General features: G+C 61.1%; 57 protein-coding genes (2 of these 57 only partly in view). 29 read left to right on the top strand and 28 right to left on the bottom strand.

Annotated elements, in window-relative coordinates:
- From moaD to HPQ64_RS08165, 3 genes are all read left to right on the top strand, one after another.
- Positions 1-215, top strand: the 3' portion of a protein-coding gene (gene moaD, locus HPQ64_RS08175) for a molybdopterin converting factor subunit 1 (RefSeq protein WP_172887861.1). 37 nt of this gene lie to the left of the window's left edge; only the last 215 of its 252 coding nucleotides appear in the window; its start codon lies beyond the left edge, outside the window; it ends in the stop codon at positions 213-215.
- 10 nt (positions 216-225) lie between these two features.
- A complete protein-coding gene (locus tag HPQ64_RS08170; protein WP_172887860.1) occupies positions 226-717 on the top strand; it encodes a molybdenum cofactor biosynthesis protein MoaE in 492 nt (163 codons plus the stop codon).
- 173 nt (positions 718-890) lie between these two features.
- Positions 891-2,144: a multidrug effflux MFS transporter gene (locus HPQ64_RS08165; protein ID WP_210260131.1), complete on the top strand. Its 1,254-nt coding sequence runs from the start codon at positions 891-893 to the stop codon at positions 2,142-2,144.
- 64 nt (positions 2,145-2,208) lie between these two features.
- Here the strand turns inward: HPQ64_RS08165 and HPQ64_RS08160 are convergent, their stop codons facing one another.
- Positions 2,209-3,111, bottom strand: coding sequence for a branched-chain amino acid aminotransferase (locus HPQ64_RS08160; protein ID WP_172887859.1), 903 nt, complete (start codon positions 3,109-3,111; stop codon positions 2,209-2,211).
- A 301-nt stretch (positions 3,112-3,412) separates the two neighbouring features.
- On the opposite strand from HPQ64_RS08160, the gene HPQ64_RS08155 reads away from it, so the two are divergent.
- The 4 genes from HPQ64_RS08155 to HPQ64_RS08140 all read left to right on the top strand — a co-directional run bounded on the left by HPQ64_RS08155 (position 3,413) and on the right by HPQ64_RS08140 (position 6,993).
- Entirely contained in the window at positions 3,413-3,955 is a 543-nt protein-coding gene (locus tag HPQ64_RS08155) for a MarR family winged helix-turn-helix transcriptional regulator (RefSeq protein ID WP_172887858.1), read from the top strand.
- Between the two features lie 25 nt (positions 3,956-3,980).
- Positions 3,981-4,682 (top strand): response regulator, encoded by a 702-nt coding sequence (locus HPQ64_RS08150; protein ID WP_172887857.1) that lies wholly within the window; start codon positions 3,981-3,983, stop codon positions 4,680-4,682.
- 137 nt (positions 4,683-4,819) lie between these two features.
- Complete coding sequence (locus tag HPQ64_RS08145) at positions 4,820-6,112, top strand: ATP-binding protein (protein ID WP_246270606.1); 1,293 nt, start codon at positions 4,820-4,822, stop codon at positions 6,110-6,112.
- 98 nt (positions 6,113-6,210) lie between these two features.
- Positions 6,211-6,993, top strand: coding sequence for a VOC family protein (locus HPQ64_RS08140; protein ID WP_172887855.1), 783 nt, complete (start codon positions 6,211-6,213; stop codon positions 6,991-6,993).
- Between the two features lie 12 nt (positions 6,994-7,005).
- Here the strand turns inward: HPQ64_RS08140 and HPQ64_RS08135 are convergent, their stop codons facing one another.
- The 8 genes from HPQ64_RS08135 to HPQ64_RS08100 form a co-directional block, all read right to left on the bottom strand.
- Positions 7,006-7,692, bottom strand: a complete 687-nt coding sequence (locus HPQ64_RS08135; RefSeq protein ID WP_172887854.1) for a gamma-glutamyl-gamma-aminobutyrate hydrolase family protein — start codon at positions 7,690-7,692, stop codon at positions 7,006-7,008.
- Positions 7,689-8,681 carry an amidoligase family protein gene (locus tag HPQ64_RS08130; protein ID WP_172887853.1) on the bottom strand — a complete coding sequence of 331 codons (993 nt, stop codon included), beginning with the start codon at positions 8,679-8,681 and terminating at the stop codon, positions 7,689-7,691. The genes HPQ64_RS08135 and HPQ64_RS08130 overlap by 4 nt, the downstream gene beginning before the upstream one ends.
- Positions 8,682-8,828: 147 nt before the next feature.
- Entirely contained in the window at positions 8,829-9,479 is a 651-nt protein-coding gene (locus HPQ64_RS08125) for a protoglobin domain-containing protein (RefSeq protein WP_172887852.1), read from the bottom strand.
- A 55-nt stretch (positions 9,480-9,534) separates the two neighbouring features.
- Positions 9,535-9,879 (bottom strand): tRNA-binding protein, encoded by a 345-nt coding sequence (locus tag HPQ64_RS08120; protein ID WP_172887851.1) that lies wholly within the window; start codon positions 9,877-9,879, stop codon positions 9,535-9,537.
- Between the two features lie 85 nt (positions 9,880-9,964).
- Positions 9,965-10,648, bottom strand: a complete 684-nt coding sequence (locus HPQ64_RS08115; RefSeq protein ID WP_172887850.1) for a TetR/AcrR family transcriptional regulator — start codon at positions 10,646-10,648, stop codon at positions 9,965-9,967.
- 115 nt (positions 10,649-10,763) lie between these two features.
- Entirely contained in the window at positions 10,764-11,582 is an 819-nt protein-coding gene (proC, locus tag HPQ64_RS08110) for a pyrroline-5-carboxylate reductase (RefSeq protein WP_172887849.1), read from the bottom strand.
- Entirely contained in the window at positions 11,579-12,079 is a 501-nt protein-coding gene (locus HPQ64_RS08105) for a type III secretion system chaperone family protein (protein WP_172887848.1), read from the bottom strand. The genes proC and HPQ64_RS08105 overlap by 4 nt, the downstream gene beginning before the upstream one ends.
- A 374-nt stretch (positions 12,080-12,453) precedes the next feature.
- The gene (locus HPQ64_RS08100) at positions 12,454-12,741 is read right to left on the bottom strand and encodes an accessory factor UbiK family protein (protein ID WP_172887847.1); all 288 of its coding nucleotides are present in this window, start codon (positions 12,739-12,741) and stop codon (positions 12,454-12,456) included.
- A gap of 239 nt (positions 12,742-12,980) precedes the next feature.
- Between HPQ64_RS08100 and lgt the strand changes: the two genes are divergently transcribed.
- The 6 genes from lgt (at position 12,981) to HPQ64_RS08070 (ending at position 18,678) form a co-directional block, all read left to right on the top strand.
- Entirely contained in the window at positions 12,981-13,826 is an 846-nt protein-coding gene (lgt, locus tag HPQ64_RS08095; RefSeq protein ID WP_172887846.1) for a prolipoprotein diacylglyceryl transferase, read from the top strand.
- Complete coding sequence (locus tag HPQ64_RS08090; protein ID WP_343035949.1) at positions 13,823-14,926, top strand: class I SAM-dependent methyltransferase; 1,104 nt, start codon at positions 13,823-13,825, stop codon at positions 14,924-14,926. The genes lgt and HPQ64_RS08090 overlap by 4 nt, the downstream gene beginning before the upstream one ends.
- Positions 14,927-14,980: 54 nt before the next feature.
- Positions 14,981-15,751, top strand: a complete 771-nt coding sequence (pgeF, locus tag HPQ64_RS08085; RefSeq protein ID WP_172887844.1) for a peptidoglycan editing factor PgeF — start codon at positions 14,981-14,983, stop codon at positions 15,749-15,751.
- 2 nt (positions 15,752-15,753) lie between these two features.
- Complete coding sequence (locus HPQ64_RS08080; RefSeq protein WP_172887843.1) at positions 15,754-16,911, top strand: M24 family metallopeptidase; 1,158 nt, start codon at positions 15,754-15,756, stop codon at positions 16,909-16,911.
- Between the two features lie 50 nt (positions 16,912-16,961).
- On the top strand, positions 16,962-17,498 hold the full coding sequence (locus HPQ64_RS08075) for a hypothetical protein (RefSeq protein WP_210260129.1): 537 nt from the start codon (positions 16,962-16,964) through the stop codon (positions 17,496-17,498).
- A 247-nt stretch (positions 17,499-17,745) separates the two neighbouring features.
- Positions 17,746-18,678 (top strand): ribose-phosphate pyrophosphokinase, encoded by a 933-nt coding sequence (locus HPQ64_RS08070; RefSeq protein WP_172887842.1) that lies wholly within the window; start codon positions 17,746-17,748, stop codon positions 18,676-18,678.
- Positions 18,679-18,796: 118 nt separating this feature from the next.
- On the opposite strand, the gene HPQ64_RS08065 is transcribed toward HPQ64_RS08070, so the two are convergent.
- Positions 18,797-20,428 (bottom strand): EAL domain-containing protein, encoded by a 1,632-nt coding sequence (locus tag HPQ64_RS08065; RefSeq protein ID WP_172887841.1) that lies wholly within the window; start codon positions 20,426-20,428, stop codon positions 18,797-18,799.
- A gap of 384 nt (positions 20,429-20,812) precedes the next feature.
- Complete coding sequence (locus HPQ64_RS08060) at positions 20,813-21,850, bottom strand: ABC transporter substrate-binding protein (protein ID WP_172887840.1); 1,038 nt, start codon at positions 21,848-21,850, stop codon at positions 20,813-20,815.
- A 308-nt stretch (positions 21,851-22,158) separates the two neighbouring features.
- Between HPQ64_RS08060 and HPQ64_RS08055 the strand changes: the two genes are divergently transcribed.
- Genes HPQ64_RS08055 through ychF form a run of 3 tightly spaced genes read left to right on the top strand, consistent with a single transcriptional unit; the run spans position 22,159 to position 24,696 of the window.
- Positions 22,159-22,821, top strand: a complete 663-nt coding sequence (locus tag HPQ64_RS08055; protein ID WP_172888566.1) for a 50S ribosomal protein L25/general stress protein Ctc — start codon at positions 22,159-22,161, stop codon at positions 22,819-22,821.
- Between the two features lie 45 nt (positions 22,822-22,866).
- Positions 22,867-23,595, top strand: coding sequence for an aminoacyl-tRNA hydrolase (pth, locus tag HPQ64_RS08050; protein WP_172887839.1), 729 nt, complete (start codon positions 22,867-22,869; stop codon positions 23,593-23,595).
- Positions 23,596-24,696, top strand: a complete 1,101-nt coding sequence (gene ychF, locus HPQ64_RS08045; protein WP_172887838.1) for a redox-regulated ATPase YchF — start codon at positions 23,596-23,598, stop codon at positions 24,694-24,696. It begins immediately after the preceding gene.
- Here the strand turns inward: ychF and HPQ64_RS08040 are convergent.
- Entirely contained in the window at positions 24,686-25,597 is a 912-nt protein-coding gene (locus HPQ64_RS08040; RefSeq protein ID WP_172887837.1) for a glycosyltransferase family 25 protein, read from the bottom strand. The genes ychF and HPQ64_RS08040 overlap by 11 nt on opposite strands.
- A 103-nt stretch (positions 25,598-25,700) precedes the next feature.
- Positions 25,701-26,729, bottom strand: coding sequence for a methyltransferase (locus tag HPQ64_RS08035; protein WP_172887836.1), 1,029 nt, complete (start codon positions 26,727-26,729; stop codon positions 25,701-25,703).
- Positions 26,730-26,985: 256 nt separating this feature from the next.
- Between HPQ64_RS08035 and HPQ64_RS08030 the strand changes: the two genes are divergently transcribed.
- Both HPQ64_RS08030 and HPQ64_RS08025 read left to right on the top strand, forming a co-directional pair.
- On the top strand, positions 26,986-27,444 hold the full coding sequence (locus HPQ64_RS08030; RefSeq protein WP_172887835.1) for a MaoC family dehydratase: 459 nt from the start codon (positions 26,986-26,988) through the stop codon (positions 27,442-27,444).
- Positions 27,441-27,932 (top strand): MaoC family dehydratase, encoded by a 492-nt coding sequence (locus HPQ64_RS08025; protein ID WP_172887834.1) that lies wholly within the window; start codon positions 27,441-27,443, stop codon positions 27,930-27,932. Before HPQ64_RS08030 ends, HPQ64_RS08025 begins: the two co-directional genes overlap by 4 nt.
- Positions 27,933-27,944: 12 nt before the next feature.
- Here HPQ64_RS08025 and HPQ64_RS08020 read toward each other — a convergent pair whose 3' ends face one another.
- From HPQ64_RS08020 to HPQ64_RS08005, 4 genes are all read right to left on the bottom strand, one after another.
- Complete coding sequence (locus tag HPQ64_RS08020) at positions 27,945-28,424, bottom strand: GNAT family N-acetyltransferase (RefSeq protein ID WP_172887833.1); 480 nt, start codon at positions 28,422-28,424, stop codon at positions 27,945-27,947.
- Positions 28,425-28,473: 49 nt separating this feature from the next.
- The gene (gene bluB, locus HPQ64_RS08015) at positions 28,474-29,133 is read right to left on the bottom strand and encodes a 5,6-dimethylbenzimidazole synthase (RefSeq protein WP_172888565.1); all 660 of its coding nucleotides are present in this window, start codon (positions 29,131-29,133) and stop codon (positions 28,474-28,476) included.
- A gap of 127 nt (positions 29,134-29,260) precedes the next feature.
- Complete coding sequence (locus tag HPQ64_RS08010) at positions 29,261-29,809, bottom strand: adenine phosphoribosyltransferase (protein ID WP_172887832.1); 549 nt, start codon at positions 29,807-29,809, stop codon at positions 29,261-29,263.
- A 158-nt stretch (positions 29,810-29,967) separates the two neighbouring features.
- Entirely contained in the window at positions 29,968-30,843 is an 876-nt protein-coding gene (locus HPQ64_RS08005) for an S-methyl-5'-thioadenosine phosphorylase (RefSeq protein WP_172887831.1), read from the bottom strand.
- Positions 30,844-31,410: 567 nt separating this feature from the next.
- On the opposite strand from HPQ64_RS08005, the gene HPQ64_RS08000 reads away from it, so the two are divergent.
- From HPQ64_RS08000 to HPQ64_RS07980, 5 genes are all read left to right on the top strand, one after another.
- A complete protein-coding gene (locus HPQ64_RS08000; protein WP_172887830.1) occupies positions 31,411-31,866 on the top strand; it encodes a hypothetical protein in 456 nt (151 codons plus the stop codon).
- Positions 31,850-33,691, top strand: a complete 1,842-nt coding sequence (locus HPQ64_RS07995) for an ABC transporter ATP-binding protein (protein ID WP_172887829.1) — start codon at positions 31,850-31,852, stop codon at positions 33,689-33,691. The genes HPQ64_RS08000 and HPQ64_RS07995 overlap by 17 nt, the downstream gene beginning before the upstream one ends.
- Before the next feature lie 303 nt (positions 33,692-33,994).
- Positions 33,995-34,555 carry a ubiquinol-cytochrome c reductase iron-sulfur subunit gene (gene petA / locus HPQ64_RS07990; protein WP_172887828.1) on the top strand — a complete coding sequence of 187 codons (561 nt, stop codon included), beginning with the start codon at positions 33,995-33,997 and terminating at the stop codon, positions 34,553-34,555.
- A gap of 27 nt (positions 34,556-34,582) precedes the next feature.
- Positions 34,583-35,851, top strand: coding sequence for a cytochrome b (locus HPQ64_RS07985; RefSeq protein ID WP_172887827.1), 1,269 nt, complete (start codon positions 34,583-34,585; stop codon positions 35,849-35,851).
- 28 nt (positions 35,852-35,879) lie between these two features.
- Positions 35,880-36,725: a cytochrome c1 gene (locus HPQ64_RS07980; protein ID WP_172887826.1), complete on the top strand. Its 846-nt coding sequence runs from the start codon at positions 35,880-35,882 to the stop codon at positions 36,723-36,725.
- 75 nt (positions 36,726-36,800) lie between these two features.
- On the opposite strand, the gene HPQ64_RS07975 is transcribed toward HPQ64_RS07980, so the two are convergent.
- Positions 36,801-38,648 (bottom strand): ABC transporter ATP-binding protein, encoded by a 1,848-nt coding sequence (locus tag HPQ64_RS07975; protein WP_343035947.1) that lies wholly within the window; start codon positions 38,646-38,648, stop codon positions 36,801-36,803.
- Between the two features lie 153 nt (positions 38,649-38,801).
- Here HPQ64_RS07975 and HPQ64_RS07970 point away from each other — a divergent pair, with 153 nt between their 5' ends.
- The 3 genes from HPQ64_RS07970 (at position 38,802) to HPQ64_RS07960 (ending at position 42,476) form a co-directional block, all read left to right on the top strand.
- Positions 38,802-40,556, top strand: a complete 1,755-nt coding sequence (locus HPQ64_RS07970) for an adenylate/guanylate cyclase domain-containing protein (RefSeq protein ID WP_172887825.1) — start codon at positions 38,802-38,804, stop codon at positions 40,554-40,556.
- Positions 40,557-40,789: 233 nt separating this feature from the next.
- A complete protein-coding gene (locus HPQ64_RS07965) occupies positions 40,790-42,085 on the top strand; it encodes a sulfite oxidase (RefSeq protein ID WP_172887824.1) in 1,296 nt (431 codons plus the stop codon).
- Between the two features lie 76 nt (positions 42,086-42,161).
- Positions 42,162-42,476 (top strand): aldehyde dehydrogenase, encoded by a 315-nt coding sequence (locus tag HPQ64_RS07960; protein ID WP_172887823.1) that lies wholly within the window; start codon positions 42,162-42,164, stop codon positions 42,474-42,476.
- Positions 42,477-42,652: 176 nt separating this feature from the next.
- Here the strand turns inward: HPQ64_RS07960 and HPQ64_RS07955 are convergent, their stop codons facing one another.
- From HPQ64_RS07955 to HPQ64_RS07940, 4 genes are all read right to left on the bottom strand, one after another.
- Positions 42,653-43,435, bottom strand: a complete 783-nt coding sequence (locus HPQ64_RS07955) for an anti-sigma factor family protein (protein ID WP_172887822.1) — start codon at positions 43,433-43,435, stop codon at positions 42,653-42,655.
- Positions 43,432-43,947 (bottom strand): RNA polymerase sigma factor, encoded by a 516-nt coding sequence (locus tag HPQ64_RS07950; protein WP_172887821.1) that lies wholly within the window; start codon positions 43,945-43,947, stop codon positions 43,432-43,434. The genes HPQ64_RS07955 and HPQ64_RS07950 overlap by 4 nt, the downstream gene beginning before the upstream one ends.
- Before the next feature lie 358 nt (positions 43,948-44,305).
- Positions 44,306-45,862 carry an argonaute/piwi family protein gene (locus HPQ64_RS07945; protein ID WP_172887820.1) on the bottom strand — a complete coding sequence of 519 codons (1,557 nt, stop codon included), beginning with the start codon at positions 45,860-45,862 and terminating at the stop codon, positions 44,306-44,308.
- A complete protein-coding gene (locus tag HPQ64_RS07940; protein ID WP_172887819.1) occupies positions 45,859-47,238 on the bottom strand; it encodes a toll/interleukin-1 receptor domain-containing protein in 1,380 nt (459 codons plus the stop codon). The genes HPQ64_RS07945 and HPQ64_RS07940 overlap by 4 nt, the downstream gene beginning before the upstream one ends.
- A gap of 342 nt (positions 47,239-47,580) precedes the next feature.
- Here HPQ64_RS07940 and HPQ64_RS20585 point away from each other — a divergent pair, with 342 nt between their 5' ends.
- From HPQ64_RS20585 to hemF, 3 genes are all read left to right on the top strand, one after another.
- Positions 47,581-47,715, top strand: a complete 135-nt coding sequence (locus HPQ64_RS20585) for a hypothetical protein (RefSeq protein WP_281358255.1) — start codon at positions 47,581-47,583, stop codon at positions 47,713-47,715.
- Positions 47,716-47,797: 82 nt separating this feature from the next.
- The gene (locus HPQ64_RS07935; protein WP_172887818.1) at positions 47,798-48,256 is read left to right on the top strand and encodes a tRNA (cytidine(34)-2'-O)-methyltransferase; all 459 of its coding nucleotides are present in this window, start codon (positions 47,798-47,800) and stop codon (positions 48,254-48,256) included.
- 37 nt (positions 48,257-48,293) lie between these two features.
- On the top strand, positions 48,294-49,229 hold the full coding sequence (hemF, locus tag HPQ64_RS07930; RefSeq protein ID WP_172887817.1) for an oxygen-dependent coproporphyrinogen oxidase: 936 nt from the start codon (positions 48,294-48,296) through the stop codon (positions 49,227-49,229).
- A gap of 120 nt (positions 49,230-49,349) precedes the next feature.
- Here hemF and HPQ64_RS07925 read toward each other — a convergent pair whose 3' ends face one another.
- The 6 genes from HPQ64_RS07925 to HPQ64_RS07900 all read right to left on the bottom strand — a co-directional run.
- Positions 49,350-50,351 (bottom strand): Tim44 domain-containing protein, encoded by a 1,002-nt coding sequence (locus tag HPQ64_RS07925; RefSeq protein WP_172887816.1) that lies wholly within the window; start codon positions 50,349-50,351, stop codon positions 49,350-49,352.
- Positions 50,352-50,520: 169 nt separating this feature from the next.
- Complete coding sequence (gene metK, locus HPQ64_RS07920; RefSeq protein ID WP_172887815.1) at positions 50,521-51,696, bottom strand: methionine adenosyltransferase; 1,176 nt, start codon at positions 51,694-51,696, stop codon at positions 50,521-50,523.
- A gap of 182 nt (positions 51,697-51,878) precedes the next feature.
- Entirely contained in the window at positions 51,879-53,525 is a 1,647-nt protein-coding gene (locus tag HPQ64_RS07915; RefSeq protein ID WP_172887814.1) for a class I SAM-dependent methyltransferase, read from the bottom strand.
- Between the two features lie 462 nt (positions 53,526-53,987).
- Positions 53,988-55,226 (bottom strand): CCA tRNA nucleotidyltransferase, encoded by a 1,239-nt coding sequence (locus HPQ64_RS07910; protein ID WP_172887813.1) that lies wholly within the window; start codon positions 55,224-55,226, stop codon positions 53,988-53,990.
- A 4-nt stretch (positions 55,227-55,230) separates the two neighbouring features.
- Positions 55,231-55,491 carry a DUF6111 family protein gene (locus tag HPQ64_RS07905; protein WP_172887812.1) on the bottom strand — a complete coding sequence of 87 codons (261 nt, stop codon included), beginning with the start codon at positions 55,489-55,491 and terminating at the stop codon, positions 55,231-55,233.
- A gap of 11 nt (positions 55,492-55,502) precedes the next feature.
- Positions 55,503-56,029: the 3' portion of a CoA pyrophosphatase gene (locus HPQ64_RS07900; protein ID WP_343035945.1), read on the bottom strand. The gene runs 142 nt beyond the window's last position; 527 of the gene's 669 nt are visible here — the last part of the coding sequence; the start codon falls outside the window, past its right edge; its stop codon occupies positions 55,503-55,505.

Below are 56,029 nucleotides of genomic sequence, written 5' to 3'. Positions count from 1 at the left end.
TCGGCCTTGAGGAAGAGACAGTTGAAGTGCCCGGAAACGTCGCCACGGTGTCCGATCTGATCGGCTGGCTGTCCGAACGAGACGAAGGCTATGCCGCCGCCTTCGTCGAACCCGAGGTGATCCGTGTCGCGATCGACCAGACGCATGTGGAGCACGACGCGCCGATCGGCAAGGCGAGCGAAATCGCCTTTTTCCCGCCCATGACCGGCGGTTGACGGGGTGGCCATGGACGCGAATGCGCAATCGGGAGAGCGGATTGTCCCGCTCGTACGCGTACAGGCGGAGGATTTCGACGTCACGCAGGAGGTTGCGCGGCTTTGCGAAGGCCGGCGCGATATCGGCGCGGTGGTCACCTTCACAGGCCTTTGCCGCGACGAGGACGGGCGGCTTGCGGCTCTCGAACTTGAACACTACCCCGGCATGGCGGAGGGCGAGATCGGCCGCATCGCCCGCGAGGCGGCGCAGCGCTGGCCGTTGACGGGGCTGACCGTGATCCACCGCCACGGCAAGATCGCGCCGGGCGCCAATATCGTCCTTGTCGTCGCGGCTTCCAGGCACCGGCGAGCCGCCTTCGAGGCGGCAGATTTCATGATGGATTTCCTGAAGACGCGCGCTCCTTTCTGGAAAAAGGAACATATGGCGGACGCTGGCGCCGGCGGCTGGGTGGAGGCCAAGGCGGCGGACGATGACGACGCCGCGCGCTGGTCCGGCGGATAAGCTGGAAATATACGCTACGTAAAAACTTGTCGGCCATGCGCGATTGTCGCCTTGACGGCGCATCGTCAATGGATAAATGTGCGATTCGTAAGGCATCCTTACGGTTCGATTTCGAACCGCTCTCCATTATACGGCGGCTCCCTGTCGTGCCGTCTTTTCTTTAACGGTGTTCCATGCATGTGCTGACCAAGGGCAAGGCCGTGACGGCCACGCCGCACCCCGGCATGTCCTTTGCCGAATTCGTGGCGATGATCGCCGCGCTGATGGCGCTAAACGCGCTGGCGATCGACGCGATGCTGCCGGCGCTGCCGAACATTGGCGATGCGCTGGGTGTCGCGCATGAGAACGACCGCCAGAAGGTCCTGATCGTCTATCTGGTCGGCTTCGGCGCGGCGCAACTGTTCTACGGCCCGCTTTCGGATCGTTTCGGACGGCGCATCATCCTGCTCGCCGGCCTCGGCCTTTACACGGCGGCGAGCGTCCTTTCCGTGATCGCCGACACTTTCGACCATCTGCTCCTTGCGCGTCTTCTGCAGGGTATCGGCTGTGCCGCGCCGCGCGTCGTCGCGCTTTCGATCGTGCGCGATTGTTACGACGGGCGCCAGATGGGGCGCGTCATGTCGCTTGCCATGATGGTGTTCATGGCCGTTCCCGTGATCGCGCCTTCGGTGGGACAGGTGATCCTGCTGGCCGCCCCCTGGCGGGCGATATTCCTGATGCTGACCGCGGGCGGGGTCGCCATGTTCGCATGGTGCGCGATCCGCCTGCCCGAAACGCTTCATCCGCAATACCGGGGGACCCTTGAAGTCTCCTCGGTTCTGGCCGCCTATCGCACGACGGTGACGACCCGGATCACCATCGGCTACATGAGCGCCACCGCGCTGGTCTTCGGAGCGCTTTTGGGGTTCATAGCCACCGCGCAGCAGATCTTCGTCGGAATATTCGATCTCGGCGTCTGGTTTCCTGTCGTCTTCGCGGCCGTGGCACTTTGCATCTCGGCGGCATCCTTCCTCAATTCCCGGCTGGTGGAACGCTACGGCATGCGCCCGCTTTCCCACGCCGCCCTCGTCGGCTTCACCCTCCTTGGTTTCTTGCAGGCGGGCCTTGCGCTTGCCGGGCTGTCGAGCCTGCCCGTCTTTCTGGTCATACTGGGCGCGACGATGTTCCTCTTCGGTTTCGTCGGGCCGAATTTCAACGCGCTCGCCATGGAGCCGCTCGGCCATATCGCGGGAACCGGATCCTCGGTGCTCGGCTTCGTGACCACGCTCGGCGGCGCGATCCTCGGCTTTGCCATAGGCCAGCTTTTCGATGGAACGGTCGTGCCTACCGCGTTCGGCTACGCGGGTTTCGGCCTTCTGTCGATCCTCGTCGTCTTCATCGCGGAAGGCGGGCGGATGTTCCAGCCGGCGGAACGCGAACCGACCTGAGCAGGCACAAAAAAGCCGCCCACGCAATGGGCGGCTTTTCCATTCGATCGCGTGAAATGAATGCTCAGCCGGCGGCAGCGGCCTTGACGTCGGCAGCCGGCTGTACGGCTGCGTGATAGTCTTCCATCAGCACTTTCGCGATTTCGCCAACCTGGAAATTATACGGCCCGATCTCGGAAACCGGCGTCACTTCGGCGGCGGTGCCCGTCAGGAAGCACTGCTCGAAACCTTCCATCTCCTCCGGCATGATTACGCGCTCGATCACTTCGAACCCGCGCGCGCGGGCAAGATCGATCACGGTGCGCCGCGTGATGCCGTCAAGGAAGCAGTCCGGCGTCGGAGTATGGATCTTCCCGTCCTTGACGAAGAAAACGTTAGCGCCGGTTGCCTCGGCCACCTGGCCGCGCCAGTCGAGCATCAGCGCGTCGGCATAGCCTTTTCGCTCGGCGGCGTGTTTCGACAGCGTGCAGATCATGTAAAGGCCCGCGGCCTTCGACTTGTAGGGCGCCGTCTTCGGATCGGGCCGGCGGTATTCGGCCATGTCGAGGCGAATACCCTTCAGCCGCTCTTCCGGCTTGAAGTAGCTCGGCCATTCCCAGGCGGCGATCGCCACGTTAATGCGGTTGTGCTGGGCGGATACGCCCATCATCTCGCTGCCGCGCCAGGCGACGGGGCGCACATAGGCATCGACGAGGTTCTGGCGGGCGAGAAGCTCGCGCGTCGCCGCGTTGATCTCATTGCTGGAATAGGGCAGCTCGAAGCCGAGGACATTAGCCGATGTGTGCAGCCGCTCCGTATGTTCCTCGAGCTTGAAAACCTCCCCGCCGTAGGCGCGCTCACCCTCGAAAACACAGCTTGCGTAGTGCAGACCGTGGGTCAGTACATGCAGCTTGGCGTCCTTCCAGGGAACGAAGTCGCCATTGTACCAGATCTCCCCGTCACGCTGATCGAATGCGATACCAGCCATTTTCATAACTCCACTCGGCCCGTCCGCATTATCGCTCGAGCCTTCAAAATCCCGCCTTGCCAGCCCGCCTCGCCAACCAACCGGCGAAGCCATTGCGCGGACTGTGTGTTTTCCGCCCAAACGCTTTTGCGCCGGGGCCAATCTGTCGATATTCTAGGTCACGCGCGATCTGGCGCAGTGATACTGATCAACCGCCTGTGGGGGCCAAAATGGTCGAAACATTGCCCAAAAATAAGGCAAATCGTTCATTCCTTTCTCCAGAGGTCCCTCACCAGTAACAATCGGCACGAAATATGTCAATATGACTGACATAAATTTCAAATCGACCGCCGTAAAAAGCGGTCGGAACAAGGACGGCGATCCCCCGCGCACGGCGCAAGGCACGGGCGAGCCGCCCTATGACCTGATCGAACTGTTGTTCTTCGCCTATCGCGACTTCACGTCCGATCCCGATGAGGTTCTGGCGGAATACGGCTTCGGGCGCGCGCACCACCGCGTGTTGCATTTCGTCAACCGAAATCCGGGCCTTCGGGTAACGGACCTTCTGGCGATCCTGAAGATCACCAAGCAAAGCCTCGGCCGCGTGCTGAAGCAGCTTGTCGACGAGGATTTCATCGTCCAGGAACCGGGCCCGGTCGACCGGCGGGAAAGGCTGCTTTATGCCACGGAAAAGGGAGCCACGCTGGCAATGCGGCTGACCGACCTGCAAACGCGGCGGATTTCCCGCGCGCTTGCCGGCCTGCCCGAGGACGGTCAAGAAATCGCCCGACGATTCCTTTACGAAATGATCGACCCCGACCAGCGGCGCGACGTCGTCCGCCTGATCGAGCGCGACAAGGGCTGACCCGGCGCGGGCAACAAGAAGAAGGATGACAAGTGTGACGACCCTCGACGACAATGCCGCACATCTTCTGGTCGTCGACGACGACAAGCGCATCCGCGATCTCCTGAGCCGGTTCCTGAGCGAAAACGCCTACCGGGTAACGACCGCCGGCACGGCCGCCGAAGCGCGCCGCCGCCTGGAGGGCCTTGCCTTCGACATGCTGATCCTCGACATCATGATGCCGGGAGAAAGCGGACTGGAGCTTGCCCGGTCCATGCGCGAAACCTCCGATATCCCGATCCTGATGCTCACCGCGCGCTCCGAGACGTCCGACCGGATCGAGGGCCTGGAAGTGGGCGCCGACGACTATCTCTCCAAGCCATTCGAGCCGCGCGAGCTTCTTTTGCGCATAGGCGCGGTTCTGCGGAGGCGGGCGGCCACGCCGGCCGGCCCTCCACCCGAAATCCGCTTCGGCCCCTTCGTGTTCGACAGCGCGCGAGGCGACCTGAAGCGCGGCAGCTCGACGGTGCGCCTTACAGACCGCGAAAAGCAGATCCTCACGCTTTTCGCCGAAAAGCCTGGCGATACGATCGCGCGTAATGACATCGTCGGCGACGAAAGCGGCATGGCCGAGCGCACGGTCGACGTTCAGATCAACCGGCTCAGGCGCAAGATCGAGGAAGATCCCGGCAATCCGGTCTACCTGCAAACGGTGCGCGGCATCGGCTACCGGCTGATATGCGACTGAAGAGCTTGAAGGTTCCCGCTTTGCCGCCGGGCGCGAAGGAGCGTGCTGCCGCGTTCTGGCAGAGCGAACCCTTCCGGCGCGCCCGCGCAGTTGTCGCCGCGCCGTACAACTTTGTGGCGCGGCATCTGCGGCGCGTGATGCCGAAGGGCCTCTTCACGCGGGCGATCCTCATCGTCGTTCTGCCTTTCCTCATCCTGCAATCCGTGCTCGCCTTCGTTTTCATGGAACGGCATTACGATCTCGTCACGCGCCGCCTTTCCGAAGCCGTGATCCGCGAGGTGGCGACACTCGTCGAAGTCATCGAGCGCTACCCGCAGGACGCCGACTTCTCGACCGTGGCGGACATCGCCAACACCAGGCTCGGACTTTCCATATCCGTCCTTCCGCCCGAGCCCCTTCCGCCGCCGCGCCCCAAACCCTTCTTCGATTTCGTGGACAGGGTCCTTTCCGACGAAATCCGCCGGCAGATCAAACGCCCCTTCTGGATCGACACAGTCGGGCGCTCGAGCTACGTCGAAATGCGCATCCAGCTTCCCGACCACGTCCTTCGGGTCATCGCCCGGCGCAGCCAGACATACGCCTCGAACTCGCATATCTTCATTGTCTGGATGATTTCCACTTCCTTCGTCCTCATGGTGGTCGCGCTGATATTCCTGCGCAACCAGATCCGACCTATCGAACGGCTGGCAAACGCGGCCGAAAGCTTCGGCAAGGGACGGCCGATCGGCGATTTCAGGCCGCGCGGCGCGTTGGAGGTTCGAAGGGCCGCACAAGCTTTCATCGAGATGCGCAAACGCATCGAGCGGCAAATCGAGCAGCGCACGACGATGCTGGCGGGCGTGAGCCACGACCTGCGCACCGTACTCACGCGCTTTCGCCTGCAGCTTGCCCTGCTCGGCGACAAGCCCGAGGTTTCAGACCTGAAGAGCGACGTCGATGAAATGCATCACATGCTGGAGGATTATCTCGCCTTCGCGCGCGGCGACGGGGACGAGGAGGCAAAACCCACCGACCTTGCTCTGATGTTCGAGGACCTGGAGGCCGAAGCGGAAATCGCCGGCGCCAGCGTTTCGTCGAAAATAACGGGATCGCCCGATATCCTGGTCAAGCCGATCGCCTTCAAACGCTGCCTCACCAACCTCGTTTCCAACGCCGCGCGATATGCCGAAACCATCCGCCTGAAGGCAAAGCACGACGAACGCTGGCTGACAATCACCATCGACGACGATGGCCCGGGCATTCCGGCGGACAAGCGCGAGACCGTCTTCCGTCCGTTCTACCGGCTGGAGGAATCACGTGCGCGCGAAACCGGCGGCACCGGCCTCGGGCTCGCGATAGCGCTCGACATCGCGCGCGGTCACGGTGGCGACATCCAGCTCGGCGACAGCCCCCTGGGGGGATTGCGTGCGAAGGTTCGCATCCCGGCGTAGAGACAATTTCCAGTCTTCAAAATTCCTACGTTTTAATGGAATAGACTGCCCGAAATTTCCCCAAACAACTGCCGGACAAAAACAAGGGAGAGCACGCGATGTCGACGAGGAACGGAAGCTTCGTCTGGTACGAACTCATGACGTCGGACGCGGATGCCGCCGCGGGGTTCTATGCAAAGGTCGTTGGCTGGACGCCTGAAGATTCAGGCATGAGCGAAACGACAGGAATGGAATACACCATCTTGAAAGCTGCAGACGTGCCGGCCGCCGGGTTGATGAAACAGCCGGAGGACGTGAGCAAGGCAGGCGCTCCGCCGTCCTGGATTTGCTATATTGCCGTCGACGACGTCGATGCCTACGCAGAAAGGATTTCCGGCATGGGCGGTGCCGTGCACCGCGCACCCGCCGATATTCCGGGTGTGGGGCGCTTTGCCGTGGTTGCCGATCCGCATGGCGCGATGTTTTGCCTTTTCAAGGGTGAAGGCGAGCCGCCTGCCGCGAATGTGGAGCCGGGAACGCCCGGGCATGCCGGCTGGCATGAACTCATGGCCGGAGACGGCGCAGCCGCTTACGATTTCTACGCCGGTTTGTTCGGCTGGACGAAGGGCGAGGCCATGGACATGGGCCCCATGGGGATCTACCAGATCTTCGAGATCGATGGTGTCGCCGCCGGCGGAATCATGACGAAACCCGCCGAAATGCCGTTCCCGACGTGGAACTGTTATTTCAACGTCGAAAGCATAGACGCTGCCGCCAAACGCATTTCGGCCGCGGGCGGCGAAATCGTCCACGGCCCGATGGAAGTTCCGGGCGGAAGCTGGATCCTGCACGGGAAGGACCCGCAAGGCGGCTTTTTTGCCCTTGTCGGACCGGAAAACTGACCGGCAATAGCCCTATCTTTCCTCCATTCGCTCGCGCACCGCGCGGGCGAATGCCTGAAAGAGCCTGCGCTGCGCGCGGCGGTAGATCATGAACTCTGGGTGCCACTGCACGCCGATGCGAAAGCGCGCGGTGCGATCCTCCACACCTTGCACGATCCCGTAACGGTCGTGCGCGCAAACGCTCAGGCCCCGCCCGAGCCTGTCGATCGACTGACGGTGCAGCGAATTCGCGCGAAATTTCCGACTCTTCATGACCGAGGAAAGTTTCGAGCCTTCCTCCACCGTCACCATCTTGCGCGGCAGGGGCGACCACATGGCCGGGACGCCCTCATAGGCCCGGCGGATATCCTGATGCAGCGTACCACCTTCGAAGACATTGAGCATCTGCGCGCCACGGCAAACGCCCAACACCGGAATGTCGCGCTTTGCCGCTTCCTCAAGGGCCAGAAGCTCCAGCCGGTCGCGGGCGGGATCAATGCGAATGTCGAGCGCGGCCTCGCCTTTGTAAATCTCCGCCGAGATATCGTCGCCGCCACCGACCACGAGCCCGTCGAGCCGCTTCAGGACGCCCGCACCGCCCGGCGCCGTCAGCCTGATCGGCCTGACGCCGAACAGCCGCAGCGACAGCCAGTAGAACCACCACATGTAGCGGCCGCCGCCGAGCGAAGTCGTGACGCCCACAACCGGAGTGCGCTTCATGTCAGAAGCCACTCCGTGGAGCGGATGGCCCAGTTTTCGCTGATGATGCGGCTGTTGTTGGCCATAAACGCCTTGCTCATCGCATCCAGCCGCTCGCGATCCGCGGCGAGACGCTCCACGACGCACCAGCGGTTCCACTCAAGCCTCAGGCTCCAGTCGCTCTGGCCTATGTTGGCATCCGGCAGGCGGTAGTGGAAGGTGGGGCGGGCCTTGATGCGGATATCCTGAACCCGTTCGCGCACGCGCCCTTCATCGAGCCACGAAAACAGTGGCAGAAGGTCGAGCTCGCGATTCCGCGTATTGTTGTAGCTCAGATAATCGTCGATCAGCCCGGCCATGTCCGGCCAATAGGCCGGATCGACGACGAGGGCCGTATAATCCTTCGGGAAAGGATCGGCAAAGGCGATGATCTGCCGCGTGATATCGAGCCGGATGATGGCCCTGAGCCAGTCGGACATCAGCAGGTAGGCCTTCAGCATCGCCGTGATATAGGCCGCATCCCGGCTTGCGATCTCCGGATTTAGCTGGAAGCCGAAGGCGTAAAAAAGGTTTGCCGAAGTTCCGCGCGCACCCGCCCCGCTCAGCGCGTCGACGAGGTCTTGCAGGCGCGGCAGGCGATCGATCTCCACCGGCGGACAGACGATCTCGCAAGGCACGACGAGCGAGCTGATATCGCCGAGGATCTTGCGCAGCTTGGCCTGCAGATCCTCGATCGCGGGCGTTCTGGCCGGACCCGAGCGATGGACGTATTGGGAATCCAGTTCAGACAGGAAATCGCCGAGCTCGGTCCCACGAACATGCAGGCGATGCTCGTCTTCCGCCTCGATCTCACCGCCGAAAAGCGAGCGCACCTGATCGGCCGCATCGCGCGCGGAAACCGAGCCGAACTCGATTTCGACCCCAACGCGGCGCAGCCCGCCTTCGTGGTTCTTCAGATACGGCGGCTCGCGAAAACCTGCCCCGCCTTTCGCCTCGCTGGATCCGTCCATGAAGAAGTATCGATCCGTCGATTCTCTGTTTCAGCCACACAGCCTGTGGACGCCCGAAACCCGGAAAGGTTTCGAGATTCCCTAACGTGATATGGGACTGCGGGCAAGAAATGAAACCCCTGAGCCGTGCTTGGCGCGGCCCGAAATTCAGTCGACATAGACAACGTGATAGGTCGACGCAGCAATGCTCAGATCGAAGAAAACAAGACGGCGCACCGAAGACATCATACGTTTGACCGCCGCGTCCTCGCAGCCGCATTTCACCAGGGTGCGCTCGAAGGCGTTCATGAACCAGCCGTATGCCATGATGTAATCTGTCATGGTTACACCATAGGCCCGATGCTTCGCGCCGATGCCGCGGGCGTGCGCTGCATAGATTTCGTCGAGCGAGCCTGCAAAGAGTTTTTCCCAGTACTCATATTGCTTCTGGGATAACTTCTGAATGTCGATACCCGGGAAGTTGCGCGTTGCGAGATTTATCCTCCGCGTCGAATAGAATTCATCGAGGATCGACAGCATCCGCGGCTGCATGATCGCCCACGCATCGCTCGCATTTTTTTTGTCTTCCGCCGAAAACTCCAGGAATTCAATATAATCGGAGATTTCATTCCAGCTTTGCGCGTCCATCACGGATGAATACCCCATGGCCCTTCCAATATCCGGCGTAAAGGCTTCCTTGATCAGCCTTCCACAAAACTTCCAGGCATCGGGTATTGGGAAACCGTTTAAGATTTCCGACGCTTCGAGGACGTCGAGCGCCTTTCCAGGAGCGTTCCCGAACTTCTCATAAAAAATCAACTTCAGGTGACATGACAGAATGCCCTTCCGCCAGACCCGCCTTGGGGCCCGTCACTCAGTAAAGCCGCCCGCCGTTGGGCACGGGCTTGTCCGGCGCGATCAGCACAACCTCGCCATCTTCATCCGGCACGCCGAGCGTCAGAACCTCGGACATCATCGGGCCGATCTGACGAGGCGGAAAATTGACGACCGCCAGAACCTGCATCCCCACCAGTTCGGCGGGGTCATAGTGTTTGGTGATCTGGGCGGAGGATTTTCTGACACCGATCTCCCCGCCGAAATCGATCATAAGCTTGATGGCCGGCTTTCGCGCTTCCGGGAAAGGCGCGGCCTCGATTATCGTACCGACCCGTACGTCGACCTTCAGGAAGTCATCGAAAGAAATCTGATCTGAAGCCACGGTGTTTCCTTGTTTTGCAGGTGAAAGTTCAAAGCAAACGAAATACGCGCTCCGCGATCAAGCCCCATACCTTACGATACAGGCTTCAAATCCCTTCGCCCTCGTCCATCTCGTCGGCCTCGTGGCTTTCCCGCATCGCATCGCGCCGCCTCTTGCGCCGCTTTTCCGCCCGTTCGGCGAAGGGCCGGACGAAGCCCGCCGCCCGGTCGAGGCGCGCCATCCATTCGCCACCCTTTTCAAGCTCCCGGTCGAGCTTCGCCATGGTGCGGGCAAGCCCCGCATCGTCATCTTCAAGCCAGGTGTCGAGAAGCCTTGCGAAGGCGACCACCAGCCCCTGTACCATGATGTGCCCGCGCCATCCCCTGCCCTCGATCGCAGCTGCCGTCAGCATCCAGCGCATGGAAACGGAGGCGATCCCGTTCACCTCCAGCGCAAGCACGGGATCGCGCGCGACGGCGGATTTCAAGGCGCGGATCGCAGCCTTGTATGGCGTCATCGCGTCAAGACGGCTCATCAGGACGTCGAACAGGCGGTCGCGCGGCGCTTCCTCACCCATGTCCTCGTCGATGTTCTCCAAAACCGTCTGGTCGATCTGTGCCATTGCACCTTCGAGAAGCGACAGGCGGGTGGGAAATTCTCCCCGCATGACGGAGAGCGACACGCCGGATTGCGCCGCTACCGCCGCGGGCGTTGCCTCGTCCCACCCCTTGTCACCGAGAATCTGGAGAAAATCGCGCACGATCTTGTGGCGCGTCTTTCGCGTCGCCATTCAGGCCTCCCGCCAAAAATCCCAATCTTTACAAAATAGTGCGAAAACCACGCGGAGCGAGGGCGCATGTCGTGCGACATGCCGCCTCACATGGGTTGAGGAAACGGCGGCCGTGTCAGCCTGCGAGGTCTCTTGACCGCTTCGCCGCCGCTTCAACCGCCCTGTCCATAAGCGGCTGCAGGCCGTTTTCGGCCATCAGAACGGCCAGCGCGGCCGCCGTCGTGCCGTTTGGAGAGGTGACGTTTTCGCGCAAGGTAGACGCATCGAGGTCGGACTGGTGCATCAGTTCGCCCGCGCCCACGACCGTCTGACGAGCGATCGTATTTGCAAGGTCTTCCGGCAGGCCTGCGCGCACGCCCGCCTGGGCCAGCGCCTCCGTCAGGTAGAAGACATAGGCCGGGCCGGATCCGCTGACGGCGGTCACGGCATCCATCTGCGCCTCGTCATCGACCCAAGCGACCTTGCCGATGGCGCTCAAAAGGGTGGTGACATCGTCTTTCTGACCCTTGCCCACGCGTGCGTTTGCGCAGGCGACATTCATGCCGCGGCCCACCTGTGCCGGCGTGTTCGGCATGACACGGACGATCGGCACATCGCCGAATACGGATGAAAAGCGCTCGATCGTCGTTCCCGCTGCGACCGACAGGACCAGCGTGTCGGCGGCCGTGTTGTGCACGAGGTTGGGCAGGACGGCGTCCATCATCTGCGGTTTTACCGCAAGCATCAGAATGGCCGGGCGCATGTCGGCGGGCATAGCCTCTCCGCCGGCAATGCCCTCCCGGCTCATAAGATCGGCGATTTCAGGCGCGGGCGAAGGATCGACGACGAATACAGATTTCGGATTTACGCCTTTCTGAATCCAGCCAGCCAGCATCGCGCCGCCCATCTTCCCGGCGCCAACAAGCACCAGCGGGCGGTGAGGGGTATACGTCATGCTTCTCCTGCTGTCTCGAACAGGGCGGTATCGACGGCCTCGGAGGCGGATTTACCGGCCCAGACAACGAACTGGAACGCCTGATAATAGCGTTCGCAAGCTTCAAGCGCATTCGCAAGCAGACCTTCGATCTGCGCGGACGTCGGGTCCGCGCCGCCGGCCAGAAGCAGCGACTGGCGGAATATCACAACCCCCTCTCGGTTCCACAGGTCGAAATGGCCCATCCACAGCTGCTCGTTGACGAGCGCAAGCAAGCGCATGATCTCCGTCTTGCGCGGCTCGGGAACCTTGAGGTCGAAAGCGCAGGCAAGGTGCAGCGCTTCCAGATCCTCCATCCAGGAGAAGGATACATGGTAGTCGCACCAGTAACCGGCGATCGAAATGGTGATTTCATCCTCGCCCGAACGCTCGAACGACCAGTCGTTGATTGCCGCGATATGTTCGATCGTGTCGACGGGATTTCCGGGCCGCTCGTACTCGACGTCGATGAGGCTCATGATCGTTCCTCTCGTTTTGAGAGTTCCGGCGGCCGCAAGGCCCGCCATCCCTCTCGCTTCGGTCCGCAGGAACGGGCCCGTCGCCCGGAAAAGCTACCGCCCTGCTGAAATCCGTCACTGGCCGCCATCATTGACCAAAAGAACGACGCAATGCGAATCCTGCCATGGAATCAATATATATCCGCAAGTCCGTTTCGAATAAGTTCACTTTTGCTTAACAGTATTGAAACTTGTGGATCGTTTCCCCGCGCTGACGCAAGCGAAGATACGTGATTGCCCCTCTATAATGCCATTGCGGCGGTTAAGTGGCGGCAAATCAGCGGTCGAATTAAAGCTAAATGAATGGCCGGAAAGACGAATTCCGGAAAAATAACTTATTGGCCTTCACCTGTTTCCGTTTTTTTCCCCGGCTTTTTAGCAAGCTGGCCCTCGAGCTTTGCGACACGCTCTTCCAGCGCATCGACCTGATCGAGCGCCTTTGCCGCCATTTCCTTCACGGTTTCGTAATCCTCGCGCTTGACCAGATCCATGTCCGCGAGGAACCTCTCGGCCTGGGAGCGGAAGGCGGTTTCCACTTCGCGGCGCGCGCCCTGCGCCACGCCGGCTGCATCGGTCATCAGCTTGGCGAAGTCGTCGAGAATGCGGTTCGGTCCAGTCGTCATTGTTCGTCTCCTTCGCACTGGCCCGTCCTTTCCAGGCCGCGACACGCGCTTTGCACCATATTTCGGGCACGAACCGAATGAGTTCAAGGCCCTCCGCCGATGCAGTAAGCGCCCCCGCCCGCATCCGCAAGCCCCCGTCGCCTGCGACCTTGACGCAAGCGCAAAAAAAACGTCAACGTCGCGCGCAGACCGCTATTGCCGCTAGGCCGCCGTCGCCACCTGATCGAGACCGCCGAAAGATGCCGCTTTTCGTCCTGCCGTTTCCCGCCATCGACCCGGTGCTGATCGAATTCGGCCCACTCGCCGTGCGCTGGTATGCGCTTGCCTACATCGCCGGCATCCTTCTGGGATGGCGCTACATGCGAAGGCTCGTCGCCAATGACAGGCTTTGGGCAGGCACGACACACCCCGCCCCTCTCGACGTCGACGATTTCGTCATCTGGGCGACGCTGGGCATCATCCTGGGCGGCCGGCTTGGCTACGTTTTATTCTACAACCCGGCCTATTACGCCTCCAACCCGGCCGATATCCTCGCCATATGGTCCGGAGGCATGTCCTTCCACGGCGGTTTTCTGGGCGTTGTGGCCGCCATGGTCCTCTTCGCTTGGCGTCGCGGGCTGTCGGTCCTCACACTTTTCGACCTTGCCGGCGCGACAGCCCCCATCGGCCTTTTCTTCGGGCGCATCGCGAATTTCATCAATGGCGAGCTTTGGGGCCGGGCGAGCGATGTGCCCTGGGCGATGGTCTTTCCCGGCGCGGGGCCGGAACCGCGCCACCCCAGCCAGCTTTACGAGGCAGCCCTCGAAGGCATCGTCCTTTTCCTTGTCGTTCGCCTCGTCACGCATCGCTTCGGCGGGCTCGCGCGGCCCGGCCTTGCCGCCGGCGTCTTCGCCGCCGGATACGGAACCGCCCGCTCCTTCGTCGAGCTTTTTCGCATGCCGGACGCCCACATCGGCTTTCTCACGGGAGGGCTCACCATGGGCATCCTGCTTTCCGTTCCGATGATCCTCGCCGGCCTTGCGCTCGCCATATGGGCGGCGCGGCGCGCCCCGGCCCGCGAGGCGGCGGAAGGCGAAAGCCGGTGAGCGGGCGAAAATCCGAAACGCGGCTGGCGCAGCGCCTGAAGCGCCGGATCGCTACGGACGGGCCTATATCGGTCGCCGATTTCATGAGCGCCTGCCTGTCCGATCCGCAAGACGGCTATTACATGACCGCAGAACCCTTCGGCGCCGGCGGCGATTTCGTGACGGCCCCCGAAGTGAGCCAACTCTTTGGCGAAATGATCGGCGGTTGGCTTGTCCATGTCTGGCACATGGCAGGCAGGCCGGCGCGCTTCCATCTGGTCGAACTGGGGCCGGGACGTGGCACGCTGATGGCCGATGCGCTGCGGGTGGCAAAACTCGATAGCGCCTTCCTCGGAGCCGCACGTCTTACCCTTGTCGAGACGAGCCCGCGCCTGCGCGAAAAGCAGGCCGAAACGCTTGCCAATTCGCCGCTGAAACCCGAATTCGCCGCCAACCCAGGCGAAATCCCCGACGATGCGCCGCTCTTCCTCGTCGCCAACGAGTTTTTCGATGCGCTTCCCATCCACCAGCATGTCCTGACCGAAGGCGGATGGCGGGAACGGATGATCGGCCTGGACGATGCGGGCGAGCTTTGCTTCGGCATCGGGCCGGCCAGCCTTTCGGAAGATGATCTTCCGCCCACCGCGAGGAAGGCCGCGCCCGGCGCGGTGCTGGAAACGCAGCCCCTCGCCAACGCCATCGCCGCCTCGATCGGCACGAGGATCGCGATGCGTGGCGGCGCGGCGCTTGTGATCGACTACGGCTACGCACGCTCAACACCCGGCGACACGCTGCAGGCGCTTTACCGTCATGAGTTCGATCCCGTGCTCGCGCGCCCGGGCGATGCGGACCTGACGGCCCATGTGAATTTCGAGGCGCTCGGCCATGCTTTCCGCACGACGGGCGCGAAAATTTCCGGCCCCATGACGCAGGGCGAATTCCTGATCGGGCTGGGGCTGCTTGAGCGCGCCGGACAGCTCGGCTCGGGAAAACCTGCCGAGGTGCAGGAACGCATCCGCGCGGATGTGGAACGCCTCGCCGGGCCGGACGCAATGGGCACGCTTTTCAAGGTTCTTGGCGTCACGAAAGCCGACCTCGCCCCCCCGCCATTTGACACCTGACAGCCCGCCCGTCACCATCGCTCGTCCCGTTTCGAAAAGCTTCGAGTCCCGTTGATGATCAAAGCGCCGCAACTGGCAGAAAAACCTGGAATAGAGCACGGATATTTCACGCGCATGGGCGGGGTATCCGATGGCATATACGGCAGCTTGAACATCGGGCTCGGCTCGAAGGACGATCGTGCGCGGGTGCTCGAAAACCGCCGCAGGATCGCGCAAGCGCTCACCGTCGATCCCGCCCGCCTCGTCTCGCCCTATCAGCATCATTCCGCCGACGTGATCACGGTGGACGAGCCCTGGGCGCCCGGCAAGGGCCCGAAGGCGGACGCCCTGGTGACAAACCGTCCCGGCCTTGCGATCGCCATTTCCACCGCCGATTGCGGTCCGGTCCTGTTTGCCGATCATCACGCCCGCGTCGTCGGGGCGGCCCATGCCGGCTGGCGCGGCGCACTTACCGGCGTCTTGGAAGCAACGATCGCTGCGATGGAGAAGCTGGGAGCAAAGCGTGAGCGAATTTCTGCCGTCCTCGGGCCGACAATCTCTTCCGCCGCCTACGAGGTCGGTCCCGAGTTCGTGGAGAGGTTTCGGCGCGAAGCGCCGGGAAGCGAGCGGTATTTCACCGCATCCGAACGCGACGGCCACGCGATGTTCGACCTTCCAGGCTTCATAGGCGGGCGTCTCGAAAACGCGGGCGTCGGCGAGGCCGTGAACCTTGGTCTTTGCACCTATGCGGACGAGGAGCGCTTCTATTCCTATCGACGCGCGACCCACCGGGGCGAAGACGACTACGGGCGGCTCATGTCGGCGATCGTGCTGAGCGAGGCTTGAAAATGGCCGTTCATTTCACCAAGGCGGAGTTCGAATCGCGCCTGACCTCACTTTGCGCGCTCATGGCCGACGAGGGCCTGGACGCGATGCTCCTTTTCGCACAGGAAAGCATGTACTGGCTTACGGGCTACGACACTTTCGGCTTCTGCCATTTCCAGTGCATGGTCGTCACGCGGGACGGGCGCACGGTGCTCCTGACCCGCTCCGCCGACCTTCGCCAGGCGCAGCAGACGTCGATCCTGTCCGACATCCGCGTCTGGGTCGACCGTGGCGGAGCATCGCCAACGGAACAGCTGCGCGACCTTCTCTTCGAGATGGACCTGCTGGGAAGCCGCCTCGGCGTGGAATACGACACGCACGGGCTCACGGCGCGGCTCGGCAAGGATCTTGACGAAACGCTTCGCTCCTTTGCCGATCTCGATGATGCCTCCTCGCTGGTGCCGCTCTTGCGCGCGGTCAAGAGCCCGGCGGAAATCGAATACGTCCGCAAGGCGGCGGAACTGGCGGACGATGCCTGGCTCGCCGCGATGGAAGAGATCAAGCCCGATGCCGACGAAGGGCGCATTCTCGCCGCCATGCAGGGCGCGATCTTCGAGGGAGGCGGCGATTATCCCGGCAACGAGTTTATCATCGGCTCCGGCCGCGACGCGCTTTTGTGCCGTTACAAGTCCGGCCGCCGCCGGCTTTCGCAAAACGATCAGCTCACACTCGAATGGGCGGGCGTTTATCGCCGCTACCACGCGGCGTCGATGAAAACCGTCGTCATCGGCAAGCCGACGGCGGAACACGAAAGGCTCTATGCCGCCGCGCTAGATGCGCTGCGGCACGTGGAGAAGAGCCTGAAGCCGGGCCATACCTTCGGCGATCTGTTCGATGCCCATGCGGTCGTGCTGGACAGGCACGGGATGCAGCAACACAGGCTGAACGCCTGCGGCTATTCGCTGGGCGCCCGCTTTTCGCCCAGCTGGATGGACTGGCCCATGGCCTATCACGCCAACTCAGCCGAAATCGTGCCGAACATGACCATTTTCATGCATATGATCCTCGCCGATTCCGCCACCGGCACGGCGATGACGCTCGGGCGGACGTACCTCACCGGCGAGGGCGATCCGGAATGCCTTTCGAAACTGCCCCTCGACCTGCCCGTAAAGGCGGGATAAACGATCATCCGGTAGGGTCCGGAGCTGATTTGGAAAGCGGCGAGACGAGAATGACGTTGAATTCGGCAGGTATTTGCACTCCCAGGCTTCGGCGACGGGCGGCTGCGCTGGCTTGCGTGGCCGCCGCGGCGCTGGTTCTTTCGGCCTGCGCGAACACGACGCCTCCGGGCGAGATCGGCTCGTCCACGCGCGGGCCCGTCATTTCCGACCCGCCGCAGGTGGCGCCGGAAAAGACGTCCTATGCGTTCGAACCTTTCACCGGCGCGCCGGGCAACATCGCCGATTCGCTGGCAAGCGACATCGGCACCGAAGCGCGCGCTCAGGGGCTGACGCTGGTCCGGCGCGTCGGTGCGCCGGCGACCTATCGTGTGAACGGATACCTGTCGGCAACCGGTGACCAGTCCTCGGTAACGCTCTTCTACGTCTTCGACGTCGTCGACAATGCCGGCAACCGGGTTCACCGTATTGTCGGGCAGGAAAGCGCCGAGGGCACATCGGGCGATCCGTGGTCCGGCATCGACGGCGACACGCTGACCCGCACCGCCAAACGTACCGTCGCCGCGCTCAGGGCATGGACCTACCGATAGGTCAAGGCTTCGTAAATCGTGTCCCGGACGCGTCTATCGGATCTTTTCATGCAAAAAATGCACCCGCCCGCGACAGGGCAGGTTGTCGGATGTGTGTGCGGTTGCTAAAACGCCGCCGCCTGCCGGGGTGACAGCCGACGCGCGGGCCCGGCGAAAATCCGGACAACAAACCATAATTGCGTGACCTTTCACGCAGGCGCCGTGGCATCGATACGGCAGCGCGCTTCACGAAAAGGACTTGCGGGACATGAAACTCGTCGCAGGCAACTCCAACCGGGCCCTGGCGGAGCAGATTTCGTCCTATCTCGAGGTGCCGCTGGCAAGCTGCCAGGTGCGTCGCTTCGCCGATCAGGAAATCTTCGTTGAAATTCAGGAAAACGTGCGCGGCGAGGATATTTTCGTCATCCAGTCGACGAGCTATCCGGCCAACGACCACCTTATGGAGCTTCTGATCCTCATCGATGCGTTGCGCCGCTCCTCCGCGCGCCGCATCACCGCGGTGATCCCCTATTTCGGCTACGCCCGGCAGGATCGAAAAGCCGGTGGGCGCACGCCGATCTCCGCCAAGCTGGTGGCCAATCTGATCGCCCATGCCGGCGCCGACCGCGTTCTGACGCTCGATCTGCACGCCGGCCAGATCCAGGGCTTCTTCGACATTCCGACCGACAATCTCTATGCCGCCCCCGTCATGACGCGCGACATCAAGGAGCGTTATTCGACGGAGAACGTCATGGTGGTCTCGCCCGACGTCGGCGGCGTGGTGCGCGCGCGCGCGCTTGCCAAGCGCATCGACGCGCCGCTTTCCATCGTCGACAAGCGCCGCGAGCGTCCGGGCGAGTCCGAGGTCATGAACATCATCGGCGACGTGGTGGGGCGCGACTGCATCCTTTTCGACGATATCGTCGATTCCGGCGGCACGCTGTGCAACGCCGCCGAAGCCCTGCTTGCAAAGGGCGCCAATTCGGTAACGGCCTACATCACTCACGGGGTGCTCTCGGGTGGCGCGGTCGCGCGCGTCACCGCCTCCAAGCTCAAGGAACTGGTGATCACCAATTCGATCGAGCCGACGGCGGCCGTTATTGCCGCGCCCAACATCCGCACCTTGTCGATCGCCCCGTTGATGGGCGAAGCCATCAACCGCACCGCGCTTGAAAAATCTGTATCGAGCCTCTTCAACTGAGCCGCCGGACAATACCGGCAGCCTGAACGCAAACACAAAAAACCCGGCTTCGCATGGAAGCCGGGTTTTGTTTTTGTCGAAGCCTTTCGAGTGCGGAAGCGCTGCTTTGCGCGATGTGCTACCGCCAACCGGACAGCCGCATCGGCGCGCCGGACCGGTCGGGCGCGTTCGGAAGCCTGCCCCCTTCAAGGGCGACGACCTTTCCCGCCAGCGAGGAGCGGTTCACCTGTTCGCGAAACTCGGCCGCCGGAACGGGGCGCGAGATGAGGAAGCCCTGCCCTTCCTGAACGCCCAGCGCCTTGAGAACGGCGACCTGCTCGGTATCCTCGATGCCTTCGGCAACCGTCGTCATGCCGAATTCGCGCGCCACGGTCACCAGCATCTCAACCAGCGTGCGTGTCCGGTGATCGGTCACCACGCCGTCGACGAAGAGCTTGTCGATCTTCACACAGGACGCGCCGAGCGTCTGGATCGCCGAAAGGCCGTTGTGCCCCGTGCCCGCATCGTCGATCGCGACGTGAATGCCCTGCTCGCGCAGTTCCGCCGCAACGGTGCGCGCGCGCGCCATATCCTCGATTTGCTGGCGTTCCGTCACCTCGACCACCAGCCTGGCTCGTGAAAGGCCCGACTGGAGGATAAGCGCGCCGAGGCGCGTCACGAAGCCTTCGCTCAGGAACTGGCGGGGCGTCACATTGAAACTGACCTTCAAAGACGGCCGTTCGGCGATGAGGCCGGCGAGCTGCGGCCCGGCATCGGTGAGGATCGCCTCCATCACGCCGTCGATGAGGCCGGAGTTTTCCGCCAGCGGAATGAACTCCGCCGGGGAAACCATAGTGCCGTCGCGGCGCAGCCAGCGTGCAAGCAGTTCGCAGCCGACGATTTCATTGGAGCCGAGCGAGATAATCGGCTGGAAATACGGCTTGATCTCGCCTGAACGGATCGCGTTCTTCAGGTCGCCAGCAAGCGACGGCGGGCGCGAAAGCAGCTTGCCGATGAGCGATCCGACAATGATCGCGCCGATGATCGCCGCAATATCGACGAACAAGGGCCTCTCGCGGTTCCAGCCCGAAGTCGCGTTTCGGTTCACCCGCAACAGCGACGTCAGCGGATACCTGGCGGAGGCAGCCCGATATCGCTCGACCACATCCTCGTCCGCAAGCCTGCCGGTGCTCGGTTCGTAACTCGCAACGACGGTGCTCGCGCCCAGGTCGATCCGCATGTCCGCGAAGTCGCGCACGGCGGCCGGCAGGATATCGAACAGCAGCGCATCGGTGCTGACGATGGCGATCGCTTCGCTATCCTGCGCCAGCGTCCAGACCACGCCAAGCACGGGATGGCCTGAATTGTCCGTCATGGAAAACAGGCTGATCTGCGCGTTACGCGCGCCGTAACGCGGCTTGTTCGCCACGGCCGTTTCCAGCATCAGGTCGCTTTCGGCGAATGCGCGGCAGGCCTTGCCGCCGGTCATGATGAAAATGTCCTTGATCGCGCTGGAGGCGAAGACCGTGTCCCGGATGGCCGCCTCGCCCTCCGCAGTGCAGGCGAGTTCGCCGGCCGCCGACAGCTCGCTCATGGCGATCACGGCAAGATCGATGGCGAGGTCCATGCGCGTGGCCGCCCGCGCGGCGAACTCCTCGAACTGTTTTTCGTTCCAGGAATTGACGAAGGTGCGATGGATCGCCTGCGCCGCGGCCAATAAAACCGCCGCGCTCAGCAAGATCGACAGCCCGTAAAGCAATATTCGTTTCATTACGCATACCAGGTATCTGACGCGCCAGAAGCCTGTGAACACAGGCACGCATTTGAATTTCTCAAGCACATAATCAGGACAGAAGGTTTATCGGCTATCACCAAATGGGAACCGCCGCGCGGCCCGGAGTGCGGAGTCCGTATTGCCGCCAGAACCCGCGTCGCACCGGATTTCCGCGCATCGCGACAACTTACGTTGCGTATTTCTAGGCCGCAGTGCCCCGACGCACCCTGACAAGGCAGGTTTTCGGGCCAAAAAGCATCTGCGGAGCGTGTTTCGGCACGTTTTCACGATTGATCACGTCGCCGTGATATCGAAGCCGCCAAATCGGAAAAGCGGGAGCGGCGAACCAATCGGGCTCGCCGCTCCCATTTATTTGCGCACTCAGTAGGTTTTAACGAAACTTGCGTCGACAAGCTTTTCGACCGTAACGCTTTCGGACACCAACCCTTCCGACTTGAACCAGTCGAGCTGGTCCTTAACGCTCGTCAGGTTGAGCGCCGCCCCTTCGTTGATCCGCATCGCACCATTACGGATCGACGGCGCCGCCTTCTCGTACGGCCTGTCGGTGTAGACGTACTTGTGGATGAGCTTGACCATATCCTCGGCTGCTTCATCCCCGGCGGACTTGTCGACGAGGGCCGCGTTGAAATCCGCCGCGCCCTTGGCGAATGCCGCCAGGAAACGTTTGGTCAGTTCGGGCTTTTCCGTCGCGTTTTCGGTGGAGGTGAAGACGGTCGTCACCTGATAGTTCGGGATATAGTCGGCAACCATGCCGATCGCCTCGACCTCCTCGCCACCGGCAAGCGGCTTTGCGATATGGGGCACGATGGTCCAGGCGTCGATCTGTCCGCTCTTCAGCGCACCGATGATCGCCCCCACCTTCTGCAGCGGCTTGAGGGAAATCTCGGAACGCGCAAATCCTTCCTTGTCGGCGATCTTATGCGCCATGTAATGGAAGGACGATCCCGACTGGGTGATGCCGAAGCTGCGGCCCTTGAGGTCGGCCGGCGTTTTCACGCCTTCGTCATAGGCTTTCCTGGAGACGAGGATCATCTGGCCGTCGATGCCTTGCTCCTCGCTCAGCGCGCCGCCGATAACCTTGATCGCACCCTTGTCGGCTATATTGATGAGCCCGCCGGAAATTGCGGTCACGCCGAAATCGACATCGCCGGAGGCGATCGCCACCGCCATTGGCTGGGCGGCCTGGAAGAACTTGAACTCCACGTCCAGGCCTTCCTCGACGAAATAGCCACGCTCATAGGCCACGAAGCTCGGCGCGTGGGAGGTAAAGCGCAGCGCGCCGACGGTGATCTTGTCGGCGGCGAAGGACGGCGCAACGGCGGCGAAGGAGACCGCGAGCGCCAGGGCGCCGGCGGCAGCGGATTTCAGCAGGGAGCGTCTGTTGATCCGGGCAAGCATGAAATTCCTCCCGATTGTTACATGACCTTTGGAGAACGGGTATCCGGCGAATGCGGACGCGGTGCGCGGATTGTCGTCCGGCAGGTTCCGATACCGGAACGTGACCGGCGGAACGCGCAGTGTCAATTCCCGGCACGCTTGCCATTTGGCCCGGCGCGCTTGCCCTTTGGAAGGTCTTCGGCTATAGCATCGCGCGCGTATCTGCACCCCTGGAGGAGATACGCAAAAGGCGGGCGAAGGGCGGGCGGATCATGTCGCCTTCCGGTTTTCGCACCGTTTTCTACATCACAACCCGAAGGAGTTACGCCATGGCTGAAGGCTATGAGCTCAAGGCTTCGCCGCGGGATCGTGTGGGCAAGGGGGCCGCTCGTGCGCTGCGTCGCGAAGGCCTGATCCCTGCCGTGATCTACGGCGACAAGAAACCGGCCCTGCCGATCGCGATTCCGTTGAAGGAAACGACGCTTGTGCTGCACAAGGGCGGTTTCATGACGAATCTCGCGACGATCGACGTCGACGGCGAGAAGCACCGCGTCATCGCGAAGGACTACCAGCTTCATCCGGTCCGCGACGATCTGATCCACGTGGATTTCCTGCGCGTGTCCAAGGGCGCGAAGCTGACCGTGGAAATCCCGGTCCACTTCCTCAATGAAGAGACCTCGCCCGGCCTGAAGCGCGGCGGCGTGCTGAACGTCGTGCGCCATACGGTCGAAATGACCGTTCCGGCCGACGCCATTCCGGATGCGCTGGAGCTTGACCTCGCGAAGGCCGACCTTGGCGATTCCCTTCACATTTCGGCCGTTGCGCTGCCTGAGGGCTGCGAGCTGACGATCACCGACCGCGATTTCACCATCGCGACGATCGCCGCTCCCGCCGGCTTGAAGGAAGAGGAAGAGGGCGAGGAAGCCGAGGCGGAAGCCGCGGAAGCCGAAGCCGAGGCGGAAGCCGAAGAAGGCGAAGGCGAGGAAGAGTAAGCCTCCTCCTCCGCGGTCCGCTCGCGATATCGAGAAAGGGATCCCATGCGGCTCATCGTCGGCCTTGGCAATCCCGGCCCGAAATACGAGCGCAATCGCCACAATGTCGGATTCATGGCGGCGGACGCGATACACCGCCGCCATGCCGCTTTCGGTCCCTGGCGCGCCCGCTTCCAGTCGGAAGTCTGCGAAGGCGTGCTCGGCGGCGAAAAGACGCTTCTCATGAAGCCTCAGACCTATATGAACGAATCCGGCCGCGCGGTGGGCGAGGCGGTTCGTTTCTTCAAGCTTTCTCCCGAAGACGTCTGCGTGCTCTACGACGAGCTTGACCTTGCTCCCGGCAAGACGCGCATGAAGCAGGGCGGCGGCCACGGCGGGCATAACGGCCTGCGCTCGATATCCGCCCATATCGGGACGGACTATCGCCGGCTTCGCATCGGCATTGGCCATCCGGGCCGCAAGGAGCTGGTGACGCACTGGGTTCTCGGCGATTTCGCAAAGGCCGACCGCGACTGGCTGGAGCCCCTGCTCGACGCCATCGCCGCCGAAGCCCCGCTTCTGGCGGAAGGCAAGGATTCGCAATTCGCCAACCGGATTCATCTGGCGACAGCGCCGGAAAAACCGGCGAAGCCGAAGGCGGATCGCAAGGCAAAACCGGATGCGCCAGCGCAGACAGAAAGCGATGCGCCACCGGCAACGCCCGGCCAAGGCAGTAAAAAAGGCCCGCTCGCCGAAGGGCTGAAGCGGCTGTTTGGTTCAAAAGGATCGGAATAAATGGGATTTCAGTGCGGCATCGTCGGCCTGCCGAACGTCGGCAAGTCCACGCTTTTCAACGCGCTCACGAGAACGGCCGCCGCGCAGGCGGCGAATTTTCCGTTCTGCACGATCGAGCCGAACACCGGCGACGTCGCCGTTCCCGATCCTCGCCTTGAGAAGATCGCCGAGATCGCGAAGAGCGCCAACATCGTGCCCACCCGCCTGACCTTCGTCGACATCGCCGGCCTCGTGCGCGGTGCCTCCAAGGGCGAAGGCCTCGGCAACCAGTTTCTCGCCAATATCCGCGAGGTCGACGCCATCGCCCATGTGCTTCGCTGTTTCGAGGATGAGGACATCACCCACGTCGACGGCAAGATCGACCCGATCGCCGATGCCGAGACGGTGGAGACGGAACTCATGGTCGCCGATATGGAAAGCCTGGAGCGCCGCATCGTTCCCCTGCGCAAGAAGGCGACCGGCGGCGACAAGGACGCAAAGACCGTCCTGCCGATCATGGAGGCCGCGCTCGAGCTTCTTCAGAACGGCAAGCCGGTGCGTTATCTGGAGCTCTCCTCGCCGGAGGAAAGGCGCATCCTCAAGGAGTTGAACCTTCTCACATCCAAGCCCATCCTCTACGTGTGCAACGTCGATGAAGGCTCGGCTGCGAACGGCAACGAATTCTCCGCCCGCGTTGCCGAAAAGGCCGCCGCCGAAGGGGCCGCCTGCGTGGTGATTTCAGCGGCGATCGAGGCGGAAATTGCCCAGCTCGACGAAGCCGAGCAGAAGGATTATCTGGCGGAGATGGGCCTTGAGGAGCCCGGCCTCGACCGGATGATCCGCGCCGGATACGAGCTTTTGGGCCTGATCACCTATTTCACCTGCGGCCCGAAGGAAGCGCGCGCATGGACCGTGCGGGAGGGAACCAAGGCCCCCCAGGCCGCCGGCGTCATCCACACCGATTTCGAGAAGGGCTTCATTCGCGCCCAGACGATCGGCTTTGACGACTACGTCACGCTCGGCGGCGAAACAGCGGCCAAGGAAGCCGGCAAGGCACGCGACGAGGGCAAGGAGTACGTCGTCAGGGACGGCGACGTCATGCATTTCAAGTTCAACCGCTAATATGCGTTGACTCCGGGGCGTTTCGCGATCTGCCGGCTGTTTCAGCCCGATGGGGAAGCGCTTCGGAAGAAGCTGCGTTCTCGTACGCTGAGTCGAAAGGCACGACCATCTCGCGCGAAGTGAGCGCGACGAATATATTGCGCGGCAGACGGCGGACGATACGCGCAATATCGCCTAGCTCATAGATCAGTTTCCTGGGCAGCGATGCCGAACTCCGCCCGGTCTTGTACACCTCGCGAGCATCGGACTGCAATTTCCTGTCGGTGACGATGTCGCTTTCGTGCGCAAACTTTCGCGGATAAAGAAACTGAAGTTGCGAGACCGGCGCCGGGAGCACCTGAAAGACCCGAAGCGGGCCTTTGCCGTCATGAAGCCATGGATCATAAAGCAGGATGTCGATGTTGTTGATCGGCCGGCAGTATCCGCCAAGCAGCCTTTCCGCACCCCGCCTCGTAACGATATACCCGCCGGTGCCGTAGGCCCTCTTGCGTAATCTGCCAATCGAAAACCCTTTGATTCCGGAGGGTCGAATGCCTGTCAGTCGCGTTTGCCGCAGGGCTGTCTCAAGACGAATGATCTCCGCGTCCGGCGCAAGCCAGGAATCATCCTCCAACAAGTGCTTCAGGCGGGTGGAGATGGCGAGGTCGTCTTCAAAAACGGCGACTGCATTCTCATTGGACGCCAACAACCATTTCCATATGGCAACATGGCTCAGGAAACATCCGATCTGGCTAGGGCCAAGGTTCGTCTTATCGAACAGCGAACGCTCTTCGCGCGAAAGCGAATTTCCGTCCTTCGCAGGCCAGCGCAAAGCGGAAATGCCGGCCGCGGCAAATTGCCGGCTCATGCGGTCCAGCCGATCCCTGCGCCGGTCGAGATTGATAAAGAACGCCTTGATCAAGACACACCCGCAAGCCGAATTCTTGAAAGTTCGGTTGACTTTGCATTGTTTTTTTAAAAACGGCCACCGGTAGTTACAGCCAGAGCCCCTTTCGGCCCCGCAGTCATCCGGCAGGCGGCTTCACTCCATGCACCATCGTCGTCATGCCGGGGATCATCTCGGCGACCTCGATATCCCTAAAGCCTGCCGCCTCCATCAGCGCGCGCACCCAGCCGCTGGTGACAGATCGGGCTTCCGGGTTGAAGGCGACATGCTGAAGCTGCCAGAGCGCGGCAAGCTTAGGCCCGGTGCGGTCGTCCTCCACCATGAAATCATGAACGATGAAATGCCCGCCGGGCGCTAGGTGGTCCATCGCCGCGCGCACGAGACCGGGGATCGCCTCGCCCGGCACGCCGGACAGCAGGTAGGACATCAGGATCACGTCGCGGTCCTTCGGCCATTCGCTTTCCAGTGCATTTCCCGCCCTGAACTCGATCCGCTCCGAAAGGCCCGCCTTTTCAACGAAGCCGCGCCCAACGTCGATCACATTCGGAAAATCCAGCACCGTGGACCTCAGTTCGGGATAGGCCTTGCAGAGCGATATCGAGAAAGCACCGGTGCCCCCTCCGACGTCCAGCAGGGTCTTCGCGCTTGAAAGGTCGATCATCTTGGCAAGCGAGCGCCCGGGGCCGAGCGATCCGGAATGCTGGGATTGCGAATAAAGCCGCGCTTCCTCCGGGTCGGAAAACCAGTCTGCGTAGGACGAGATCTGATCGGGCTCCAGTTCGCCGGTCAGCGCCTCTTCAAGCTGCGTCAGGAACGGGTACATCTGCTTGTCGATCTGGAAGCGCAGGTAGTCCCCGAAATCATACTTTCTACCTCTTACGAGGAAGGCATCGGCCGCCGGCGCGTTCTCGTAAGTCTTGCCCTTGCGCACCACGAGGCCGAGCGTCGTTAGCGCCGTCAAAAGAGTTGTCGCGCGATCGGGATCGAGGCCCGTCCGCTCCGCGACAACTTCCGCCGTCGCGGTATCGCCAGCCAGCGCCGAAAACAGATCCACATGGAGAGCGGTAAAAAGAGCCTTCGATCCCATGAAGCCGAAGGCAATATCGGAGATCTGTTCCGCGGACTCCAGGGGTTTCGGCAAAGACATTACAAAGACACTCCTCGGGTTATTGGCGCATGCATGCGCATTTACCGTCGTTGTTGGTCAGCGTCGGCCTGATCGTTTTCTTCTCGGGATGAGCGCGATAATAACGAGCCCGCCTCGATATGCAAATTTCTACGTTTGATAAACGTCGATCTTCGAAACATGAAATTGACGTTGTTTGAATTGCAAGCCTCATGACCTTGCGTTGTTCGAAAGCACAGGCTCGACAGGCCGGCGATTTCGTGTAAAAGCACGCGCCATGACGGCTTTTCGCACTTTCGAAGACTTCCGTGAGGGCGAGGAAATCGACCTCGGAACGAAACTGGTGACGGCGGATGAAATCATCGCCTTCGCCGGGGAATTCGATCCCCAGCCCTTCCATCTGGACGAGGCCGCCGGCAAGGCGTCCATGCTTGGCGGGCTGGCCGCGTCCGGCTGGCACACCATCGCCATGCTGATGCGTCTTCTGTGCGACAATCTCCTGCTTGCCTCCACCTGCATGGGCTCCCCCGGCGTCGACAAGGTTGTGTGGAAACGCCCCGTGCTTGCGGGCGATGAGCTTCATGCCACGGCGAAGGTGCTCGGCACGCGCGAATTGAAATCGAAGCCCGGACTCGGCGTCGTGCGCTTTGTCTTCACGGTCTCCAATCAGCGCGGCGAAATGGTGATGACCCAGGAAAACGCGATCCTGTTCGGGCGCGAGGAGGCTGCTGCATGACAACGCCGGAGCTGAACGCCATTGGCCAGCGTCACGAGCTTGGCAGCTACACTTTCACGCCCGTAAACATCGTGAAATTCGCTCGCCAGTTCGACCCGCAGCGCTTTCACCTGTCCGATGAGGAAGCGGCGAAGACCCACTTCGGCAGGCTTTGCGCTTCCGGCTGGCATACCGCGTCTGTGTGGATGAAGCTGATGATCGCTTACCGAGCGCGAGTGGCGGACCAGGCGAAAGCCGCGGGCGAAACAGTCTCTCAGCTCGGCCCCTCTCCGGGCTTTGAAGACCTCAAGTGGATACGCCCCGTCTTCGCGGGCGACACCGTCACCTATTACACGACCGCCGTGGAAGCGCGGCCCAGCCGCTCCAGGCCGGGCTGGGTCATTCTTTTCACCGAGAACGAGGGCATAAACCAGCACGGCGAGCCGGTGTTCTCCTTCAAGGGCCGGGTGTTCGTGGAAATGGAACCCGAAGCGGATACCATATCCTGAGGGCTGCGCCCCTCAGATTTTCCGGGCGAAAAGCACTTCGTCGTGGATCGGGATGCCGTATTCGCCGGTCATCGGGATTTCCGGCTTCATCTTCCGTTCCTCGTCGATCACGCCCGGGTTCACCCCTTCCAGGCGAAAACCGCGGCGCTGGTAGAAGCGGAATGCGTCGAGATTGTCGTTCGACGTTCTGACGGTAATCCGCTGGATGCCGTGCTCCACCGCATCGCCGATCACGGCATTCAGAAGAAGCGTGCCTGTCCCGCTCTGGCCTTTGAGCGAATCGAGCGTCAGGATCTCCCATTCCTCGTCCCGCTTGATGACCGTCACCAGCCCCACCATTTCGCCATTTTCCTCGGCGATGAAGCCCGGCAGTCTCGACGCGTCGACCATCTTTCCGTCAAGCAGTTGCAGCGGGCTCGTCCAGCGTCTGGTCAGAAGGTCGACCACCTTGTCGTGGTCTGCCTCTTCGATAGCCCGAATTTCAGCGCTCATGCGCACCCCCGTTTCGCCGTCCGGCTTCAGCCGAAAAATGCCGGTACGGCTATCGTTTGACAATCCGTTCCTTCAGGCCCTGCCGGTCCTGCCAGCCAGCGCGTTCCAGTTCCGGGTCGAGATGCTCCTCTTCCGGCAGCCCGAGACAAAGATACGCGATCAGGCGCCATTCGGAAGGCACATTCAGCGATTTTGTTACAACCTCCGGTTCAAGGATCGAAACCCAGCCAAGGCCAAGGCCATACGCGCGCGCGGCAAGCCAGAGCGTGTGGATCGCGCAGACGACGGAATAGGCAAGCGTCTCGGGCATCGTCCTGCGGCCGAGCCCGGCGCCCTGCTCCGTCGCCTCATCGCAGAAAACGGCGATCTGAACCGGCGCGACATCGAGACCCGAAAGTTTCAGCCGCGCGTAGGTCGCGGCCCGCTCGCCGGAAAGGTCGGCCAGCGCGTCGGCGTTCGCCCTCAGGAAGCTCTCGCGTACCCATGCGCGAGCTTCCGCGCTTTCCACCAGCACGAAGCGCCATGGCTGACTGTTGCCGACGGACGGGGCGGTATGCGCCTTCGCCAGAAGCTCTTCCACAAGGGCTGGCGCAATCGCGTCGGGCAGGAACCGGCGCACGTCCCGGCGCCAGGCCAGCAGTGCGCCGAACTCATCGTGAAAGCCAGCGTCGAACCGGCGGCCGCACTCCCGATCTGTATCCGGCGCCATCGTCACGCGTCTTTCCGTTACAGCATATTTCGCCAAATCTGATTCGATTTCGGCGAAATATGCTCAAGATATTGATCCTGAAGCGATTTCTTATCGATCAGGTTTTTCAACCCGATCGGAAAGCGCTTTAGTGGCCGGGGAATTCCACGAGCGTGCGCACCGGAACGTCGAGCGCTTCCAGCTTCTTGCGCCCGCCAAGGTCCGGCAGGTCGATGATGAAGCAGGCGGCAACGACCTCGGCCCCCATCTGCCTGAGGAGCTTGCTCGCCCCTTCCGCCGTGCCGCCGGTCGCGATCAGGTCGTCGACGAGGATCACCTTGTCGCCAGGTTTGATCGCGTCCTTGTGCATTTCCATCTCGTCGAGGCCGTATTCCAGCGAATAGGCGATGCGGACGGTCTCATGCGGCAGCTTGCCCTTCTTGCGGATCGGCACGAAACCGGCGGAAAGCTGGTGCGCCACCGCCCCGCCCAGAATGAAGCCGCGCGCCTCAATGCCGGCGACCTGGTCGATCTTGGAGCCCGCCCACGGCTGGACGAGCGCATCGACCGCGCGGCGGAACGCGCGGGCATCGCCCAGCAGCGTCGTGATATCGCGAAACAGGATGCCCTCTTTCGGATAGTCGGGAATCGTGCGGATCGATTTGATGAGTTCGTCGGAAACTGTGTCCGCACCCATGGGAGCGCCTCGCATTCTGTTCGTAATCGTGTTCGACTTCGCAGCACTTGCGCCCGGCAACGCGCGCATGAGCGGCTGCCGGTCGAATTTCGCAAACCAGCTTACTTACACGGGGATGAGCCTTCCATGGAAGACAGGAAACGACAGTGTGAAGCTGCTTATTTGCTCAAAACCCGCCCCGCAACGGCGTCCAGCTTCGCCAAAAGCGCGGGATCGCGCGCTTCCGGGGCGGTCAGGATCGCATAGTCGAGCGCGGTGTCGGAGCCGATCGGACAAGCCTCGTGCTCACGCGGGATATCGCGGGCAAGCCTTGCGACGAGGCGTTGCGCATTCTCCGCGTTTTCGTGCAGCACCTTGATGATCGCCTGGATATCGACTTCGCCGTGGTCGGGATGCCAGCTGTCGTAATCGGTCACCATGGCAACCGTCGAGTAGCAGATCTCCGCCTCGCGGGCGAGCTTGGCCTCGGGCATGTTCGTCATGCCGATCACGTCGCAGCCCCAGGCGCGGTAGAGGTGGCTTTCGGCAAGTGAAGAGAACTGCGGGCCTTCCATCGCAAGATAGGTTCCCCCGCGCCGGAAGGTCAGGTCTTCCGCCTTCGCCGCCGCCTCCACGTGGTCGATGAGGCGCGGGCTTACCGGATAAGCCATAGAGACATGGGCCACGCAGCCCTTCCCGAAGAAGCTTTTCGGCCGCGCGAAAGTGCGGTCGATGAACTGCTCCACCAGCACGAAGGTGCCGGGCGCATATTCCTCCTTCAGCGAGCCGCAGGCCGATACCGATATGAGGTCGGTTACCCCGCAGCGCTTCATGGCGTCGATATTGGCGCGGTAGTTGATGTCGGAAGGGGCATATATGTGCCCGCGGCCGTGGCGCGGCAGGAAGCAGATTTTCAGGCCGTTTATGGTGCCGATGCGAATTTCGTCCGACGGTTCGCCCCAGGGGCTTTCCATCTTCGTCCAGGCCGCTCCTTCCAGCCCTGGCAGATCGTAAATGCCCGATCCGCCGATCACGCCCAGCACGGTTTCAGCCATCGTCACGCTCCTGCAGAAAATCTCTTCCAGCTACATGCCACAGCCGCCGTTGCTTGCCAAATCGGCTCGGATAACCATCAGCCCTGTTGCCTGCCTGCAACAGCCGCGTCGGATCGTCGCAGAAAACTTTCCCCTGGGGCTGGTTATTCGCGAAAAGCTGTGTATCTTGCGTGCTCCTTAGCTGGGCCGTGCCGTTTCCTGTCGATGAAGGCACATTCCGCCGCAGCGTCTTTTCAACCGATGGCATCAGCCTTTAACGGAGGGATCGCATGACAGCCAAGTTCGCGCTTTCGATCAGCGTCGCTCCGTTCGGCATCCGCCGTTATCCCGGCGTGTCATCGGCATCGACGCCGCGTCGCTCATGGAGCTGCATCGCAGCTTCCTGACGGCCCGCCGCCCGCTTCCCGGGCATTTTCCTTCCAACTGATCCAGACTAACGGCCAACGGCCAATCCGTGCGGAATCGCCTTCGGGCGTCCGGCGTGCGGATCGGTAAGCGACTCCGTTTCGCTTTCCGTTTCCCGCTGGCTCCTCATTTCCTGTTCTTCCCTAACGGGAGCGCATTGCCATGTTCATGAAACTGCCGTCGGAGCTTGAATTCCGGCACGACCTGCCGGATGTCGACATCCGGCACCTTCGCGATCTGCAGCCTTTGGAGCCGCGGGAAAAGCGCCTGAAAAGGGTTGTCGCCCTCGCCGGGACGAGCATCCTTGCGGTTACCTTCATCGCGCTGTTGATCTTCGCGCCCGTTCTCCTTTCGGAGATGGCCCGGGTCGATGAGTTCGTCACCGCTGCCGGCGCCGAGACGGCCTCCGTCTTCGTCGACCGGTTGGCCGGGCTCTTTATTGGCGCGTTGGTGATCGCGGTTGCGATCGTGAGCTTCGGGCTTACGTTTCTGGTCTCCCCGTTCGAGCCGCGTTTCCTGAGTTCGCTCGACTACGCGGACATCGAAGGGCTTGAAGATGAGGCGGAAAGGAAGGCAAGCCGCCTTCTGCGGAGAATGCACGATGTTCGATCGCTTTGAGCGTTTGATCGATCCCTTCAGGGCGGAAGGGATCGAGGGGCCGCCGCCCGATACGCTGGTCAGGTTCTGCTGGTACTATACCAGGCCGATCTGGCCCGTGCTGGCGGCGGTCGGCGTCCTCGGCGCATTGATCGCGGTGTTCGAGGTGATGGTGTTTTCCTTCCTCGGCGACCTCGTGAACTGGCTGTCTTCGGCCAATCGCGACACCTTCTTCGCCGACAACTGGCCCCGCCTTTTGTGGATGGCGACGGTCATACTCGTCATCCTGCCCGCGGTAAACGCCTTGTGGGAGTCGCTCTTCCATCAAGGCGTTCTCGGCAATTACCCGATGAGCGTGCGCTGGCGCGTGCATCGCTATCTGCTGCGCCAGAGCATCGGCTTTTACCAGAACGATTTCGCCGGCCGCATCGCCAACAAGGTGATGCAGACCGCGCTCGCCGTACGCGAGGTCGTCACCCGCATCGTCGATATCCTCGTCTACATTTCCGTCTATTTCGTCTCGGCGCTTCTTCTGATCGGGGAGGCAAGCCTTGAGCTTGCGGCACCGCTCATCCTCTGGCTCTTCGCTTATCTCGGCGTGATCTGGTTTTTCGTTCCGAAGCTCAAGGACGCCTCGCGCGATCAGGCGGATGCCCGTGCGCTGATGACCGGCCATGTCGTCGATGCCTACACCAATATCTCCACGGTAAAGCTCTTCTCCCATACCGAGCGGGAGGAGAATTACGCGAAGAACTCCATGAGCGCGTTCCTGCGCACGGTCTTTCGCCAGATGCGGCTCGTTACGGCGCTGAACATCTCGCTCAACGGCATCAACACGCTGCTGCTTTTTTCCGTCGGCACATTGTCGATCTTCCTGTGGCGGTCGAGCGCCGTCGGCACGGGCGACATCGCGGTCGCGGTCGCCCTCGTGCTGCGGCTCCAGGGCATGTCGCAGTGGATTCTCTGGGAGGTTTCGGGCCTTTTCGAAAATGTCGGCACGGTGCAGGACGGTATCACCACGATTTCGCGCGAGCGCGAAGTGGTGGACCGGGCGGGCGCAAAGCCACTCGTCGTCCAGGACGGCGCGATCCGCTTCGAGAATATCCGCTTTCATTACGGCAAGGCGTCCGGCGTGATCGAGGATCTGACGCTCGATATCGAACCCGGCGAAAAAATCGGCCTCATAGGCCGTTCGGGTGCCGGCAAGTCGACGCTGGTAAACCTGCTTTTGCGCTTTTACGACCTTGAGGGCGGGCGCATCCTCGTCGACGGTCAGGATATCTCGGCCATAACTCAGGAATCGCTTCGCGCGCAGGTCGGCGTTGTCACGCAGGACACCTCGCTCCTGCACCGCTCGGTGCTCGAAAACATCGTCTACGGACGCCCCGATGCCGGGCGCGAAGAGGCGTGGGAGGCGGCAAGGCGCGCCCATGCGGAGCGTTTCATCAAGGGGCTCGAGGACCTTGAGGGACGGACCGGCATGGACGCCCATGTGGGCGAGCGCGGGGTCAAGCTTTCCGGCGGCCAGCGGCAACGGATCGCGATCGCCCGCGTTCTCCTCAAGGATGCGCCGATCCTTGTCCTGGATGAAGCGACCTCGGCGCTTGATTCGGAGATCGAGGCCGCGATCCAGGAAAGCCTGACGGAACTCATGGAAGGCAAGACGGTGATCGCCATCGCCCATCGGCTGTCGACGATCGCGGCGATGGACCGGCTCGTGGTCATGGACCGGGGCCGGATCGTGGAAGAAGGCACGCACGGGGATCTACTGGCCCGCGGCGGGCTTTACGCGGACCTGTGGAAGCGCCAGTCCGGCGGCTTCATCGACAGTGCGGCGGTCGCCTGACACCGCCGCCCGCATTGCCGGAAGCAACCGCATTTGCGCACGTAACGCGAACATCGGCGAAATAGCGGCGGCAATACGTTGAAAAAAAACGACCGGGAGCGCGACAAAGCGTCATTTCGCCGTATGACGATCTGGACAAGAGCCGGGAACGATGCAAAAAGACGCCCGCTTGAACGGGTGCGCTTTTGACGCACTTTGTGGCCCTGTTAGCCTGCCCGAGCCCTTCTAGGTATTATTACCGATAGGGAAGATTCGGAGCGGGCTTGCCGTTCAGGGCCGAAACAGTTTGAAGAGGACGCGACCTTGGCACAGCAGGATACGGTCGAACCGACACGCCGCGATTTCCTCTATATCGCGACCGGTGCAGTTGGGGCGGTCGGCGCGGGAGCGCTTGCATGGCCCTTCATTGACCAGATGAACCCGGATGCTTCGGCGCTGGCGCTCGCTTCGATCGAAGTGGACGTTTCGGCGGTCGAGGAAGGACAGTCGATCACCGTGAAGTGGCGCGGAAAGCCCGTCTTCATCCGCCATCGCACGGCGGAGGAGATCGAGAAGGCGAAGTCCGTTTCGCTCGACGACCTGCCGGATCAGTTCGCCCGCAACTCCAATCTTCCGGCGGACGCGACCGCGACCGACGAACACCGCGCGGCGCCCGAGAAGGAGCCGTGGCTGATCATGGTCGGCATCTGCACGCACCTTGGTTGCGTGCCGCTCGGCGATGCGGGTGATTTTGGCGGCTGGTTCTGCCCCTGCCATGGCTCGCACTACGACACGGCAGGCCGCATCCGCAAAGGCCCGGCCCCGGAAAACCTCATGGTGCCGCCGTTCGAATTCGTCGCGGATCAGACCATCAAGATCGGCTGAAGCTCAGCAGCGCTTTAGGAGACAGCCATGGCTGGACATTCCAATTACGTACCGCAGAGCGCGGCGGCGAAGTGGCTTGAAGCCCGTCTGCCGGTCATTTCGCTCATGCGCGGTTCCTTCGTAGACTTTCCCACCCCGAAGAACCTCAACTACTGGTGGACCTTCGGCGGCATCCTGTTCTTCGTCCTCGTCGCGCAGATCCTGACCGGCGTCGTGCTGGCCATGCATTACACGGCCTCGACGGCGGCGGGTTTCGATTCCGTCGAACACATCATGCGCAACGTGAATTTCGGCTGGCTCCTGCGCTACCTGCACGCCAACGGCGCGTCGATGTTCTTCATCGCGGTCTATATCCACATGTTCCGCGGCATGTATTACGGCTCCTACAAGGCGCCTCGCGAGATTTCGTGGATTCTCGGCGTCATCATCTTCCTCATCATGATGGCAACCGCCTTCATGGGCTACGTGCTCCCCTGGGGCCAGATGTCCTTCTGGGGCGCAACGGTGATCACCAACCTATTCTCGGCGATCCCGCTCGTGGGCGAGGAAATCCGCACCTTCCTGTGGGGCGGCTTCTCGGTCGACAACCCGACGCTGAAGCGCTTCTTCTCGCTTCATTATCTGCTGCCGTTCATGATCTTCGGCGTGGCGCTTCTCCACGTCTGGGCGTTCCACACCACGGGCAACAACAACCCGACGGGCGTCCAGCCGAAGTCGAAGCAGGACACGGTACCCTTCCATCCGTACTACACGGTGAAGGATCTCTTCGCGATCATCGTCTTCATGATCCTCTTCGCCTGGTTCGCCTTCTACGTGCCGAACTATATGGGTCACCCGGACAACTACATCGAGGCGAACCCGCTGGTCACGCCCGCACATATCGTTCCGGAATGGTACTTCCTGCCGTTCTACGCGATCCTGCGTGCCATCCCCGACAAGCTCGGCGGCGTGGTGGCGATGTTCGGCTCCATCGCCGTCCTCTTCGTCCTGCCCTGGCTCGACACCTCGAAGGTCCGCTCCGGTACGTTCCGGCCGCTGTTCAAGCAGTTCTTCTGGATCTTCGGCGCGGTCTGCGTGGGCCTCGGCTATCTCGGCGCACAGCCGGCGGAAGGAATTTACGTCATCCTGGCGCGCATCCTCACCGCCTATTACTTCGCGCACTTCCTGATCATCCTGCCGCTGCTCGGTTTCCTTGAGAAGCCGAAGCCGCTGCCGGCGTCGATCTCGGAAGCCGTGCTCGCCAAATCGGGCGGCGGTCAGCCGGCCGGTGCGGTCGCAGCACCCGATACCAAGTAATCGACGAGCGAGATCGGAGTTCGATGATATGAAAAGAATGGTTGGAACCGTTCGCACGCTCGCCGCAGTCGCAGGCCTTGTGCTGGCGGGCCCCGCGCTCGCCGCGGAAGGTGAAGCGCCGCACATCGAGAAACAGCAGTGGTCGTTCGCGGGCCCCTTCGGCACCTACGACCCGGCCCAGCTTCAGCGCGGCTTCAAGATCTACCGCGAGGTCTGCTCGGGCTGCCACTCGATGCGGCTTGTGGCTTTCCGCAATCTCGCCCAACCGGGCGGCCCCGGCTTCACCGAAGATGAAGCCAAGGCGATCGCGGCTGAATACACTGTCGTGGACGGCCCGAACGACGACGGCGAAATGTACGAGCGTCCGGGCATACTCGCCGATCACTTCCCCTCGCCGTTCCCCAACGAGCAGGCGGCCCGCGCGGCCAACGGCGGCGCCTATCCGCCGGACTTCTCCCTGCTCGCAAAGGCGCGTGCCGCGCACCGCGGCTTCCCGAATTTCGTGATCGACGCCTTCACGCAGTACCAGGAGCAGGGCCCGGACTACATCTACTCCCTGCTCACGGGCTACGAGGAAGAAGCGCCGGAAGGCGTGGAAGTTCCACCCGGCCAGTACTACAACCACAGCTTCCTGGCCGGCAAGACGCTCGCCATGGCCCCGCCGCTGTTCGAAGAGCTTGTCGAATATACCGACGGCACGCCGATGACGGTGGATCAATACGCCAGGGACGTCGCGGCCTTCATGATGTGGGCTGCGGAACCGCACCTCGAAGAGCGCAAGAAGATCGGCTTCCGCGTCATGGCGTTCCTGATCATCTTCGGCTCGCTGCTCTACTTCACGAAGCAGAAGATCTGGCGCAAGGTCGATCACTGATCGCCAGCTCCACCTGATCCAGAAAAAGCCGCCGGAGCGATCCGGCGGCTTTTTTGTTGGGCACCGCCCCGCGCCTCACGCCGCTTCGTCGGCGGCAAGGAAACCGCCGGACTGGCGCTTCCAGAGATCGGCGTAAAGCCCGCCCCGGGCCAAAAGGTCCTGATGCGTGCCCTCTTCCACGATCCGGCCTTCATCCATGACGACGAGCCGGTCCATCGCCGCGATTGTGGAAAGCCGGTGGGCGATTGCAATCACCGTCTTGCCTTGCATCAGTTCCGACAGGCTTTCCTGGATGGCGGCCTCGATTTCGGAATCGAGCGCAGACGTCGCCTCATCGAGCACCAGGATCGGCGCATCCTTCAAAAGCACGCGGGCAATCGCGATCCTTTGCCTCTGGCCGCCGGATAGCTTCACGCCCCGCTCGCCCACATGAGCGTCAAGCCCGCGTCGCCCGCGTCTGTCGGAAAGCTCGTCGATAAACCCGTCCGCATGCGCGCGCCGGGCGGCCTTGCGGATCGCCTCTTCGTCCGCATCCGGGCGGCCGTAGGCGATGTTTTCGCGGATCGAGCGGTGAAGCAGCGAGGTGTCCTGCGTCACCATGCCGATGGCCCCGCGCAACGATCCTTGCGTGACTTTCGAAACGTCCTGCCCGTCCACCTCGATAAGGCCCCGGTCGACGTCGTAGAACCGAAGCAGCAGGTTGACGAGCGTCGATTTGCCCGCCCCCGAGCGGCCGACGATGCCGACCCTTTCTCCCGGCTCGATGGCAAGCGTCAGGCCCTGCAGCACGCCGTCCTCGCGGCCGTAGTCGAAGGTTACATCCCGAAATGCGATCCGCCCTTCGCGAACCTTGAGAACAGGCGCATCCGCCTCATCCGTCACCGTTACTTCACGGGTTATCATCTCCGCGCTGTCCTGCAGCGTGCCGAGGTTGCGGAAAAGCCCGTTAAGCTGGTTCATCAGCCGGTTGAGCAGGATATTCAGCCTGAGCATCAGGCCGAGCACGATAGCCACATCGCCCGGCGTCAGCGTGCCGCGCTGCCAGGCGGAGACGGCAAATCCGCCGATCGTCGCCATCATGATCCCGCTTGCGCCCGACATGAAGAAGCGCGCCGCCGTCAGCGTGCGCGTGAAGGTTTTCAGCCGGTCGAGGAAATTGAGATAGCCGCGCCGCATCCCCTCCTCTTCGTGGGACTGGTCGCCGAAAAGCTTCACCGTCTGGATGTTGGAATAGGTGTCGACCAGCCGTCCGGTGACGCCCGAGGCCGCATGAGAAACATTGCGCGCCCTGACCCGGATCCGGGGCACGAAGAAACGCGCGGCCAGCGCGAAGACCGCGACCCAGACGACGATCAGCGCGCCGAAGACCCAGTCGAGCCCGGCGAACAGCGCGAAGGTGGAAATCGCGAAGACGACGATGTACCAGCTCACCTGCAGCAGGGAGACCATGAAGTCGCCCGCCGCCTGCCCCGCCTGCCAAACCTTCTGGGAAACACGGCCTGCGAATTCGTCCTGGAAATAGGCCATGGACTGGCGCATCACCCGGTCGTGGGATTGCAGGCGCACGAGGTTGAAGAAGCCCGGCACCACCGCCTGTTCCTCGACCAGCGCCGTCAGCGTCGCCACAAGCGTGCGGAAGATCACAACGGTCGCCGCCATCGTGAAAAGCAGCGGCCAGTGGTCGGCAAAGAACGTCGCGCGTCCGCCCTCGCCCATCAGGTCGATCAGCCAGCCGACGAAGACATAGAGCATCGCCTCGATCAGCGCCGTCAGCCCGCCGAGCACGAGCATGGTCACGAACACCCATCTTGCCTGGGCAACGAAGAACCGCAGGAACGCGAGCACGTCGCGCGGCATGGGCTGGTCGGGGCGCTTGGCGAACGGGTCTATCCGGCTTTCGAACCAGCGGAATATCGGGGTCACTTTTGCCGGAACTCCATGGAATGCGAGGTTGTCAAAAACGCCGTTTTTCCCGGAACGGCAGCGAGAGCTGAAAATCCTTCCGCCGATTATAGGGTTTCGAGCGGGCGCGGCGAATGGTTTCTCCCGCGCGCGCGACTGATGTAATCTCTCCTGATGGCGGAAGACAGCAGACGCAAACTGGCGGCGATCGTGGTGGCGGATGTCGCCGGTTACTCACGTCTGATGGGGGAAGACGACGCGGGAACGCTCGCCTCCCTGCGCGCCCATCGCGCCGAGCTTGTCGACCCGCTCGTCGCCGCGCACGGCGGGCGCACGGTCAAGACCATGGGCGACGGCCTCTTGATGGAGTTTCCCTCCGTCGTCGACGCGGTAAACTGCGCGCTCGCCATCCAGCACGGCATGGCGGAGCGAAATTCGAACCTTGCCTCGCCCAATGCCATCCGCTTTCGCATCGGCATTCACCTTGGAGATGTCATCGTCGAGGGTGACGATATTTTCGGCGACGGGGTCAATATCGCCTCGCGTATCGAGGCGTTGGCTGTAGCCGGCGGCATCGCGCTGTCCGACGATGCCTACCGGCAGGTGCGCGACCGTTCGGATGTGGCCTGGGCGGACGGCGGCGAACATGCGCTCAAGAATATCGCCCGGCCCGTCACGATCTGGCGCTGGTCGGTCGGGGAAGATCGAACGCCCTCCCCCGGACCGAAAAAGCCCGCGGCGGAAAAACCCCCGCCCGACCGGGCATCAATCGCCGTCCTGCCCTTCGACAATATGAGCGGCGATCCGGAGCAGGCCTATTTCGCCGACGGCATCACGGAGGACATCATCACCGAGTTGTCGAAGGTCTCGGGCCTCACGGTGATCGCGCGCAACTCCACCTTTGTCTACAAGGCCAAGGCGGCGCGCATTCAGGATGTCGCGGCGGATCTTGGCGTGGCGCATGTGGTGGAAGGCAGCGTACGCAAGGCGGGATCGAAGGTCCGCATCACCGCGCAGCTTATCGATGGGGCCACCGGCGGCCACCTCTGGGCGGAGCGTTACGACCGCGAGCTTGCCGATATTTTCGCGGTGCAGGACGATGTGACGGGCAAGATCGTCGAGGCGCTCTCCAAAAGCCTGATCGCCCCCGGCCCCACGCCCGCGCCACGCCACGAACCTGCTGTTCCGGAAGCTTATGACTGCGTGTTGCGCGGGCGCGAGCAGTACCGCCTCTTCACGCCGGAGGGCAACCGCGCGGCGGACGGGCTTTATTCCAGGGCGATCGCGCTCGATCCCGCCTATGCCGCCGGTTACGCCGGGCTTGCCATGGTCAGGATGCATGACTGGTTCGCCGGCGAGCCCGATGCCCTCGATAAAGCGTATGAGCTTGCGCAAAAGGCGAGCGAGCTCGACCCGGCGTTACCTCTTGTGCATGAGGCCCTCGGCAATATCCGGCTGTTTCGCAGGGAATATGAGGAGGCCACGGCTTCGATTGAACGCTGGATCGAGCTGGAGCCCGGAAGTGCGGATGCCTATGCCAACCTCGCCGGCCTTCTTCACTTCACGGGCGAGCCGGAGAAAGTCGCGCCCCTTATCGACAAGGCGACAGGGCTGAACCCGTTCTTTCCTTTTTATTACACGCTCTACTGCGGCCAGGCTTATCTCATGATGGGGCGATACGACGAGGCTCTTGAGGCCCTTCGCCGCGCCGCCACGCGCAACGAAGATGCCTTGCCCGCGCAGCTTTATCTTGCCGCCTGCCACGGCCTTCGCGGGGAGGATAAGCCTGCGCAAGACGCGCTGGCCCGCGTCTTTCGCCTTCACCCCGGCTTTTCGGTGAAGTGGCTGAAAACCTATTTCCCCTATAGGCGCGAGGAAGATACTGCCCGCCTGCTCGCGGGGCTTGAGGTTGCAGGGTTTTCCGCCTGACAGGCTACCCGCCGCCCGCCGTCTCAGCTTTTCTCGCGGATTTCCCGGTTCTGCCCGCGAAGGGCGGCGAGATCGGCACCCATCGCCCTCTCCCGTGTGCAAATTGCAGGCGCTCGCTGTAGCGGATAGCTCCCCCTTTCACTCACGTTGCGGCAAGTTTTGGGAAACGGACGGAATAAAGCGCCGGGTCCGTGCGTTTACTTATCGGGAGCAAACGCAAGAGGGAGGAATCCATGCCCGATCAAAGCGGAAACAAGGGGCTGTTCGCTTATTTCGAAAACGATCCCGATAACGCCGACCGTCATTTCTTCGGACGAATCCCCCATTCCGACCGGCGCGGGTTTCTGCGCGGCGCGGGGCTGACCACCATGGGCGCCATGCTCGGCATGGCGATACCCTACCACCGCAACATGCCCTCGGGCTTCATCCCCGTCGCCTTCGCCGATGAAGACGTTCTGACGGGCAAGGACGGCCTGACGCTTTTGAACGACAGGCCCGTCAACGCGGAAACGCCGCCCCAGCTGCTTGACGACCCGATCACGCCGACGAACCGGCATTTCATCCGCAACAACGGCCTGCCGCCGGAGGATGTTGACGCCGCTTCCTGGAAGCTCACGGTCGACGGCATGGTCGACAATCCGATGGAAATGTCGATCGACGACTTGAGGTCGAATTTCGAGGTGGTGACCATGGCGCTCACCGTCGAATGCGGCGGCAACGGCCGCGCGTTCTTCGATCCGCCGGCATCCGGCAACCAGTGGACGCTTGGCGCCGTCGCCTGTTCGGAGTGGACGGGCGTTCGCCTGAAGGACGTGCTGGCGAAGGCAGGCGTCAAGGACGGTGTCGTCTACACCGCGCATGAGGGCGCCGATACGCATCTGTCGGGCGATCCCGACAAGCTGCCGATTTCGCGCGGCGTGCCGATCGAAAAGGCCATGACCGACAATATCCTGATCGCCTTCGCGATGAACGGCGCGGAGCTGCACCCGATGAACGGCGCGCCCCTTCGCCTCGTCGTTCCGGGCTGGCCGGGCTCCTGCTCGCAGAAGTGGCTGAAGCGCGTCTGGCTGCGCGATGTCGTCCACGACGGGGCGAAGATGACGGGCACGTCCTACCGCGTGCCGAACCGCCCCGTTTCGCCGGGCGAGGATGTCGCCGAGGAGGATTTCGTCATCATCGAACGCATGCCGGTGAAGTCGCTCATCACCCATCCCGAAACCGGCACGGAAACGGGCCGCGACGGCGTGGAGGTGCGCGGCCATGCCTGGTCGGGCGACCGGACGATAGAGCGTGTCGACATCTCCATCGATTTCGGCGCGACGTGGATGCAGGCGGAACTCGACGCGCCCGTGAACGACGGCGCGTGGCAGAACTGGCGCGCCACCGTCAACTTCCCGCAGGCCGGATATTACGAGGTCTGGGCGCGGGCGACGGATGATGCCGGCGTTTCGCAGCCCTTCGCCATTGCCTGGAACCCGAAGGGTTACCTCAACAACTCGATGCACCGCATCGGCCTGCGCGTCGCCTGACCGCGTCAAACCTTGAAACAAAGGGGGCGGCAGATCTGCCGCCCTCTGTCACGTTATGCTCTAGCCCGGACCCGCCATGAAACACCTGCTTGTAACCTGCCTGAGTATCTCGATTTTCGCCCTTTCCGCCCCCGCCTTCGCGCAAGAGTCCGAATACGGGGCCCTTTACGAAGCGCCGGGCGTGGAGGAAACCTTCATCTACTGCACGGCCTGCCATTCGGAGATGATCGTCGCCCAGCAGGGCAAGACACGAAAGCATTGGGAGGATCTGTTCAAGTGGATGCGCGAGGAACAGGGCATGGCGGAAATCCCGGAGCCGGACCGCACGCTCATCCTCGACTATCTGGCCGAGCATTATAACGAGGATCGGCCCCACTTCCCGAAGCGGTAGTGTGGTGAATTTGAAATACGCCTCACCATAGCAGCAGCCTCCGGAGCGTATTTCAAATTCGAAAACCACACTAGAAACATATATTTGCTAGTCACCCTTTTGAATCTGAAGTTCGTTCAGAGCATGCCGGGCAAAGAGACGAACTTCAGATTCGGGTGACTAGGGAGATAGTTCGCTCACGCGCAGGGGCGCGCCGCCGTTTCGCTCATGGCGGTGCGGAAGCCCTGCAGCCTGCGCATTTCGTCCCGGATCACGGCTTCGGCATATTCGCCGACCGCCTCGAACCGCTCGGCGTCCATACCGCTTGCCACCATCACGAAGCCGAAGCCGCCTGCCGCCCAGTTGCGCACCAGCAGGCCGTCGCGTTTCATCGGCAGCGCGTCGGATGCCCCGTCGACGGCGATCAGCGTCAGCCGGCAGCCGCGCAATCCCCGGTAATGCAGGCCGACCATGTCGCTCTCGCCCGCGCGGCCCGTTTCCACGTCGACGAGAAACAGGCGGGACGCCGTCATGTCCGGCGCGCTGAACTCGAACGCCCGGCCCGTGGAGACGACCTTTTGAACCTTGCCTTCCTCGACGACGTAGGTCTGCCGCGCCAGCCTTTCATGCAAGGCGAACACGCTGTCTTCCAGGTTTGGGGGCAGCAGATACTGCCAGGCGGAAAAGCCCATCACGGCAGCGACGAGGCACGCCGCAATGGCCGCGAAGGCGCGCTCTCGCGTTTTCTTCGCGCGCTTTCCTTCGCGCGCCTGTTTCGCCGGGGCGTCTTCGGCGGGGCGAAGGGAGGCGAGACCGGCTTTCAGCTTGAGGATGCGGTCGAGCTCGGCCTGAAGCTCCGGTTCTTCGTCGAGGCGCGTTTGAAGAGCGGCGGATTGAGCTGCGTCGAGTTCGCCGTCGGCGAAACCGTTCAGCAGCACCCAATCGTGTTCCTGCCCGCCGTTTTCCTGCCCGCGCATCATGTCTTCCGTTTCCGCCTTGCCCTCATCGGCCTGACGTTGGACCCTTCAAGCTCATCCACCATCGCCCGTCGTGCCCGGCTCAGCCGGCTCATCACCGTGCCGGTGGCAACCGACATGACGTTTGCCGCCTCCGCATAGCTCATCCCCATCACATCGACCAGATAAAGCACCTCGCGGTGGTTGGGCGAGAGTGCCTCCATCGCCTGCCGGATCAGGATCGCGTCCAGCCGATTGTCCTCAACGATCGGCTCCCCATCAATTAAACGTTTATACGAGGCGGAATATTCCGAGCGCACCTTTTTCCTGCGCTGCCTGTCAATGTAGAGATTACGGATAACCCGGAACATCCAGTGCCGCATATCGTCCAGCGTATCGGGCACCTTCCCGCTTTCCAGCGCGCGAGCAATCGCTTCCTGCACGAGGTCGTCCCCGTCGCCAGCATCGCCGCAAAGCGCATAGGCATATGCGGTAAACTGAGGCCTCAGCCTCAGGATTTTGTCGTGATCAACCATCCCGGCGGCAGTATGCCGCAGTTACGTAGGGGGAGCTAGAGGATGGGAGGGGCAGGCAGGTGGGTTTGTGGTGTCGGGGAGAGGCGATGGTGGTTGGGGGTCTAGCGGTGTTTTCCGATCACATGGTTTTCGCTTTGAACTCGCGCTATCCTGTTCTTGCTTCACGCCATCCCACTGTAGAGACTGTCCAGTCAACATTAGGAGCTGCTTGTATCATGACCAGTGGTGGTGGCGCAAAAGCGAATGACATCATGCCTTTGCTTGAAAATAATTGAATAAATAACGCCGTTATCAATCAAAATTTTGTTTATACACAATCACGTCTTAGTATTTCATAATTACACCGTAAAAGTTAAATTCAAATATAGAATTTGAATGGCTGCCGCTCCGCATCTTTAGCACTACCCATAACAAGTACTTCACCAACCTTGTCAGCAAATCGGATAGTCACAGGAAGTCCATCATTATAGCTAGCTGAATTGAAGTTAATTTTGGTCAATCTCATGACATCATGCAGCACTGTTGAAATATCCGGCAACTCAGAACTAGCTCTCAACACAGTAATAAAAAGCGGGTTTGGCGTTTCTGGCCCAAGATAAGTGTCGATCCGCGGCACATAACCAGACGTCCATAAATAGGCATCCTTGAGGCCTAGAAGCAGTGCTGTACCTCGAATAGTCGGATAGTCCCCATCGCGGTAAAATTTGGTTTCACCATGTGTTGATTTAATGCGTATTGCAACAATATTAGTTTCTTCTGGAGCAGATTCGGAGAATGCTTCCCACTCCTCATCCGTAAACTTAGTACGGCCATGTATAAACAACTCCTTCGGATTGGACCCGAATTTTGATCGATATGTTTTTAGCACCTGATCGATTAATTTTCGGGCGGCTTCCTTTGAGAGATGAAATTCCTTTCGCTCTGTCATCCACGGGCCGTTTGCTCCGCGAAACACCACTCCATCCCCCTCGCTCAGGAACATTTGGGCCGCACAGCAAGCATGATTGTCGGGGTGATTGGGAAGGAGTTTGAACACCAACCCGATGTAACACACGCCCTCCCTCATCTCGGCAATTTTCCAAGGCGGATACTCCTGGCTTTTGTAAAATAGCGCCGTGGCAAGGTTCCAGGCTATAGTGGCTGGGTCTTGCACTCCGCGGATAGGGTTTCCAGCACGATTTAAAAACTTGTCTGGAGCGAGGGTGGTCTCACGAACGAGTTGGCAGGGCTGCCCGATTTTCAGTAGCCTGGCCTTGATTTGACGATGAAAGTCTGGGACGTCTTCAAATACAGCTTCGCTTTTGGTATCGATAACATTTGCGAGTAGCGGAAGGTCCGCTTTCGCCTTTTGTTTTCTTGAAAATGCTCCGGGAGTCAGCTGGATATTCCGCCTACCGCTAGCCTCCACACGGCAACGGTCGAAAACCGTTTCAGGTACGGAAAACACCCAGACATCGATAGTCTTCTCTTCATTTTTTAGGTGATTTTCGATGGGCTCAAGAAAAAGATCAACGGTGCGAGCGACAGCTTCGTGATGGTTTTCTATGACTGTGCGATCCTCAATCTCACTCGTGTTTAGATTGTAGACTGTAAGATCGTCTGCATCGACAGATATTCCATAAGCCTCAAACAAGCCAGGAAAGTCAGAAAGATGCGGCCTAAAAGACTTCTCACGCTTCTTGCGCTTGGGCACTCTCACCTGCGATTGGGCCTTGGAGAGCCAATTTCGAAACAGTTCCTCCCCCGCCTTTGTTGCTACAAGTCCCACCGAAATTTCATGCCGCTTTGGGACTCTATTCGGCCCATATAAATAAAGCCCATCTTTAGGGTGGTCGAGGACTTGACCGTGACCGAACTCAAGCTGCGGTTCATCAATATGAATTACCGCCAGTGAGGTTTCGCGAAACTCGGTCATGCATCCTCCTCATCAATGTGCCGCCCCAAGGTCGTGACATCAATTTCCTCACCATCTTCGCCTAGTTTGTTGGTTTGTCGGGCAGTTATCGGCGATGTTGCCTGAATCGGCATGGCATCGACGTGAGCGTAAGCCCCTTCCGCAAGGGGCAATGAAATATAAGGGCTGTCACCAGCCAACACTTCTAGGAACGCCATCAATCGACCGTGCCAAGCTTTGTTGCGCCAACTGCCTGCAATAGAACGCCGCAGACGGTGTTGAATTTTGCGATCCTGAATGAGCTTAGGTGTTTTTACATCATCGAGATCGGAGAAAAGAACGCGACTTTTCAGTCGATAATGCGGAAATGGAAAAAGGCTAACTTGAGCGCTTACGCCATATTCCCAGAGCCTGCCACGGGCAATATTGCGAAGCATCGAATTGCGCCGCTGCCCCTGCTTCCCCCAAGGGATTCGTTCTCCGACCTCGACCTGCCCACTTTGCACGATCTGAGCTAACCCATTGGAGAACTCGTGAGCTAAAAATCCTTCGCGCAAACAATGCTTTTCCCAAGCTTGGCGGAAAAGGCTGACAACAATATTCCTCGCCTCACGACTTTCTATATTAAGCGAAGCGATTCCTTCTTCAACGAAGTCTTCGTAGCTCACTTCCTTACGAATTTTGAATGCACCAGCCCCTGAAAAATGTGCTTCAAGATCGATAGCGGATGCAAAACCGAAATACCCCTCCGCATGTGGGACGATCGGAAAAGGAAAAGCATTTACAGAGTCCTTGAGCGCAGTTCGGTTGACCGCCCCTGCCGGCGTAACAAAATAAAGGCTATCAGGCACTGCAATTATGCGGAGCCAATTCGATGTTAGTGTTTCAGGTTTTTCCTGTAGTTTTATCGACCTACGACGATGGTAAGCAGCCCATTCTGGTTGGATACGCGGCTCCCGCATGCGCGGCACGTTTTGTCGCTTTAGTGACTTCAGCAATTTTTCAAGGCCAGTCGCCCAACTCTTCTGAAAATCAATGTATTGCAAATCGACAATACCAAATACAGGCTGAAAGTCTTTAATGCGCAAAGGTAATATAAAATTTGGGTCTGAAATTCTTCTCGCTATATCGATTGCAATGCCTATTTCTTGCAATACGCCTTGGCGTTCTAGCGTATCTGGACTGCAACAAAGCAGCATCTTTGCCGATTCATTTTGGAGCGTATTCGTGAGCTTCGCTCTCCAGCTATCTCCCGTGTCAAGGCAAAGTATATCGGCAAACACGTCATAGCCTGCCGCCTCAAGCCTTGGAGCCAACCAAAGCGCTAACGCATCATCCCCTGGTGTAGCTTTTGATATAAAAAGCTTGGTTCTAGAAGGATTTATTTCTTTACTCATATCCTCAACATATGTCGATTGAGCTCATATTGAAATTGAAAGTTACGGTGTCCACAATTTTAGAGCGAGTTTTATGGTAACGCCTATACCGATGTACGATCTTTCATTAAAAGATGCAGCAACTGCAAAACAAGGCTCGGAAGCGAAAATTTGGACCTGAAAATTACGATGACCGCCACTATCCATTGATGTTTTGACACAGCGTTTGTCTGAGTCCAATCGCAACGTGATGGAAAAAGTCTGGCCGACCTAACTACTGCCGCCCCCCCCTCCTAGCCACCCCCTCCCTTTCGTGTAATCTCCCAAGCGCGGAACAAAACCCGCGCGACGGAAGGCGAACCCGTGAGCACGATCAAGGATATTTACGCCCGGCTATTCCGCGTTCCGCTTGCCGAGGTTCTGGAGGATGCGAAGCACTGCGCGCATAGGCATTTCGGGCTGGCAGTGGTGACAATCACCACCGAAAACGGGCGGTGAAGCCGCTTCCCCACCCTTTACGCCCTCGCCAAATCGGCTAAACCCTTCTCCCCTCTCTACCGAAGCCGAAGCGGAAGCGCCCTTGCCCGATCTTGCCCTTTACCAGCCCGATATTCCGCAGAACACGGGCACGATCCTGCGTCTTGCCGCCTGCATGGGTGTCTGCGTTCACCTGATCGAGCCTGCGGGTTTTCCGCTGTCCGACCATGCGTTGAAACGTGCGGGAATGGACTATCTGGAGCGCGCGGCGCTTGTCCGCCATGTCTCCTTCGCCGCTTTCGAGGACTGGCGGAAGGGGGAAGCGTGGCGCCTCGTGCTGCTTTCCACTCGCGCGGCCGTTCCCTACACCGCGTTTTCGTTCGAGGCGTCGGACATTCTCCTGCTCGGCCGCGAGTCCGCCGGCGTGCCGGATGCGGTTCACGATGCTGCCGATGCGCGCCTTCTGATCCCCATGGCGGAGGGCATGCGCTCTCTTAACGTGGCGATATCCGGTGCGATGGTGCTGGGCGAGGCCTTGCGCCAGACGAAGGCTTTCCCCTAAACGTCTCCCCATTGAACCAATTCCCGAAAGGCGAATCATGAGCGGCGGCAAGGCAGACGGCGGTGACGTGAAGGGCGGGCCGATCCCCGACGGGATCGAGGAAAAGAAGCTCCGCGCGCCGGAATGGTTCGCGAGCCTGCGTGACGATATCTGCTCCGCTTTCGAGGCGCTGGAAGATGAGATCGGCGAGCGTTCCGGCCCGCTTTCGGATATGGCGCCCGGCCGTTTCGTGCGCACCCCCTGGGAGCGGACGAACCACGACGGTGAAAAGGGCGGCGGCGGCGTCATGTCGATGATGCATGGCCGCGTTTTCGAAAAGGTCGGCGTGCACGTTTCCACCGTCCACGGCTCCTTCTCGCCGGAATTTCGCGGCCAGATTCCAGGTGCCGCTGAAGACCCGCGCTTCTGGGCCTCCGGCATCTCGCTGATCGCCCATCCGCGGAACCCGCATGTTTCTGCCGTTCACATGAACACGCGCATGGTCGTCACCACGCGCCAGTGGTTCGGCGGCGGGGCGGACCTGACGCCCGTTCTCGATGCCCGCCGAACGCAAACAGACCCCGACACGCGCGCCTTCCACGCCGCCATGCGCGAAGCCTGCGACGCTCACGCCTGCGCCGATTACGAGCACTACAAGACATGGTGCGATGACTATTTCTATCTGAAACACCGCGACGAGCCGCGCGGCATCGGCGGCATTTTCTACGATTATCTCAACAGCGGGGATTGGGAGGCGGATTTCGCCTTCACGCAGGATGTCGGCCGCGCCTTCCGCAAGATCTATCCCGACCTCGTGCGCCGCAACTTCGAAAAGCCCTGGAGCGAGGCGGAACGCGAGGAGCAACTTATCCGCCGTGGCCGCTATGTGGAGTATAATCTGCTTTACGACCGGGGCACGATTTTCGGCCTCAGGACGGGCGGAAACGTCGCCTCCATCCTCTCGTCCATGCCGCCGGTCGTGAAATGGCCATGAGGGAATTGTGAGACTTTCTCAAATCCCCTCATTTCACCTTTTTGACCCCGCCTGGAATTTTCCTCGCCGCTTTGGCGGATAGCCCGTGAGGCCCCTGTCAGACCCCCAGTCAGGCCGGTATCACCCGGCCTGCTGGATGGCTGAAAGCCGCCAGTTTCCGCCGTTTTCGCGTACGAAGGTCCAAAGTTCCGTCACCTCCGAAGGGGTGTCGGGATCACCCTCGACGACCCTGTTCGTCGCACGATCCCTCGTTACGTCAATTGACGTGTAACGCATTGCAACCGTTGCGTAATCCTGCGCACCCTCGCGCCAGGCTTCCGAAAGGTCGCCCTGCAAGAGCTTGATGTCCCGCACTTCATTCACCAGCCCCGCCGACGCCGCTTTTCCGAGATCTTCCGCAAGGAATCCAAAGGCTTCGGTCGTCGAAAGGCCTCGCAGCGTGGTGTAGTCCTCGCGCCCGAAGGCCTCCTGGATATCGGTCAGAAGCTTTTCGAAGGTGTCGAGATCCTCAGGCGTTATGCCGATCTCGTCTCCTTCCGAAAAAGGCGTTGAAGACGCAGCGGAAGATGCCGGAGTCCCGCCGATATCCGGCACCTTGAACCCGGACGAACCGCCGTTCTCCCGCTGACCCGAAAACTGGGAAAGCCGCGAACTCGCAAGCCCCGCCGGGGCATAGGCCGGCTGCGGTTCAGGCTGCCGCCGGCGCATGAAAAACATGATAATTCCGCCGATAATCGCCAGTTGCAGCAAGAGCCCCAGCATTCCGGCGAACCCGCCGATCCCGTGCCCCAGCAGCATGCCGATGAGCCCGCCAAGCAGAAGACCGCCCATCATGGAGCCGAAAAAACCGCCGCCGAAGAGGCCGCGCCGTGGCGAAGTGGCGGGATTCTGCCGGGCCGCCAGAGAAGGCGATGTGCCTTGCCGCGGCGTTTGGGTGTTTTGCAAGGGCTGTGCCCTGCGTGGTGCCGTCGGCGTCGCCTTGGGCACCGAAAATGTGCGCAACCCCCTGCCGCCGAAGGAAAATCCGCGCCGCGCCTCCGCATAGTCGGCGGCAATCAGGCTTAGCGTGGTGGCAAGCGCCAGAAGAAGGAAAACGGCGCGAAATCGATATATCAGTTTCATTCAGGCTCCGGAGGCGTCGCTCATTCTTGTTCGTCAGTCGATTTAGGTACGGGCTTGGCGAATTGAAACCCGCAGGCACCGTGAATGCAGGGTGGGACGTGAAAAATGAATGAAAAAAGCCCGGCAGCTTGAAGCTGCCGGGCTTTGAATTAACTTGCCGCTACGTCTTTCAGGCGACGGCCGATTTCTTCAACTCGTCCGCCAGCGCTTCGGCCTTGTCGGTCTTCTCCCAAGGGAAACCGGCATCGCCGCGGCCGAAATGGCCATAAGCGGCAGTCTGCCGGTAGATCGGGCGCAGCAGGTCGAGCATCTGGACGATGCCCTTCGGGCGCAGGTCGAAATGGGCACGGATAAGCTGCTCGATCTTCCAGTCGGGAAGCTTGCCTGTGCCGAAGGTCGTCACATGCACCGAGACGGGCTCGGAAATGCCGATTGCATAAGCGATCTGCACTTCGCATTTGTCGGCGAGACCGGCAGCCACGACGTTTTTCGCGACATAGCGGCAGGCGTAGGCCGCCGAACGGTCGACCTTCGAAGGGTCCTTGCCGGAAAACGCGCCGCCACCGTGGCGCGCCATGCCGCCGTAGGTATCGACGATGATCTTGCGCCCCGTCAGGCCGCAGTCGCCCACCGGACCGCCGATGACGAAGCGCCCGGTTGGATTGACAAGGAATTTCGTCTCCGAATCGATGAAACCTTCCGGCATTTCCGGCTTGATGATCTCCTCGATCACCGCCTCGGTAAGCTCCTTGTGGCTCACATCCTCCGCGTGCTGAGTGGAGAGCACGACCGTGTCGAGCGCCGCCGGCTTTTCGTTCACGTAGCGCACGGAAACCTGGGATTTGGCGTCCGGGCGCAGCCACGGCAGCGTGCCGTCCTTCATCAGCTTCGCCTGGCGGCGGGTAAGCTGATGGGCAAGCTGGATGGGCATGGGCATAAGTTCGGGCGTTTCGCGCGAGGCATAGCCGAACATCAGGCCCTGATCGCCCGCGCCCTGGTTGAGATCGAGGCCGTCACCCTCGTTCACGCCTTGCGCGATATCGGGAGATTGCTTGTCGATCGAAAGAAGAACGGCCGCCGTATCGGCCGCGAAGCCGAGGGCCGGGTCCGTGTAACCGATGTCGCGAATGATCTCGCGCACGATCTCGGCATAGTCGAGTTTGGCGGTTGTCGTGATCTCGCCGGAGATCACCGCCATGCCCGTATTGACCATGGTTTCGCAGGCGACGCGCGCCTTGCGATCCTCGCTCAGGATCGCATCGAGGATACCGTCGGAGATATTGTCCGCGACCTTGTCCGGATGCCCGGCGCCGACGGATTCGGAAGAGAAGATATAGCCATCCATCAGTTCAGGTTACCCTTCTTGAAATAGTGCGGGGACAACTTTGCCCGTTGAAAGGCACTTGCCCCCATGGATGCGAGCGAAAAGGGCCATCGGAATTTCCCGGGAACGCCCTTTTTCACCCTTGAAAAAACGACTGCCGCGAGATCAATCGCGTGGCTTTCCACGGCAGTCGACATGGCGGATTAATTCGCTGGCTTTTCCGCGATGAAGCAGGCCCAGCCGATCTTGCCGGCGTTCGCCGCATCGACCCAGAACTGCAGAGCGTTCGCCGTGCGCTCGACAAGTTCGGGACCAATGCGATCGTCGAACTCTTGCCTACGGCGCAGGAGTTCGGAGCGAACCCAAGCATATGTGGGCGCTACGTTTTCCGACCAGTCGGCATCGGTCTTGACGTTAAAGCCGCTTTTGGCCAGCGCCTCGCGGTAGTCGTCCGCATCGAACATGTCGGGCGACTTGATGCGCTCGTAGATACGCTCGCGGTCCTCTTTCGAAACGTCCTTGCGCACCAGAAGATCGGTAAAGACGATCTGGCCGCCCGGCTTGACCACGCGGAATGCCTCGTCGAGGACCTTCTGCTTGTCGGCGGCGTGGAGGAAGGCCTCCTGCGACAGGTAGATATTGAATATGCCGTCGTCATAGGGAAGGTCGTGGAAATCCGCCCATTCGAAGGTGACGAGATCGTCAAGCCCGGCCTCTCGCGTCAGCTCCGCGCCCCATTCCAGCTCGCGCTCGGAAATGTTTGTGGCAAGCACCCGGCAGCCGAAGCGGCGCGACAGGAAGCGCGCCATGGCGCCGTAACCGCAACCCACGTCCAGAACCTGGGACTTGCGCGGCACCTCCATCAGATCGCCGATGCGCTGGTTGGAGCGCACCATGGCCGACTGCAGGCTTTCGCCCTCAAGCTCGAATGTGCCGATGTGGACGTTCTCGCCCCAGATGTCGCGGTAAATCTCATCGGCCGCGCCATCGTAATATTCGCGCGTTTCGCGCACGACGCGGGTCAGGTTCTTGTTTTTCCGAGCCGCCGTTTCCTTGCGCTTCGGCTTGATGCCGCTCGTCTTGTCAACGGGCTTGAAGGCGACCTGCTGGATGAAATCGACGTCGTAATGATCGTAAGGACGCTCGAAATCGCCGTAGCGGGTCACATCCACGAAGCCTGCATCCTCAAGGAGATGGCTCATGTAGTTCTGGCGCAGCGGATACAACTGCAGCGTATGCCGGTCGCCGTTGGGAAAGCTGTACTGGAACTTGCACATCGTGCGGTTAAGGATGACAGGCCGCACGTCCACGCCTTTTCCGGTGTAGTAGAACTCGTGCTTGGTGCTGTAGCCCTCATCGAGGATGCTGTCGTAGTTCCGGTGATCGATGATGAGTATTCCACCGGGCTTCAGCGCCTTGAACATGGATTCAAGCGCATCCCGGCGCGATTCATGCTCGAAAAGATGCGAAAAGGCATTTCCGAGGCAGACAAGCGCGTCGAAAGCCTCCGGGCCGAAGCTCTTGTGCAGTTCGCGCCAGTCGACAACACGGGTATCGACCAGTTCGACGCCCGATTGCTCGACATTCTCCCTCGCCCGCTCGATCATGTTGGCCGAACCGTCGCAGGCGGTGACCTTGAAGCCGTCCTCGGCCAATACGACCGAATGAAACCCGGTGCCGCAGGCGATATCCGCGACCGATTCCACGCCATAGGCGTTCAACAGGCGATGAAAGAAGCCGGACTCGCTCTTGCGGCGGCCGTCCCAGCCGATCAGCTTGTCCCAATTGCCTACGAAATCCTCAGTGTATTCTTCAACGTAGCTTTCGTCTTTGATGAGTTTGGCAGTCATATAAAATCCCCGGTTTGATTACCCGTGCAGGAGCACACAAGGCTCCGATGCCGGTAGCGGCCACGCCGGAACGCGGCGCTTTGAAGGAGAAGCAAGCCGGAAGCCGCGGTAGGACAGGTACACGTGATACGCCCCGAGCAAGCACACTCAGGTAATCACGTCTCGGCTTCGGCGCTAACAAGCGTAGGGTTACAATGATCCAACCCCTATTTCAACAGCATAATAATATATTTTTTTCAAAATCAAGTTATACGTGATCTTTGTATAACGATTTTTGCTATACTTTTTTCAGTTCAGATTCTCATACAATAATTAAACAATAATTGTATTGATTATTTATTATGTGAGGCGAAGCTAGATTTCGGAAATACGTTTCACTTGAAAATGAAAGACATGGGCAAGGTTGCAAGCGCTTGCGGAAAGTCGAGGGCCCCGAAACCGAAAGGATGGAACCGGGTGTAATCAGCCCGCGTCCGGGCTTGCTTCGGCATGCACCAACCGAAGCAATTCCGCCGAAGTCGGCTGAAAGTCCGCATCGATCCATGCGCGCTCCAGAAGCGCCATCCACTCGCCCACGCGGGGGCCCCGCGGAACGCCGAGGCCAAGTAAATCCCTGCCCCTGACCGGAAATTGCGGCGCATGAAAACTGCGGGCCAGATCGAGTTCATCGCTAAAATGCCTGTCGCCGGGGTCGCCGCCCTGGCGCGCCCATGCAAGCAGGAGCCCATCGACGGCGGCGGTCCGGCCATGGCGATAGACCAATTCCTTCGCCGACAGGCTTCGGTCCGGGCGACCGGCACGGTCGGCCACGTGGAGCGCACCCATCATGCGCTTGCGCTCGGCATTCGAAAGGCGCATGCGGTCGCTGATGCGATCAATATCCTCATCGACGAAACCGGCAAGCGCGGCAAGGCCGACCGCGGGTGCGCGGGTCTCGCCCGCGACCGGATCGAGACGGCGCAGATTGGCGAAATCCACAATCCGGGCGATGCCCGCAAGCACGATCTCCAAAATGCCGATATCCGCCATGAGACGAAGCGTTTCAGGCGCCCTCGGGGCGGAGACGAGCTTCCTCATCTCAAGCCCGATGCGCTCTGCCGAAAGCCTCCTCAGGCCGTCACGGCCCTCGATCGCCGCATGAAGGCCGGCCTTGTCGAGCTCTCCCAGCCCGTATTGGGCGTGAAAGCGAAAAAAGCGAAGGATTCTGAGATAGTCCTCGCGAATGCGGGCCGCCGGATCGCCAATGAAGCGAATTCTGCGGGCGTTCAGGTCCGTCAAGCCGTTCACGGGATCGAAAAGATGCCCGTTCCGGTCGACATAGAGCGCGTTCATCGTGAAATCGCGCCGCTCGGCATCCTTTACCCAATCGCGCCCGAAGCGCACCGTCGCGTGGCGTCCATGGGTCTCCACGTCTTCGCGCAGCGTCGTCACTTCGTAGGCGTCGTGATCGCTCACGACGGTTACCGTCCCGTGCTCGATCCCGGTTGGAACGGCCCTGAGGCCCGCGGCCTTGATGCGGCGAACGACCTCTTCAGGCGGGTTGGTCGTGGAGATATCGATATCCGTCACCGGAACGCCGAGAAGCGTATTGCGTACCGAGCCGCCGACCGCGCGCGCTTGCTCACCGCCCTTCTCCAGCGCGTCGAAGACCGCCTGAAGCGAGGCGGCGGCCAACCAGTCGGCTGCGATACGCTCCACCATCGCCCTACTCGTAGTGGCTGGGGATGAATTGTCCGTCGCGAATTTCCGCGGGCTTGTAGGTCTTGCCTTCCGGGGACCGCTCGAACGTCGCCAACAATACAAGGCTGGTGGCAACGATCACAACGCCGGCAAACGCGAGCCACGCCATCGGGCCTTCGCGCCAGTTTTCCGAAGTCTGCGCCTTCTTGTTTATCCACAACCAGAACGCATATGCGATGAAGGGGATGAGAAACAGGAAAAGATGCGTAAGGACAACTCTTAACATTGGCGGCGCTTTTATCCGTAAACAGTGTCGTAAAGCAGCCGAATGATTCCGGCCGTCACACCCCAGATATAACGCTCACCGTAAGGCATCGCATAGAAATACCTTTTTTCATCCTGAAACAGCCGGCTGTGGCGTTGATGATTGGCCGGATTCATCAAGAAAGCGAGTGGCACCTCGAAAACGTCGGCAACCTCTCCGGGGTTGGGTACGAGCGCCAGATCGGGCGGCACGACCGCCACGACCGGCACGATCTTGTAGCCGGAGCCTGTGAGATAGTTCGGCAGCGAGCCGACGGGCGCGACGGAGGAAGGCCTGAGGCCAACTTCTTCATGAGCCTCCCTCAAGGCAGCGGCAAGCGGGCCGTCGTCCCCCCGGTCGATCTTGCCGCCGGGAAAGGCGATCTGACCGGCGTGGGAAGGAAGATGCTCGGTCCGCTGCGTCAAAATCACGGTCGGGTTGGCGCCTCGATCCACCACCGCGATCAGGACGGCGGCGTCCTTCAAGGGGGCCTTGCGGTCGATAAAGCGCTTGCTGCCCG

It is taken from the genome of Hongsoonwoonella zoysiae (genome assembly GCF_013266695.1).
In the GTDB taxonomy this organism is placed as follows: domain Bacteria; phylum Pseudomonadota; class Alphaproteobacteria; order Rhizobiales; family Stappiaceae; genus Hongsoonwoonella; species Hongsoonwoonella zoysiae.
This window is presented reverse-complemented; position numbering and strand designations above follow the sequence as displayed.

Bases quoted from the DNA above. Each gene is read 5' to 3' on its own strand.
- ychF (WP_172887838.1), top strand. From the start codon at position 23,596: ATGGGATTTCAGTGCGGCATCGTCGGCCTGCCGAACGTCGGCAAGTCC.
- HPQ64_RS08140 (WP_172887855.1), top strand. From the start codon at position 6,211: ATGTCGACGAGGAACGGAAGCTTCGTCTGGTACGAACTCATGACGTCG.
- HPQ64_RS07985 (WP_172887827.1), top strand. From the start codon at position 34,583: ATGGCTGGACATTCCAATTACGTACCGCAGAGCGCGGCGGCGAAGTGG.
- HPQ64_RS08070 (WP_172887842.1), top strand. From the start codon at position 17,746: ATGAAACTCGTCGCAGGCAACTCCAACCGGGCCCTGGCGGAGCAGATT.
- HPQ64_RS08165 (WP_210260131.1), top strand. From the start codon at position 891: ATGCATGTGCTGACCAAGGGCAAGGCCGTGACGGCCACGCCGCACCCC.
- HPQ64_RS08065 (WP_172887841.1), bottom strand. From the start codon at position 20,428: ATGAAACGAATATTGCTTTACGGGCTGTCGATCTTGCTGAGCGCGGCG.
- HPQ64_RS07955 (WP_172887822.1), bottom strand. From the start codon at position 43,435: ATGATGCGCGGGCAGGAAAACGGCGGGCAGGAACACGATTGGGTGCTG.
- HPQ64_RS08150 (WP_172887857.1), top strand. From the start codon at position 3,981: ATGACAAGTGTGACGACCCTCGACGACAATGCCGCACATCTTCTGGTC.
- pth (WP_172887839.1), top strand. From the start codon at position 22,867: ATGCGGCTCATCGTCGGCCTTGGCAATCCCGGCCCGAAATACGAGCGC.
- HPQ64_RS08160 (WP_172887859.1), bottom strand. From the start codon at position 3,111: ATGGCTGGTATCGCATTCGATCAGCGTGACGGGGAGATCTGGTACAAT.
- HPQ64_RS07925 (WP_172887816.1), bottom strand. From the start codon at position 50,351: ATGAAACTGATATATCGATTTCGCGCCGTTTTCCTTCTTCTGGCGCTT.
- HPQ64_RS07995 (WP_172887829.1), top strand. From the start codon at position 31,850: ATGTTCGATCGCTTTGAGCGTTTGATCGATCCCTTCAGGGCGGAAGGG.
- pgeF (WP_172887844.1), top strand. From the start codon at position 14,981: ATGATCAAAGCGCCGCAACTGGCAGAAAAACCTGGAATAGAGCACGGA.
- HPQ64_RS08005 (WP_172887831.1), bottom strand. From the start codon at position 30,843: ATGGCTGAAACCGTGCTGGGCGTGATCGGCGGATCGGGCATTTACGAT.
- HPQ64_RS08115 (WP_172887850.1), bottom strand. From the start codon at position 10,648: ATGGCGACGCGAAAGACGCGCCACAAGATCGTGCGCGATTTTCTCCAG.
- HPQ64_RS08060 (WP_172887840.1), bottom strand. From the start codon at position 21,850: ATGCTTGCCCGGATCAACAGACGCTCCCTGCTGAAATCCGCTGCCGCC.
- proC (WP_172887849.1), bottom strand. From the start codon at position 11,582: ATGACGTATACCCCTCACCGCCCGCTGGTGCTTGTTGGCGCCGGGAAG.
- HPQ64_RS08130 (WP_172887853.1), bottom strand. From the start codon at position 8,681: ATGGACGGATCCAGCGAGGCGAAAGGCGGGGCAGGTTTTCGCGAGCCG.
- HPQ64_RS08105 (WP_172887848.1), bottom strand. From the start codon at position 12,079: ATGAGCCTCATCGACGTCGAGTACGAGCGGCCCGGAAATCCCGTCGAC.
- HPQ64_RS08155 (WP_172887858.1), top strand. From the start codon at position 3,413: ATGACTGACATAAATTTCAAATCGACCGCCGTAAAAAGCGGTCGGAAC.
- HPQ64_RS08010 (WP_172887832.1), bottom strand. From the start codon at position 29,809: ATGGGTGCGGACACAGTTTCCGACGAACTCATCAAATCGATCCGCACG.
- HPQ64_RS08135 (WP_172887854.1), bottom strand. From the start codon at position 7,692: ATGAAGCGCACTCCGGTTGTGGGCGTCACGACTTCGCTCGGCGGCGGC.
- HPQ64_RS08100 (WP_172887847.1), bottom strand. From the start codon at position 12,741: ATGACGACTGGACCGAACCGCATTCTCGACGACTTCGCCAAGCTGATG.
- HPQ64_RS08075 (WP_210260129.1), top strand. From the start codon at position 16,962: ATGACGTTGAATTCGGCAGGTATTTGCACTCCCAGGCTTCGGCGACGG.
- HPQ64_RS08020 (WP_172887833.1), bottom strand. From the start codon at position 28,424: ATGAGCGCTGAAATTCGGGCTATCGAAGAGGCAGACCACGACAAGGTG.
- HPQ64_RS07970 (WP_172887825.1), top strand. From the start codon at position 38,802: ATGGCGGAAGACAGCAGACGCAAACTGGCGGCGATCGTGGTGGCGGAT.
- HPQ64_RS07910 (WP_172887813.1), bottom strand. From the start codon at position 55,226: ATGGTGGAGCGTATCGCAGCCGACTGGTTGGCCGCCGCCTCGCTTCAG.
- metK (WP_172887815.1), bottom strand. From the start codon at position 51,696: ATGGATGGCTATATCTTCTCTTCCGAATCCGTCGGCGCCGGGCATCCG.
- HPQ64_RS07960 (WP_172887823.1), top strand. From the start codon at position 42,162: ATGAAACACCTGCTTGTAACCTGCCTGAGTATCTCGATTTTCGCCCTT.
- HPQ64_RS07965 (WP_172887824.1), top strand. From the start codon at position 40,790: ATGCCCGATCAAAGCGGAAACAAGGGGCTGTTCGCTTATTTCGAAAAC.
- HPQ64_RS08080 (WP_172887843.1), top strand. From the start codon at position 15,754: ATGGCCGTTCATTTCACCAAGGCGGAGTTCGAATCGCGCCTGACCTCA.
- HPQ64_RS08035 (WP_172887836.1), bottom strand. From the start codon at position 26,729: ATGTCTTTGCCGAAACCCCTGGAGTCCGCGGAACAGATCTCCGATATT.
- HPQ64_RS08030 (WP_172887835.1), top strand. From the start codon at position 26,986: ATGACGGCTTTTCGCACTTTCGAAGACTTCCGTGAGGGCGAGGAAATC.
- bluB (WP_172888565.1), bottom strand. From the start codon at position 29,133: ATGGCGCCGGATACAGATCGGGAGTGCGGCCGCCGGTTCGACGCTGGC.
- HPQ64_RS08000 (WP_172887830.1), top strand. From the start codon at position 31,411: ATGTTCATGAAACTGCCGTCGGAGCTTGAATTCCGGCACGACCTGCCG.
- HPQ64_RS08025 (WP_172887834.1), top strand. From the start codon at position 27,441: ATGACAACGCCGGAGCTGAACGCCATTGGCCAGCGTCACGAGCTTGGC.
- HPQ64_RS07950 (WP_172887821.1), bottom strand. From the start codon at position 43,947: ATGGTTGATCACGACAAAATCCTGAGGCTGAGGCCTCAGTTTACCGCA.
- HPQ64_RS07945 (WP_172887820.1), bottom strand. From the start codon at position 45,862: ATGACCGAGTTTCGCGAAACCTCACTGGCGGTAATTCATATTGATGAA.
- HPQ64_RS07940 (WP_172887819.1), bottom strand. From the start codon at position 47,238: ATGAGTAAAGAAATAAATCCTTCTAGAACCAAGCTTTTTATATCAAAA.
- HPQ64_RS07980 (WP_172887826.1), top strand. From the start codon at position 35,880: ATGAAAAGAATGGTTGGAACCGTTCGCACGCTCGCCGCAGTCGCAGGC.
- HPQ64_RS08145 (WP_246270606.1), top strand. From the start codon at position 4,820: ATGCCGAAGGGCCTCTTCACGCGGGCGATCCTCATCGTCGTTCTGCCT.
- HPQ64_RS07915 (WP_172887814.1), bottom strand. From the start codon at position 53,525: ATGACTGCCAAACTCATCAAAGACGAAAGCTACGTTGAAGAATACACT.
- hemF (WP_172887817.1), top strand. From the start codon at position 48,294: ATGAGCGGCGGCAAGGCAGACGGCGGTGACGTGAAGGGCGGGCCGATC.
- HPQ64_RS08055 (WP_172888566.1), top strand. From the start codon at position 22,159: ATGGCTGAAGGCTATGAGCTCAAGGCTTCGCCGCGGGATCGTGTGGGC.
- HPQ64_RS08170 (WP_172887860.1), top strand. From the start codon at position 226: ATGGACGCGAATGCGCAATCGGGAGAGCGGATTGTCCCGCTCGTACGC.
- lgt (WP_172887846.1), top strand. From the start codon at position 12,981: ATGCCGCTTTTCGTCCTGCCGTTTCCCGCCATCGACCCGGTGCTGATC.
- HPQ64_RS07905 (WP_172887812.1), bottom strand. From the start codon at position 55,491: ATGTTAAGAGTTGTCCTTACGCATCTTTTCCTGTTTCTCATCCCCTTC.